This window comes from Brevibacillus sp. GCM10020057 (assembly GCF_042683565.1).
Taxonomy (GTDB): domain Bacteria; phylum Bacillota; class Bacilli; order Brevibacillales; family Brevibacillaceae; genus Brevibacillus.
Map to the genome: position 1 here is coordinate 1 of NZ_JBHUJW010000001.1, position 57,671 is coordinate 57,671.

At 53.0% G+C, this 57,671-nt stretch carries 51 protein-coding genes (1 of these 51 running past the window's edge); 2 read left to right on the plus strand and 49 right to left on the minus strand.

All coding sequences use genetic code 11. The features are described from left to right. Window positions 1-464 precede the first annotated feature (464 nt). From ACFSO0_RS00005 to ACFSO0_RS00015, 3 genes are all read right to left on the minus strand, one after another. Window positions 465-3,209, minus strand: coding sequence for a beta strand repeat-containing protein (locus tag ACFSO0_RS00005; protein WP_376874465.1), 2,745 nt, complete (start codon window positions 3,207-3,209; stop codon window positions 465-467). Window positions 3,210-3,346: 137 nt separating this feature from the next. Continuing rightward, on the minus strand, window positions 3,347-6,586 hold the full coding sequence (locus ACFSO0_RS00010; RefSeq protein ID WP_376874468.1) for an S-layer homology domain-containing protein: 3,240 nt from the start codon (window positions 6,584-6,586) through the stop codon (window positions 3,347-3,349). A gap of 346 nt (window positions 6,587-6,932) precedes the next feature. Continuing rightward, window positions 6,933-8,252: a TolC family protein gene (locus ACFSO0_RS00015; RefSeq protein WP_376874471.1), complete on the minus strand. Its 1,320-nt coding sequence runs from the start codon at window positions 8,250-8,252 to the stop codon at window positions 6,933-6,935. Window positions 8,253-8,539: 287 nt separating this feature from the next. Between ACFSO0_RS00015 and ACFSO0_RS00020 the strand changes: the two genes are divergently transcribed. Together ACFSO0_RS00020 and ACFSO0_RS00025 are read left to right on the plus strand one after the other, a co-directional pair. Next, a complete protein-coding gene (locus ACFSO0_RS00020) occupies window positions 8,540-9,193 on the plus strand; it encodes a YigZ family protein (protein WP_376874474.1) in 654 nt (217 codons plus the stop codon). An 89-nt stretch (window positions 9,194-9,282) separates the two neighbouring features. Continuing rightward, window positions 9,283-9,960: a hypothetical protein gene (locus ACFSO0_RS00025; RefSeq protein WP_376874477.1), complete on the plus strand. Its 678-nt coding sequence runs from the start codon at window positions 9,283-9,285 to the stop codon at window positions 9,958-9,960. Between the two features lie 63 nt (window positions 9,961-10,023). Here the strand turns inward: ACFSO0_RS00025 and ACFSO0_RS00030 are convergent, their stop codons facing one another. From ACFSO0_RS00030 to ACFSO0_RS00255, 46 genes are all read right to left on the minus strand, one after another. Continuing rightward, window positions 10,024-15,219, minus strand: coding sequence for an Ig-like domain-containing protein (locus ACFSO0_RS00030; protein ID WP_376874480.1), 5,196 nt, complete (start codon window positions 15,217-15,219; stop codon window positions 10,024-10,026). A 149-nt stretch (window positions 15,220-15,368) separates the two neighbouring features. Continuing rightward, on the minus strand, window positions 15,369-16,469 hold the full coding sequence (locus tag ACFSO0_RS00035) for a glycosyltransferase family 4 protein (RefSeq protein WP_376874483.1): 1,101 nt from the start codon (window positions 16,467-16,469) through the stop codon (window positions 15,369-15,371). Between the two features lie 15 nt (window positions 16,470-16,484). Next, window positions 16,485-17,234, minus strand: coding sequence for a WecB/TagA/CpsF family glycosyltransferase (locus ACFSO0_RS00040; RefSeq protein WP_376874792.1), 750 nt, complete (start codon window positions 17,232-17,234; stop codon window positions 16,485-16,487). 70 nt (window positions 17,235-17,304) lie between these two features. Then, window positions 17,305-17,763 (minus strand): 3-hydroxyacyl-ACP dehydratase FabZ, encoded by a 459-nt coding sequence (gene fabZ, locus ACFSO0_RS00045; RefSeq protein WP_376874486.1) that lies wholly within the window; start codon window positions 17,761-17,763, stop codon window positions 17,305-17,307. Between the two features lie 158 nt (window positions 17,764-17,921). Further along, window positions 17,922-18,443 carry a CDP-alcohol phosphatidyltransferase family protein gene (locus ACFSO0_RS00050; protein WP_376874795.1) on the minus strand — a complete coding sequence of 174 codons (522 nt, stop codon included), beginning with the start codon at window positions 18,441-18,443 and terminating at the stop codon, window positions 17,922-17,924. Between the two features lie 139 nt (window positions 18,444-18,582). Beyond that, window positions 18,583-18,831, minus strand: coding sequence for a DNA-directed RNA polymerase subunit beta (locus ACFSO0_RS00055; protein WP_376874489.1), 249 nt, complete (start codon window positions 18,829-18,831; stop codon window positions 18,583-18,585). A 35-nt stretch (window positions 18,832-18,866) separates the two neighbouring features. Then, entirely contained in the window at window positions 18,867-19,700 is an 834-nt protein-coding gene (locus ACFSO0_RS00060) for a flagellar hook-basal body protein (RefSeq protein ID WP_376874492.1), read from the minus strand. Window positions 19,701-19,715: 15 nt separating this feature from the next. Beyond that, window positions 19,716-20,684, minus strand: coding sequence for a flagellar hook-basal body protein (locus ACFSO0_RS00065; RefSeq protein ID WP_376874495.1), 969 nt, complete (start codon window positions 20,682-20,684; stop codon window positions 19,716-19,718). A gap of 6 nt (window positions 20,685-20,690) precedes the next feature. Next, window positions 20,691-21,707, minus strand: coding sequence for a rod shape-determining protein (gene mreB, locus ACFSO0_RS00070; RefSeq protein ID WP_376874498.1), 1,017 nt, complete (start codon window positions 21,705-21,707; stop codon window positions 20,691-20,693). A 79-nt stretch (window positions 21,708-21,786) separates the two neighbouring features. After that, a complete protein-coding gene (gene spoIIID / locus ACFSO0_RS00075) occupies window positions 21,787-22,071 on the minus strand; it encodes a sporulation transcriptional regulator SpoIIID (protein ID WP_376874501.1) in 285 nt (94 codons plus the stop codon). A 200-nt stretch (window positions 22,072-22,271) separates the two neighbouring features. Next, window positions 22,272-23,003, minus strand: a complete 732-nt coding sequence (locus ACFSO0_RS00080; protein WP_376874504.1) for a peptidoglycan DD-metalloendopeptidase family protein — start codon at window positions 23,001-23,003, stop codon at window positions 22,272-22,274. A gap of 90 nt (window positions 23,004-23,093) precedes the next feature. Continuing rightward, a complete protein-coding gene (gene spoIID, locus ACFSO0_RS00085) occupies window positions 23,094-24,101 on the minus strand; it encodes a stage II sporulation protein D (RefSeq protein ID WP_376874507.1) in 1,008 nt (335 codons plus the stop codon). 154 nt (window positions 24,102-24,255) lie between these two features. Next, entirely contained in the window at window positions 24,256-25,581 is a 1,326-nt protein-coding gene (gene murA / locus ACFSO0_RS00090; protein ID WP_376874510.1) for a UDP-N-acetylglucosamine 1-carboxyvinyltransferase, read from the minus strand. A gap of 18 nt (window positions 25,582-25,599) precedes the next feature. Beyond that, window positions 25,600-26,352 carry a YwmB family TATA-box binding protein gene (locus ACFSO0_RS00095; RefSeq protein WP_376874513.1) on the minus strand — a complete coding sequence of 251 codons (753 nt, stop codon included), beginning with the start codon at window positions 26,350-26,352 and terminating at the stop codon, window positions 25,600-25,602. Window positions 26,353-26,449: 97 nt separating this feature from the next. Then, window positions 26,450-26,680, minus strand: coding sequence for a DUF1146 family protein (locus tag ACFSO0_RS00100; protein WP_376874516.1), 231 nt, complete (start codon window positions 26,678-26,680; stop codon window positions 26,450-26,452). 175 nt (window positions 26,681-26,855) lie between these two features. Further along, complete coding sequence (gene nuoN, locus ACFSO0_RS00105; RefSeq protein ID WP_376874519.1) at window positions 26,856-28,382, minus strand: NADH-quinone oxidoreductase subunit NuoN; 1,527 nt, start codon at window positions 28,380-28,382, stop codon at window positions 26,856-26,858. Window positions 28,383-28,385: 3 nt separating this feature from the next. Then, on the minus strand, window positions 28,386-29,927 hold the full coding sequence (locus ACFSO0_RS00110) for a complex I subunit 4 family protein (RefSeq protein WP_376874522.1): 1,542 nt from the start codon (window positions 29,925-29,927) through the stop codon (window positions 28,386-28,388). Next, entirely contained in the window at window positions 29,911-31,839 is a 1,929-nt protein-coding gene (gene nuoL, locus ACFSO0_RS00115) for an NADH-quinone oxidoreductase subunit L (RefSeq protein WP_376874525.1), read from the minus strand. The genes ACFSO0_RS00110 and nuoL overlap by 17 nt, the downstream gene beginning before the upstream one ends. A gap of 27 nt (window positions 31,840-31,866) precedes the next feature. Further along, the gene (nuoK, locus tag ACFSO0_RS00120) at window positions 31,867-32,178 is read right to left on the minus strand and encodes an NADH-quinone oxidoreductase subunit NuoK (RefSeq protein WP_376874528.1); all 312 of its coding nucleotides are present in this window, start codon (window positions 32,176-32,178) and stop codon (window positions 31,867-31,869) included. Further along, complete coding sequence (locus ACFSO0_RS00125) at window positions 32,178-32,684, minus strand: NADH-quinone oxidoreductase subunit J (protein ID WP_376874531.1); 507 nt, start codon at window positions 32,682-32,684, stop codon at window positions 32,178-32,180. The genes nuoK and ACFSO0_RS00125 overlap by 1 nt, the downstream gene beginning before the upstream one ends. 2 nt (window positions 32,685-32,686) lie before the next feature. Next, window positions 32,687-33,100, minus strand: a complete 414-nt coding sequence (nuoI, locus tag ACFSO0_RS00130) for an NADH-quinone oxidoreductase subunit NuoI (RefSeq protein ID WP_376874534.1) — start codon at window positions 33,098-33,100, stop codon at window positions 32,687-32,689. A 114-nt stretch (window positions 33,101-33,214) separates the two neighbouring features. Beyond that, the gene (gene nuoH / locus ACFSO0_RS00135) at window positions 33,215-34,222 is read right to left on the minus strand and encodes an NADH-quinone oxidoreductase subunit NuoH (RefSeq protein ID WP_376874537.1); all 1,008 of its coding nucleotides are present in this window, start codon (window positions 34,220-34,222) and stop codon (window positions 33,215-33,217) included. Beyond that, window positions 34,222-35,370: an NADH-quinone oxidoreductase subunit D gene (locus ACFSO0_RS00140; protein WP_376874540.1), complete on the minus strand. Its 1,149-nt coding sequence runs from the start codon at window positions 35,368-35,370 to the stop codon at window positions 34,222-34,224. The genes nuoH and ACFSO0_RS00140 overlap by 1 nt, the downstream gene beginning before the upstream one ends. A 3-nt stretch (window positions 35,371-35,373) precedes the next feature. Next, on the minus strand, window positions 35,374-36,447 hold the full coding sequence (locus ACFSO0_RS00145) for an NADH-quinone oxidoreductase subunit C (RefSeq protein ID WP_376874543.1): 1,074 nt from the start codon (window positions 36,445-36,447) through the stop codon (window positions 35,374-35,376). Further along, on the minus strand, window positions 36,444-36,962 hold the full coding sequence (locus ACFSO0_RS00150) for a NuoB/complex I 20 kDa subunit family protein (RefSeq protein WP_376874546.1): 519 nt from the start codon (window positions 36,960-36,962) through the stop codon (window positions 36,444-36,446). The genes ACFSO0_RS00145 and ACFSO0_RS00150 overlap by 4 nt, the downstream gene beginning before the upstream one ends. Further along, window positions 36,953-37,315: an NADH-quinone oxidoreductase subunit A gene (locus ACFSO0_RS00155; RefSeq protein ID WP_376874798.1), complete on the minus strand. Its 363-nt coding sequence runs from the start codon at window positions 37,313-37,315 to the stop codon at window positions 36,953-36,955. The genes ACFSO0_RS00150 and ACFSO0_RS00155 overlap by 10 nt, the downstream gene beginning before the upstream one ends. 308 nt (window positions 37,316-37,623) lie before the next feature. Further along, complete coding sequence (locus ACFSO0_RS00160; protein WP_376874549.1) at window positions 37,624-38,364, minus strand: DUF6042 family protein; 741 nt, start codon at window positions 38,362-38,364, stop codon at window positions 37,624-37,626. A gap of 192 nt (window positions 38,365-38,556) precedes the next feature. Beyond that, entirely contained in the window at window positions 38,557-38,955 is a 399-nt protein-coding gene (locus ACFSO0_RS00165; RefSeq protein WP_376874552.1) for a F0F1 ATP synthase subunit epsilon, read from the minus strand. 27 nt (window positions 38,956-38,982) lie between these two features. Then, window positions 38,983-40,392 carry a F0F1 ATP synthase subunit beta gene (atpD, locus tag ACFSO0_RS00170; protein WP_376874555.1) on the minus strand — a complete coding sequence of 470 codons (1,410 nt, stop codon included), beginning with the start codon at window positions 40,390-40,392 and terminating at the stop codon, window positions 38,983-38,985. A 48-nt stretch (window positions 40,393-40,440) separates the two neighbouring features. Then, the gene (gene atpG, locus ACFSO0_RS00175) at window positions 40,441-41,304 is read right to left on the minus strand and encodes an ATP synthase F1 subunit gamma (protein WP_376874558.1); all 864 of its coding nucleotides are present in this window, start codon (window positions 41,302-41,304) and stop codon (window positions 40,441-40,443) included. A 73-nt stretch (window positions 41,305-41,377) separates the two neighbouring features. After that, window positions 41,378-42,889 (minus strand): F0F1 ATP synthase subunit alpha, encoded by a 1,512-nt coding sequence (atpA, locus tag ACFSO0_RS00180; RefSeq protein WP_376874561.1) that lies wholly within the window; start codon window positions 42,887-42,889, stop codon window positions 41,378-41,380. Window positions 42,890-42,938: 49 nt separating this feature from the next. After that, on the minus strand, window positions 42,939-43,466 hold the full coding sequence (locus tag ACFSO0_RS00185; RefSeq protein WP_376874564.1) for a F0F1 ATP synthase subunit delta: 528 nt from the start codon (window positions 43,464-43,466) through the stop codon (window positions 42,939-42,941). Then, window positions 43,463-43,966 carry a F0F1 ATP synthase subunit B gene (atpF, locus tag ACFSO0_RS00190; RefSeq protein ID WP_376874567.1) on the minus strand — a complete coding sequence of 168 codons (504 nt, stop codon included), beginning with the start codon at window positions 43,964-43,966 and terminating at the stop codon, window positions 43,463-43,465. Before atpF ends, ACFSO0_RS00185 begins: the two co-directional genes overlap by 4 nt. A gap of 111 nt (window positions 43,967-44,077) precedes the next feature. Beyond that, entirely contained in the window at window positions 44,078-44,299 is a 222-nt protein-coding gene (gene atpE / locus ACFSO0_RS00195; RefSeq protein ID WP_005831752.1) for a F0F1 ATP synthase subunit C, read from the minus strand. A 54-nt stretch (window positions 44,300-44,353) separates the two neighbouring features. Next, window positions 44,354-45,169 (minus strand): F0F1 ATP synthase subunit A, encoded by an 816-nt coding sequence (gene atpB, locus ACFSO0_RS00200; RefSeq protein ID WP_376874572.1) that lies wholly within the window; start codon window positions 45,167-45,169, stop codon window positions 44,354-44,356. A gap of 72 nt (window positions 45,170-45,241) precedes the next feature. Further along, window positions 45,242-45,610 carry an ATP synthase subunit I gene (locus ACFSO0_RS00205; RefSeq protein WP_376874575.1) on the minus strand — a complete coding sequence of 123 codons (369 nt, stop codon included), beginning with the start codon at window positions 45,608-45,610 and terminating at the stop codon, window positions 45,242-45,244. 11 nt (window positions 45,611-45,621) lie between these two features. Then, a complete protein-coding gene (locus ACFSO0_RS00210) occupies window positions 45,622-45,831 on the minus strand; it encodes an AtpZ/AtpI family protein (RefSeq protein ID WP_376874578.1) in 210 nt (69 codons plus the stop codon). 145 nt (window positions 45,832-45,976) lie between these two features. Then, window positions 45,977-47,167, minus strand: coding sequence for an acetyl-CoA C-acetyltransferase (locus tag ACFSO0_RS00215; RefSeq protein WP_376874581.1), 1,191 nt, complete (start codon window positions 47,165-47,167; stop codon window positions 45,977-45,979). A gap of 231 nt (window positions 47,168-47,398) precedes the next feature. Next, window positions 47,399-48,901 (minus strand): malate:quinone oxidoreductase, encoded by a 1,503-nt coding sequence (locus tag ACFSO0_RS00220; RefSeq protein WP_376874584.1) that lies wholly within the window; start codon window positions 48,899-48,901, stop codon window positions 47,399-47,401. Between the two features lie 588 nt (window positions 48,902-49,489). After that, the gene (locus tag ACFSO0_RS00225; protein WP_376874587.1) at window positions 49,490-52,645 is read right to left on the minus strand and encodes a phosphodiester glycosidase family protein; all 3,156 of its coding nucleotides are present in this window, start codon (window positions 52,643-52,645) and stop codon (window positions 49,490-49,492) included. A gap of 233 nt (window positions 52,646-52,878) precedes the next feature. Beyond that, a complete protein-coding gene (wecB, locus tag ACFSO0_RS00230) occupies window positions 52,879-54,027 on the minus strand; it encodes a non-hydrolyzing UDP-N-acetylglucosamine 2-epimerase (RefSeq protein ID WP_376874590.1) in 1,149 nt (382 codons plus the stop codon). Window positions 54,028-54,043: 16 nt separating this feature from the next. Next, window positions 54,044-54,673 carry a uracil phosphoribosyltransferase gene (gene upp, locus ACFSO0_RS00235; protein ID WP_376874593.1) on the minus strand — a complete coding sequence of 210 codons (630 nt, stop codon included), beginning with the start codon at window positions 54,671-54,673 and terminating at the stop codon, window positions 54,044-54,046. Window positions 54,674-54,825: 152 nt separating this feature from the next. Further along, window positions 54,826-56,076: a serine hydroxymethyltransferase gene (locus ACFSO0_RS00240; protein ID WP_376874596.1), complete on the minus strand. Its 1,251-nt coding sequence runs from the start codon at window positions 56,074-56,076 to the stop codon at window positions 54,826-54,828. A gap of 42 nt (window positions 56,077-56,118) precedes the next feature. Then, window positions 56,119-56,691, minus strand: coding sequence for a TIGR01440 family protein (locus ACFSO0_RS00245; RefSeq protein ID WP_376874599.1), 573 nt, complete (start codon window positions 56,689-56,691; stop codon window positions 56,119-56,121). After that, on the minus strand, window positions 56,692-57,147 hold the full coding sequence (gene rpiB, locus ACFSO0_RS00250; RefSeq protein WP_376874602.1) for a ribose 5-phosphate isomerase B: 456 nt from the start codon (window positions 57,145-57,147) through the stop codon (window positions 56,692-56,694). Window positions 57,148-57,285: 138 nt separating this feature from the next. After that, window positions 57,286-57,671 carry the 3' portion of a low molecular weight protein arginine phosphatase gene (locus ACFSO0_RS00255; protein WP_376874605.1) on the minus strand. The gene runs 85 nt beyond the window's last position, so 386 of the gene's 471 nt are visible here — the last part of the coding sequence; its start codon lies off the right edge, out of view — the gene reads right to left on this strand; it ends in the stop codon at window positions 57,286-57,288.

Genomic DNA, 57,671 nt, shown 5'->3' on the forward strand with positions numbered 1-57,671 from the left:
AACATTGATCCGATACTTTCTCTCATTTTATCCACTCCTACTCAGATGTTTCGTTTTCATCTACGTGTACGTCTACGAAAACGTAGATGTATACGTTTATGTATTTGTTTCGTAAACGTTGGAGTGGACGTGAGCCGTTTTTTTGCCTCCTTTCTCTCATATTCTCATTAATAATATATCAATGAAATTCAAATGGAAACGTTTGTTCGGTTTTTGGATGTGAAGAGTAGGGCAGAGTGTTCAACTGACTTCATTCTTCATAGTTTACAGTAAGGGAAGTTTGACGCGTTTGCTTGCCATGGCTACAAAGTTACTGGTGGACATGTAAGGGGAAAGGAAATGCGGTGAGCTTGCAGAGAGCTTTTCAGTGAGTTCCCTTATAAAAAAATGAAAGAGCCTGCCTCTTTCGAGACAGACCCTTTCGACTGATTTGGGGGGGTGACAAGCACCAATCCTACCGTTAATTAGTCAGCTACGTTGATAGCTTCAACAGTTGTAGTATCGGCAAACAGAGCCTTGTTACCAGCTTTGTCAGTTACTACAACATAGATGTCGACGTCACCGTTGAAGGTAGCAACAGCAGTTCCATCAGAGAGGGTAGCGATTGTTCCAGGAAGTGCAGTTGCCGTGTTGAGTTTAGCAGCATCTACAGCAGCGTCCCAGCTTACCAACTTGGTCAGCTGTGCTTCAACATCTGCTACAGTGGAGAGGTTTGGTGCAGATGCAGCTGTGATGTAAATATCATATTTAGCCGCGATATCTGTTGCTGCATTGGCATCTTCAGTGATGTCGATGGTGATTTCAGCACCGTTTTCATCATCGTTAGTACCATGGTTTCCAACTACTGCGGTTGGCGCGATTGCGAATTTATCTGCTACTGTGCCATCCGTAATAGCGGCAATTCCATTGGTGTTACCACTCTTATCAGCAAAAGCTCCAGCTGCGATCACGAGGTCAGTGTCAGCAAGATCTTCAGCACCCAAACCTGCTTTAGTCAGAGTTACAACATTGTTCAGTTCAGATGTAGCTGCACCATCACCAGCAACGTTAGCATCGTAAGTCCAGCTACCGATTGTCAGTTCTGCACCTGCACCACCGTCAGCATCTACCAGAGTTACCGGTTCGCTAAAGGTCAGTACCAGTGTGTTATCAGCGGTTGCTTCTGCTTTAACGAGAGTTGGTTTGGTGTTATCCAGAACGTTAATGTTCAGCAATTGCGGTGCTGTCATACGGGTACCAGCAGAGTTTTCAACGTTCATTACAGCAAGTTTCTTAGTAGCGTCTGCTGTGAACGTACCTGCAGGCAAGGTTACACGTACAGTGTCCTTAGTGGTGCTAGTGAACACGATGCTAGAACCAGCAGGCAACGCTTGACCGTCAATTGTGTAGTTAGCTGTGTTACGAGCAGTATCGTTTACTACTGTACCAAAGTTAACTTCGAAGGAGTAAGTTCCGTTTGGATTTACAGTTTCGTTTGCAACAGCAGCTGTAATTGGAGTAGTGTTGCCCAGATCGTTTACTGTGAAAGTAAACTGTACTGTATCGTTCGCGTTAGCAGCCAATGCAGTGTCAGTTACGCTGCTAGCTGGCAAAGTTACAGTGTAAGTTCCTTTTGCGAGAGTGTTACCACCTGCGTTAGCGAACTTGATGTACTTAGTATCAGTACCAGGAGCAGCAGCTACACCTTTGGCATCTACGATTGTAGCTCGGTCAAAACCTTGACCTGCACCAAACACAGATCCTGTTACATCTACTCCCTCACTATTTACAACAGTAAGTGCAGAAGCATCCGCATTTGTAACCGTTGCGTTAGCTAATTCTTCGCTGAACTCAACAAGTACAGATTGGTTATCTGCAGCTACAGTCGCTTTTACGAATGCAGGTTTTGTAGTATCAGCAGTCAGTGTAACTTGACGATCAACTACATCCTCAATTGTGTTTCCATTAACATCTTTCAGACCTTTCAGTGTTACGTAAGGGCTGATAGAAGTTACTGTAGAGCTGTATCCAGGAGTGTTTACAGTTACGAGAACAGATTTTGCATCATCTGGATCGATAACTGCAGAACCGGTCCAAGTTCCACCCAACTTTGTAAGTGTGAATGTAGTACCGTTTGTTGCTCCAGGAATCGTTGCAGGGTCTACTTCCTTATCGAAAGTCAATTTAATTACGTCTTCGCTAACTGGTGTAGCGGAAACGAATTTACCTGCAGTTGTATCTCCTTCAACAGTGAAGGAAACTTCCTTAGATACCAACACGTTACCTGCATAGTCAGTGAAAGACGCTACACGTACAGTATGAGTAGATCCTGCTGCAAGCGTTTGAGAAGTGGTAACAGTGATTTCCTTGTTAAGGGACGCGTCTGTACTGCTAAGAGTGCTTACAGTCGCTGCTTGACCGTCCACGTAAACGGAACCAGCAGCTGCTACAGGCTCGGAGAACTTCACTTTGAAAGTCTTTGTACCGGCAGAGCCTGCTTTTGCTTCAACAGAAACAACATCTGCTACAGTTGCGTCATTTTGAACAAAGGAAGTGGTGTACTTAGGTACTGCTGTTCCATCTGTTCCTTTTACTCCGTCAACTTCAACAGAGTATGCATTTTTGTTAGTAAGTGCACCGTAGTTGTTCAGAGTAAGAGTTACTGTTTTTCCATCTTCGGAAAGAACAGCTTTATCTGGTGTGCTCAGCTGAGTTCCTTGAATAGTGTAGTTTGTTACATCTTCAGCGGAATCTTCATCAACTGCTGCACCAAATTTAACTTCGAGTTGAATAGCGTTAATAGCACTTACAGACTCAACTTTCAGCTCGCCAGGTGTGTCATCCCCATCAACATTCGCACGAGCATCGTAAGTACCAGCTACCTTACCGTCTTTGTCGATTGTGCTGTATACGTCTGCGAAGTCATCTTTTTTCAGCGGATCTTTGGTTGCGTCTTCCAGGGAAGATGCAGCCAGGATCTCGGAGACAGAAGCACCTTTGCCGTCCAGGGCCACGTATACCAGGTTATCGAAGTCGGTACCGATTGCTGCCATGTCAGCTTTGTACTGAGCAAGACCTGCACTGCTCAGGCCAATCAAGTTATCAAAAGAATAGAAATGTTTAACATTGCCGCCGATGTAAAGGCCAGAGTTTGGCGCTGCGAAGGCAGAAGCTGCCATGCTTGCAACAAACGTAGCAGACAATACAGACAGAACTACTTTTTTATTCACGTACTACCCCTCCGTATGTTTTGATAGGAAGTCTCTTTTTTAGGCTCAAGGATTATGTAGGTAGCATCAGAGGGAGCATCACTCCCTCTGTGCTAAGCTATTTCATTCCTTGAACTCTTGCGAAAGTGGTAAGAAGATTATTGTTTAGCAGTGAATTTCACTTTAGCAGTATCTTCTTTTCCATCTTTGCTGGTTACTACCAGAGTACCTTCAGTGCTGTTAGTGGAGATGTTCGCTTTGAAGGTGATTTTGCCATTAGCGATTTCGTAATCGGTGATTTTTTCGTTGCCGATCGTCAGTTCAGCGCTGTCTACTTCATCTGCATCTACTTTCAGATCAGCAGTTACAGAGTACAGATATACACCGAACAGATCCATCTTCACGCCATCAACGTTGGAGTCAACAGCATCCCAAGTGTCATTTCCGCCACCATTACCTGGATCTACTGGAGTTTGATCCAGGAAAGCATCGATTTCTTCTTGAGTGATGTCTTCTTCATCGATGTAGTCTTGAGTACCAACTACCAGTACGTAGTCGAAACGGGAACCGTCATCGTCCGTGTCGATCAGGAATACCAGATCGCCGTCGTCTACACCGTCGATACCAGTGATGTCATCCCAAGCATCGATGTATGCAGTAGAAGATTGCGTGTACAGTTTTTCGCCGCGAGTAGAAGTGATGGTGTTGCCATCTACGTCGTCAACTTGAGCTACAACGATCTTGTCGATGTTGTTGTCTTCCCACTCGGACTCATCCAGTGCAAGTTTCGCATCGATAGAGTTGATAGCGCCGTCGATAACTTCCACTACATCGTCAACAACAACTTCATTGTCGGAGTTCAGATCGAATCTGATGAAGTCACCGCGCTTGATGCCATTGTCGAGCAGTCCATCTTTATCGTCATCCAGTTTGAACTCTTTCTCAACAACTGCACCAGACTCGTCTTTGGTCAGAACGTTGATGCTGTCTTCGCGGCCAACGGTACCGTAGTTCAGTACATAACCGAATTGAGCATCTCCGCCCAAACCTTTACCATCTACTACAAAGATTGCTTCTACTTCTTCGTGATCTTTATCCAGCAGGTAGTAAACTTTCAGGTCGTTTTCGTCTGCAATGTCTTTGAACTTCGCGATGCCAGCATCTTTCAGTTCAGGACGTTTGCCTTCAATCGAGCCGGTCATTTTGAAGATTGCAGTATCATCTTTTACTTCAGCGTCACCGACTACATCGTCGTCTTCGTCAGCGATGTTATCCCAATTGTTGCCTTCAGCATATTTCAGATCAGAAGTATCCAGCAGTTTTACTTTGCTTGGCTCGCCTTTGGAGTCCAGGGTTACTTCTACAAAAGCAATGCTGTTTTTGTCTTTGCCAGGAGTCAGGATGTCTGGCAAGCTGTCTTCGTCACCGTTTTTGTCGAAGTCTTTACCATTTTTGTCCTCAATGTCTTTCGCCGGGAGGGAGATAGACATTTTCTTGCCTTTTTCGGTCATTACAGTGAATGCATACTCGTCATCGCTTGCGCTGTATACAGCTTGGCGAGTCACGATTGCTTTCAGTTTGCGATCGTCTACGCTGTCTTTTGTTTCAACGTGACGAATACGACCGGATGGATCCAGGAACAGTTTTACATCTTCACCATCGAGATCGTTCAGCAGATCAATGTTGGAGCTGTCGAGGGTTTTGATGTCTTTGTTAGCGTTGTCGGAGTAAGTAGAACCGGTACGAGTACGGTATACTTTGCCGCCAACAGTCAAACGAATGTCAGTTGCGCTACGAGTAACTACTTTGTCCACTTTGCCTTCTACTACATCGCGGCTAGCGAACACGAGCAGTTTGTCGTCATCACCGTCAGCGTAGTACACGCTGTAAACGTCCATTGGTTTCAGGTCAGCCAGTTTTGCTGGTTTGCCATCGAGGAATACCAGGAAGTCGGTGCCTTCATCCAGGTCTTTCAGATCGCTGAATTTACCGCCATCAAGGTTGTCAATTTTCTTCTTGTCAGCATCGATTTTCTCGATCACTTCGGAACCGTATTTGACGCCTTTGTCACTCTTGTTGAGAGTTTGGTCGTCAATTACGTGGATGTAGCTGATTTCGTTGTTGTCGTTCAGAACGACCTTTGCGGAGAAAGTGTAGCCGCCATCAGCGTTGTTGGCCTTGATGATTTTTTTCAGGCCATCTACAGGATCGTTGAAACGAGTGAAGTTGTAAGTAACGTCAGTGTCTTTCGTGAATTTGTAGGATTTGCCGTTGCCATCCATTTCGATTTTCAGATCGTTCAGATCGGAAGAAGAAAGGTTGGATGGGTCGCTGTATGTTTTCCCTTTCAGGTAGAAGGTACCCAGACGGTCCATAACTACATCTTCGTCCTCGGAGCCTTCCATCCAGACGATTACGTTTTCCTTGTCGTCTTTGATCCACACTTGTACGTGTTGACCATCGAACTCGTTCGGGTTGATACCGTCTGCTACTTTGTAAGTAGTGTTGCCCAGACCGGCGTTTTTACCAGCCAGAGTAATTTCGTTGGACTTGATTTTGCCCAGACCGATAGCCGGGATGTTGGATACTACTGGCAAGTCATCGGAATCGTTATCGGAATCGTGAGCCCACTCCATGTCACGAACCGTAACGTCCAGATATTTCGTCAGCAGGCTTTCGTTTTTCACTTCGTAACGGATGTCAGTACCGTATTCAACTTGCTCCATCAGGTCTACGCGAAGAGCGTTGTCCAGCATTTTGAATACATCGCCGCGAACCGCTGCGTTGTTAGGGTTAGCGATACCTTTTGCGATACCCAGCTCGGAAGCTTTGGAGATCATGCTGTTTGGCCATACACCTTTAACGGATGGCTCATAACCGAGAGCGCGAACGATCATGGTTACTGCTTCAGCATAAGTAACTTGGTTTTGCGGTTTGAAGGATTTGTCCGGGAAACCTTTTACGATTTCTTCGCCGGAAGCTACGTTTACGAAACCAGCAAACCAGTCAGTGGATTTAACGTCTGTGTAAGTAGAGTTGAATTGTGCCAGTTTCGCACCTTGCTCCAGTCCGCGAGCGCGAACGATCAGAGTTGCGAACTCTGCACGAGTGATGGTTTTGTCTACACCGTAATCGCCGTTGCCATAACCTGCTACCAGGCCAAGAGCTTCCAGACGTTTTACGGTTTTTTCCATTGCAGCGTCCATTTTAGGAGCATCAGTAGTTGTGTCCTCTGCTGCGAAAGCCATTGGAGCTACGGAGAGTGCGAGGGCACTAGCCAATACACTGTTAACGACCTTTTTCATAACCTTGTGTTCTCCTCCTCTAGTATAAACAAATTGTTCTTGGGGAATATTTGTTGTTAATCTATCTTTCTTTTTAAAGCCCGAATCCTGCAAGCGCGTGTCACCTCCTTTCGCAGGACAGCTTCGCTTTTGGTGTGAAAAACTTCTAGTATATTCAGTATTGTGTAAAATACAACAATCACTAGTGTAACACAATTGCTAGAATCCGTGAATCTTTTTTACACAATTCCCCGTTTTTCGTGTGACACCCTATTAAACGCCTCAGCTCAGCAAAAGTTGCGGCGCCTTGGAAAAAAAGTTAAAAGATTTTTTTCATGGTCGTATTCACCTGTGATATGTACGCAGTGACATCCGCCACAACTCGTATTATAGGGTACGCCGGACGGCATGTCACCATTGAACCTTTTTCCAATTCCATTCAAAACGTTAAAAAATTTGTTTAATTACCAAGAGCTGTTTCAAAGTTTACAACAGCCAGGTTGTATTGGAGCACGGCTTTCTGGTATTGGTTTTCGCGGTTGGACAATTCTTCTTCCGCCTGAATCACTTCCAGAGTCGTTGCCAGACCGTTTTCAAAGCGCAGGTTGGTCAGGCGATAGCTCTCCGCTGCCGAATCCTTCGCTTTCTTTTGGTAATCGATCGCTTCCAGCGCTGCTTTGAGGTTCAGGTACGCCTGGGCTACTTCTTTGTTGATTGCGCGTTTTTGCTCCTCGATCGCCAGCTTGGCCTTCTCCATGTTGTTGCGCGCTACGCGGCCCTGGTACGTGGACAGGGCGGAATACTCCTCGATCAGCTTCACGTTCAGCTCGGCCAAGTTCAGCTCTTCCTGCACCTTCGTCATTTCGATACGCTTGGACAGGGCTTCTTCCTGAGCTTGTTCCAAAGTGATTTTGATTGGCGCCGTCTGTTTGTTCACAGACACGACCTTCCATTGTTTCGTCAGGTCTACTCCAAGGAAATCGTTCAAGTCCATGCGGGCAACTTCCACTGCGTTTTGCGCGCTGGTCAGGTTCGCCTGTGCGCCTGCCAAGCCCATTTCGGCCTGCAGCACATCTGTTTTCGCTTTGGTTCCTACATCAAAGGCCGCTTTTGCCACTTTCAGCTGCGTTTGAGCGCGGGACAAACTTTGTTTTTTCAGCTCCAGGTCATCCTGGGCAAAGATCAGATTGTAGTAGGCTTGCTGGGCACCCAGTTTGATTTTGCTCTCGGTGGCGTTCACTTGCAGAGCATTCAGCTTTTTGGTCATTTCGCCTTGGGCATTGCTGACGTACTTGGCTTTCGCCGCATCGAGGGACTCGATCATGTCAGATGGCATGTCAGCCGACGATTTGTAGGACAGCATCTGGTTGAGGTCCGCGTTTTTCGCATCGAGGCGGGCTGTCGCCAAAGTAGCGTTGGTCTCCAGTGCTTGTTGAACAGCTTTTTCCAACGTCAGCTCTTCTACGCCTGCAGCTGGCGTTGCAGCAGCTGGCTTCGTCGTATCAGCCGGTGTCGTAGCAGTTGTCGCTGCTGGTGCTGTCTGGCTCGCTGGTGCTGCAGAGGTGTCCTGTCCTTTCGCATCGGTCGTTGCTGTCGATGGAGCAGCAGTCGTCGCGGCATTTGCCTCTTTTGCCTGCTCTGTTGCAGCCGCCTGGGTACCTGTTTGCTCAGTCGCCGGTGTATTTGCAGATGCCGTCAAGGTTCCTGCGCCAATCGCCGTAGTCAGAACGGCTGCCAAGCTAATGGACATCCATTTCTTGCTCGAATATGGGAAATTCACTCTTTTCCACTCCTTTTGCCGTTGTGTTCATGATCAAATCTTTCACCACTTGAAATATCACAGTTTGTCCCAAAATCACTATATCACAGAGTAATGTTTCGTACACGAAAAATTAGCGCAATGCCATCATTTTCTAAACAATCAGGCACACTGTATCATGTATAGCTCATTCCCCTCCTGTTTATTCCCAACTTGCTTCCCAGAGTAATACGATTATGTGTCAAAAAAATTTCAGGATTCGCTTACCAATCAGCGACATGCTATCCTTTTCTTGAGGTGAATGGACAATGTTGCAACAGTATAAAACCGTAGCCGGTTACGGCGAGGACGTCATCGTCATCGAGCGTTCCCGTTTCATCGGCTATGCCAAACGCGTGACGACGGAAGAAGAAGCTGCCGCCTTCATCGCGATGATCAAAAAGAAGCACTGGGACGCGACTCATAACTGTTCGGCCTTCGTCATCGGAGAAAACGACCAGATCCAGCGTTCGAGCGACGATGGCGAGCCGAGCGGAACGGCGGGCAAGCCTATCCTGGAATGTATCAAAAAAAATGGCGTGAAAGATACGGTGGTCGTCGTGACGCGCTACTTCGGGGGGATCAAACTCGGAGCCGGCGGTCTGGTCCGGGCCTACACGGCTGGGGCTGTCATTGCCCTGAAGGCTGCGAAGATCGTGGTGCATACTTTGCACCAAAAAATTTCTGTGGACGTGGACTATCATTGGTGGGGCAAGGTCGAAAACGAGCTGCGGCTGACCGGACAGCGGGTCGTAGGGACAGACTATACGGATCGCGTCACCGCCCATGTGCTGATTCCGGATGGGCAGCAGGACGATTTTATCGCCGGCATGATCGACTTGACCAATGGGCAGGCGAAGATTGCGCGGGGGGAGAAAGAGTATGTAGAGGTTCCCGTGGAAGCGGTCGGGGATGAGGAATAGCTTTGCTTGCGGGTGAATTTGTCTTTCGTTACGATGTTCTTGACAGGAGTATCTTCTCAAGTGCGTATACTCATTAGGGGGGCGTCTTTGTGGGGAAATCGTTGGAGGACTTGTTTGACAAGCTGGAGGAGTTTCAAGGACAGTTGGGGAAACAGCTGGAACGGATGGACGAGCGATTGGGCAGGGTTGAGGAGAAGCTGGATAAAGTTGAGGTGCGATTGGGCAGGGTCGAGGAGCGACTGGATAAGGTCGAGGGGCGTTTGAGTGCAGTCGAGGAGCAAATGGATAAGGTCGAGGGACGTTTGAGTGCACTCGAGGAGCAGATGGATAAGGTCGAGGGACGTTTGAGTGTAGTCGAGGAGCAGATGGATAAGGTCGAGGGACGTTTGAGTGCACTCGAGGAGCAGATGGATAAGGTCGAGGGACGTTTGAGTGCAGTCGAAGGGCAGCTGGATGAGGTCAAAGGACGCTTGGGTGCAGTCGAAGGGCAGCTGGATAAGGTCGAGAAGCGACTGGACAAGGCCGAGGGGCGATTGGATCAACAGCAGGTACTCCTGCATCGCGTAGAAGAAATGACTGCTGACCTGATTCAAAAGGTGGGATATACCAGCAAGCGTTTTGACGACTTCCATGCGGACTTCCGCGAGCTGCACTCCCAGGAACAACTTATGCAAAAGTCGATCAACTTCCTCGATACAAAGGTCTGGGAACACGAAAAGCAGCTGTTTCTCATGCGCGAGCGGATGGATACTTATGAAAAAAGCTGAAGAGGCAAATGACCTCTTCAGCTTTTCTACTATTATATAGGCTATATAGGCGAAACCCCAGCGCTATTGTTTTGGAAGTTTTTTGAGCTGCTGCATGATGCGAAGGGTGATAACCGCCATTTCGGCGCGAGTCAGGTCGCCTTTGGGATTGAATCGATACGTTGGTTTTTTGGCTGTTGTATCGTTTGGTATACCGTTCATGATCTTGGCCTTGGTAATCGCCAATACGGATGGTGCCGCATAGTAGCCGGTCTGTTGTCCATCAGTGAACATTTTGCCCAGTGACAGAGCTGCTGCCTCCGGAGTCCCCAGCTTGAGATTCAGTGCACGCGCCATGATAATCGCTGCTTCTTCCCTCGTCAACGGATCGTCCGGGAAGAAAGCACGCGTGTCTTTTCCGCGAATAATACCCGCCCGTGCAGCCGTCTCAATATATTTGTACTGGTAGTTCCAGTCATCGTCGCTAGGACGGACATCTGTAAAGGTTGGTTCAGCCGGATTGTTTTCGTTGTTGTCTTCATACGGTCCGGCGTTGATCGGCAAATCCAGCGCTTTTACCATCATCGTCGCAAATTCGCCGCGCGTAATCTTCAATTCGGTACCAAAGCCGCTGCCAGGGGCATCGTTCATAATCCCTTTGGCATACAACGTCTCGATTGCATCGCGGGCAAACGGATGAGTGATGACATCCGAGAACGTTTCCCTGGTCTTCATCACCAAGTAGTAACCGAAGCCTTTGAACGGCACGGTTATCGTCTTTTTGCCGGTGTTGACTACACCGCCAAGGTTCGTCCACTCGTCCCCGTTATTGTAGAACACGGTCAGGATGTTGTTTGCCGCGTTCACGATGGAACTGTCGTACTTGATCGTGACCGTTCCCACTTTGCTAGGAACCAGGTTGTCTTTCCAACGCTTGATAAACGGCTTCATCTCAACATTATTTACGGTCCCGTCAAAATACGGATCACGGCCACCCGGTTGCCTGTCATCGTCACCCTCTGCGCTGCCCGGCTCCGAGTTCCCTGCATCCACGTAATAAAGGGGGCTTGCATAGTTGAAATCCGAAGAAATGCGCAGAAGATCTTCCATGTCGTCTTTCAGATCGTCGTCATCCAAAGAGATTCGACCGTTGGTACGGTCTGCAATCCCGAAGTAGAGCGGAACATCCGTGAAAATGTCTGTGGAAGGCATATTGATTTCCGACCCGACACGGTTGTTGGATGGTGCGAGCAGAACCGTTCCGGAAGGGAATTTCAGCTCGAATGCTTTCTCAAATACGCTGAACGCTGTCTTCTTGCCGAAAACATCCCTGCTTTCCGCCCCGCCTACTGCCGAGTTGATATTGTAAATCTTGATTTCGCCATTTTGGCTGTTTGAACCAAACATTACCGTAAACTTGATGGTGTTTAACCCCGGTTTCAATGAAACATTGGATTCAAACACGTAGTACGTTTCAGGAACCAGTTTCCCTGTATCCGGATCGTATTTGAAATCCGGATCGTTCGTGTTGTACGCAACCGCTTCGGTTTTTCCGAACAATACTTTGGTCGCCTTTTCCGCAAAAACCTTGATTGGCACGGAGTTGGTATTTACCGTGACATACGGTGCATTTTGCGATTTTGTCGGAGAAATGACCGTCCACGCCTGTGTATCCTGATCAATGCTGAATGTTTGGCGCGTTGCGATCGAGCCTTGTACGATTTCAATCTGATAGCTGGTTCTTCCGCCTTTGGTGAGAGTCAACGGGAACAGCTTCAGCCGGTTTTCCAACTCGTCGCTGTTGAGTCCCATGTCCCCGCTCAATTCTCCTATCAGATCATCTCCGTAGTTGTCCGTACCCATTTGAGCCTTAAAAGAGAATTTGTTGTTGATATCTTGCGCTTCCGAGAAGGTGCTGTCATCGAAAATCGGCCCCAGGTCAGAAGTGTTGCCTTTGATTGCTGCATCACGCGCTTTGATGTAATCGGAGTCATTGTTCAAGAAATCCCAGTCACCGGATGGATCGGTCAATTTGTATTTGGCGATCAGGTTTCCGTCTTTCGTGATGTTGACAATAGCCCCTGGCTCTACGTTCGCCACATTAAAGGAGACCTCGCTCAGGAAGAGGGCCGATGTTTTGTATGCTTCATCAGAGGAGTTCTTCTCCAGCTCCACATCGTCTTTCCCCTGAACAACCTTCAGTTTTACATCCTGGATTTTCGGAGTTTTCTCCGTGTTGTATATGATGTTGTAGGTGAACTTCACATTCGGGTCGTCGAGCAGTTCAAAGACAAGGGAGTTGCTGCCCTGCTTGAAAATCCACGAACCGCTATTCACAAATTGATTTTTGTTTACTTCAAACGGAATGATGTTGTCTGTCGTATTCGGGTCCGGTGAAAGAGCGAAGTTGACCGGGCTGCCATTCAACGTAACCTTCATATTCGACGTTGTCAGCTTGTAGTTGTAAATGTTCCCTTTAAATCTGTCGTTGTCCACTACAAAATTGGAAACGCTAGGATCTGTAATCTCCAACGTGCTGTCAATGACTTTGTCTTGTCCAGATGCAGTGTAGTAAAACAGCAACGATGGAACCACTTCAGGTTTCAGCTTGAACGAGATTTGCTTGTCATCCGTGTCATCCGATGGTGTCGAGTTGTTGAACTTCACTTTGACATTCGTCTCGTTGGATGGCAGCTTTAAAAATTCAAATACTGCCATCGGATCACTTGTGCTATCCGCATCCATGTTTGGATCGATCGCCTCATCATTGGTAAAAGACAGTACATAGTCATTACCGGCACCTTCTTTGATGGGCGTGAGGCTGTTGTTAAAGTAGACTTCGTAATCGGACTTGGCAGTGCTCATGTTAAACGTTTCAATTGCCACCTTGGCTGGCAAAACATTTACCACATTGACGCTGCCATCTGTCTTGATCGGGAATCGCAGCGTAGGGCTTGAGATGTCCGTAACCGTCCCGAAGCGTTTCCCGTTCTGGCTTTTGAAGACAATCTGATAAGGGAAGTTCGCCACCGTCGATTCCGTCACAATATTTGTCAATGTTGAAGCATCGTATTTCTGCGTTTCATACTTCAACACCGTCTCATATACGCCGTCTTCATCGAAATCCGCATCATCCAGAGTCGCTTTAACGTCGTAGAGCCTATACTCTGAAGAAATCGTACTATTGGCAATCGGGGTAAAGGTAACACCCGTTCCCTGAATATCATCCGATGCTGCCGAAGTATCGCGCCTGTCCAACGTAACCGTAAGTGAATTTTTCGGGGTAACGTCCACTTCTTGCGCATTGCTTACGTTCCCAGCTGCATCAGATGCCGTAACCGAAAGCACATCCCCGACTCTTTGCGGCGTAATGACTACAGTAAAGTTACCTGCAGCATCCGGCGTTGCAGAGCCAAGTACCACGGCACCTCTTTTTACTGTAACAGTTGTCACTCCGTCTGCAGGCAGTACATTGCCGGAGATGGTTGTGGCGCTGTTGTCAATAGACGCAGGCAATCCGGTCGGTGCAGCAGGAGCTGTCGTGTCCGGAGTGGAAACAACAGGCGCTACCGCAACCGTAATATCGGTTCCCGCACTTTCATTCGGTGGTGCAGCAGTATCTGCCGCTTTTACTGTAAGAGTGGTTCCCGCTGCCTGGGAGCTGATCGTAACCGAGTAGCTGCCGTCTGCATTTGCAGTCGCGGAACCTAGCGTAATGGCTCCATTATAAACCGTTACATTGGTCCCTGCTTCCGCTATCCCTGTCACAGCGGTGTCGTCGCTGTCAACAGGATTGACAACCGGAGCGTCCGGAGCGGTCGTGTCTGTCAAACCAGTAGCAGGATCGACCGGAACTGCCACAGCCGGGCTTACGTTGCCTGCCGCATCCGTTGCCGTTACGGAAAGCTGGGTGCCTGTCGGCTGTGCTGGAATGGTGACCGAGAAAACCCCGTTTCCTGCTGTATATGCCGATCCGAGCGCAACCGCGCCTCGCTTGACTGTAACGGCAGATCCCGCTTCCGCCGTACCAGTTACAGCCAGGCTGTTATCTTTTACCTGGGCTACAACTGGAGCGGGAGGAGGCGTAGTGTCAGCTGCTGCATTTACCGTAACATTTGTGGCGGAGCTTACGTTTCCAGATGCGTCTTTTGCTGTTACGGAAAGCGTTTCTCCTGCCGGCTGGGCAGTGATCGTTACCGAGTAGCTGCCATCAGGACCTGCAGCCGCTGAAGTGCCGAGCGTCGCCGCACCTTTTTTTACCGTTACCGTAGCGCCTGCTTCTGTCGTTCCTGTCACGGTCGTGCTGCTACTGTTGACCGGACTCACCAGCGGAGCATCCGGTGCGACAGTGTCCTTGACGGTGGAGTCCAGAACGGTGGCTCCTGGTTGAAGCTTGATCAACAGTTTCCCTGTGATCTCAAAATCATTTCCAGCTACAGTCTGGACGAGTTCATTTTTCGCTGGAGGGATCAGGCTGATCTTTGTTTCCGGGTTGCCCGTCGTTATCTCTGTTATTTTCACGTCGTAAAACTGGTCGGAGGTTCCCTGCACATTGCTCTTCGGGATAACCAGCACGTTGCGGTTGATCAACGCGACTTCCTTGTTTTGGCTGTAGGCGTGAATGTCAATATTGTTGAGCCCGATCTGGGTTTCGAGATCAACGGAGAAATTTCCGGATGTGTTGACATCGTCACTGAACGTTTTCCCCGTCGTTTTGTTGATCGCCACGATATTATCGGCGTTATTCGCCTTCCCCGAAAGAGCCAGGGTCAAGTTGCGCGTCGAAGTTACTTCCACGATGGTCGGATCGGATTCCAAAAACACGCTGTTCAACTTCAGATTGGAAATCAGCGGCGTATTGTTGTACTGCACATACAGACTGACCAGGTCAGTCGTCGTGTTTCCATTTTTTTCATAAAACGAAATCTTGTTTACCCCTGGCGTCAGGCTGATATTGTCAAAGGTAAACGTCCGCGTAACCGTATCCAGCTTCGGCTTGATGCTGCTTGTGTCAGATGGCTGCGTGCCATTGAGCGTGGATACGGTATAACGCAGGTCATCCCCATTGATGTCCAGTCCATACGTCCCCTGCAGGGTAAGCGTAGGCGAATAATAAATATGGGGATTCGTAGCAGATGTTGAGTTGCTGAATCCGATCAGTGTAATTCCGCCGGCGGCATGTGCGATGCCTGCTCCGAACGGCAGCACGGCTGTCACGAGCAACAAAAAAGAAAGCACGGCTGAAATCCATGACTTGTTACCAAAAATTCTTCCAGGCACTCATTTCACCTCTCCCAAAAAACGTCTGACAATAATTTGTTTCATCCTTTGTTATATCGGTTTTTCTCGGATAAAAGTTAAGGGAAATCTGTCAATTAGCGACAAATAAAAAAGCCTCCGCATTCTCAAATGCAGAGACTCCCAGACTTCTAGTTCGTACGCCGCTGTTGCTCGGCATGCTTGATTTTCAACCGCCGATACGCATTGATCAACGGGCGGTGGCGGCGGCTTACCAGGCCGACGATCTCGGTGCCCAGGTGGGTTGCGATCAGCAGCAGCACCATGACGATGATGGTTGTCCATTTTGTCGTCTTGGTGAGCACAATCGCCATCGTACCGAAGAAGACGCTGATCGAGTAGATGGTCAGCACTGTGGAGCGGTGCGACAGGCCCATGTTGAGCAGACAGTGGTGCAAGTGCCCTTTGTCCGGGCTGGAAATCGGCTTTTTGTTGACAATCCGGCGCACGATGGCAAAGAACGTGTCCCAGAGCGGAACGCCCAGTACGACGATCGGGATGATGAAGGAAACGAACAGTGCTTCTTTGAATCCCATGATCGACAGGGCGGCCAGATTGAAGCCCAAAAAGAGCGAACCGGTGTCGCCCATGAACAGGCGGGCCGGGTGAAAGTTGAAGTACAGAAAACCGATGATGGCACCCAGGAGCACAAAACAGTAGGTGGCGACCTTGTAATCGCCCATGAGCAAGGCCATAATGGCCATCGTCGCCGTGGCGATCGCGGAGACACCTGCGGACAAGCCGTCCAGGCCGTCGATCAGGTTGACAGCGTTGGTCACACCGACAATCCAGAACATCGTGATCGGGATCGCCAGCCAAAACAGCCAGCCGCTGCTGAAGTCAATGCTGCCGGTATACGGGAGATTGACGACTCCGATTTTCAGGCCAAAGGGAACAACCACAAGCGCGGTCGCGACCAGTTGGCCAAGCAGCTTCCATTTCGGGGAGAGCTGGTATTTGTCATCCAGCATCCCGACGATCATGACAATGGTACTTCCGATGAAAATCCCCAGCATTTCCCCCATGCTCGAGTACGGCACAAACAGGAAGAACGCGACCAGATAGCCCAGGTAAATGGCGAGCCCGCCCATCCGCGGCATGATCCGCGTATGTACCTTGCGCTGGTTCGGCGCATCTACTGCTCCTACCTTGACTGCCAGTTTTTTCACATAGGGTGTTGCGATAAATGATATGATCAGCGAAGTCAAAAATCCGAGGATTAATGTAGACATCGACTGTTCTCCTCTCTACGGGTGCATCCGGGAGCGGCTACTCCATTTTTCTCTCAAGACTGTCAGGACAAACCGCGGAATGGCGAGCTGACGCTTCCAGCGGGATGGCTGGGACAGCAGCCGATAGAACCATTCCAGATGCAGTTTTTGCCACATGGCAGGTGCGCGCTTGACTTTCCCGGAAATGACGTCGAAGCTGCCGCCTACCCCCATCATCAGGGAAGCGTTCAACTGATCGCGGTACTTGGCCATCCAATACTCCTGCCGCGGCGCCCCCAGCGCCACAAAAAGAAGATGGGGCCGTTTCCCGGCGATTTCCTTCACGATTTGCTCTTCTTCGTCTTGTCGGAAATATCCGTCCCGATACCCGACGACGCCCGCGCCCGGATAACGCTCGGTCAGCTTCTCGGCTGCCAGGCGGATCACATCCGGATGCGCTCCCAACAAATATACTCTCCAACGGCGCCGATCCGCTTCGGCCATCAACGCCTCCAGCAGCTCGACCCCCGTAACGCGCTCATAGATCGGCTGATTCGTCCATTTGGCCGCGTATACAATTCCGATGCCGTCCGGAACTACATAGGCTTGTTCGACAATGGAGCGAAAGTCCTGGTGCTCTCTCGCCAGCATGACGATTTCCGGATTGGCGGTCACGACATGCGTGCGCGCGCCGCTCTCGATCCTGTCGACCATGTATGCGACGCTCTCGCGAAAGCCCCGTGTAGAAAACGGTACGTCCAATATTTTTGCGACCTGCCTGGTCAATGTTTTCACCTTCAATGCATAAGTTGCCCACTTGCCATTTTACCTGAAAAGAAAGGCACATTCAATACGATCATGAATGTGCCTGAACGCCTGCAGTCAGGGCAAACATCAAACCGCCCTCTGCGACTACCTTGCCATTTACCGATGCCTTCCCGTATCCTTTGCCGATGGAGCCGCGTACGCGCGTCAGCTCCACGTCGAGCGTCAGCGTGTCGCCGGGCTTGACCTGATCTTTGAAGCGGAACTCGTCGATCCCCGCAAACAGACCGATTTTCCCTCTGTTTTCTTCCATGCTCAAAATAGCGACAGCGCCGACCTGCGCCAGAGCTTCCACAATCAGGACACCCGGCATGACCGGATAACCGGGAAAATGGCCTTGAAAAAACGGCTCGTTGACCGTCACGTTCTTCACGCCGACCGCGCGCTTGCCCTGCTCCAACTCCTCGATCCTGTCCACCAGCAAAAACGGGTACCGATGCGGAATAATCTGCTGAATTTGTACAACATCCAAAGGTGCCTTGATTTCCATGAATCACCACTCCATTTCCATTGATAACGAAACTTGTCCATGCATGAAGAGCGAGCTGCCATGTGAGAATAAAAACATCACCCGTCTTTCGCCAGCGCGGAGGTCCGGGGTTGAGATAAAGGAGCGCTTCCCGTCCTGGAAGTGCTCTTTTCCCACCATTACATACGGTTCAACAAACGAAACTTCCCAAGGTAGATCGCGCTCGTGATAAAGGAAAACACAATCACCGTCCACAGAATGGCTTCGCTGTATTGATACCGGAACATCACCAGCGGAAAGACCAGATAAAACAAAACTGTCGTAATTTTGCCGTATGTATTCGCTGGTACCGTTTTCTTCCCCCTAAGATGGTATACCGCTCCCGTCACGATCATCGCAATGTCTCGTGCAAAGAAAAACAGGGCAGCCCACAAGCTGATTCGCTCCGTCAAAAACAACGACGCGATGACAGCCATCATCATCAGTTTATCGGCAAGCGGGTCCAGCATGATTCCGAGTGTGGTCACCAGCTTATGTTTCCTCGCAATGTACCCATCAGCTATATCCGTAAGCCCCGCCAGAATCAGGATGCCCAATGCGATCTCGACATGATACGGCTGAGCGGAAAAAAAGATATACAGGTACAAAGGGATGAGAACGATGCGGAAGATCGTAAGCAAATTAGGAAGATTCACGGATATCCCTCCGTAATCAAATCGTCACTTCCTTCTTCAACCACTCGATCTATTATACTCTGTGGACAACTTCCCCAACAAGCAGGAAGCCCAACCAAAGGTACGGGCTCCCTGCGCATTCGTTATTCGTTTGTCCGCTTTCCTGTCATGTCCCTGCAAACAACAGGTCCCACATATGCTTGTATGTACCCAGATCAAACACTTCCGAAGTCGGCTTATGTCCAACGACGCCATAACCGATCATCAGGCCGACGACCAGAGAGATGAACAGCAGAAACGGAACCATCACGATCTTGATCATGATCATGGGCAAATTCCTTCCTCTTTGCACGCGTTCTTTGGCCTTGACCTCCTGGGTATCACGCGGGAATTGTTGTCCTCTGCCTCGATCCATGCTCCTCTCTCCCGTCATCTTCATTCGACTTTCCGTCATCGTGCGCGAAGCGAATTGGCTATGCCCATCATCTGGTCGCTGATGCCGAGCGCCCGGGAATTCAACTGGTAGGCGCGCTGAATGTTCACGAGCTGGGACATCTCCTCCATCATGTTGACGTTGGAGGTTTCCAGAGCGCCCTGGCGGAGACTCGCGAGCCCCTCCGTCAGCGCATTGGTGTACTTCCTGTCCGGACTTTCCCCGAAAGCCAGCTGCGCGTCGAACAGATTTTGTCCCACCTGCTGCAGTTGGTCAGGGTTGTCCACTTTCCACACGCCGATGGTGCCGTATTCGGTGCCGTCCGCACTGATCACGCCTTCTTTGGAAATCTGGATGTTGCGGATCGGCTGCTGCAGAACGATCGGAGTGCCGAACTCGTCGGTCAGAATATGACCGGACGGCGTATGCAGGACATAGCCGCCCTCGTCGTTGTTGTATTCGATCTGGAAGGCGCCGTTGCGCGTCAGGCGGCTTTCTTCCTGAACAATCGCACCCGTGGCATCCTTGATTTTTTTCGTGACGAGAAAGTACCCGTCTCCCTCGATCATTACATCTGTCGGCACATCCGTCTGTTTGGCGCTGCCTTGCCCCATGTCCAGCTTGGTCAGGCCTAGACGGGCACCGCTCCCGATGCGCAGGCCAGGCGGCGTATTGCGGTTGACCTTGTCCTCCTCCGGCTGCTTGTTCATCGAGTCGGAGAGCAGCTCGGAAAACGACGCTACACGACGCTTGTACCCGACCGTATCAAGATTCGCCAGATTGTTCGCGGTATTGTCCAGCGCCTGCTGGATGCCGCGCAGGGCAGCTGTAGAAATGTTAAGCGACTGCATCTATGCTACCTCCTGTTACCCGTTTACCCGGCCAATTTCGTTCGCCGCTTTGTCCAAGGTGCCATCGATGGTGGTAATGACACGCTGGTTCGCTTCATAGGCGCGCAGGGCGCTCATCATGGCTGTCATCGTCTGCATCGGATCGACGTTGGCCCGCTCGATCCAGCCTTGCTGGGTGCCGTATCGACCTGCGATCCGCGGTGAATCGTACTCGCCGGCAGCCAATGCGGCCTGGTCGTTGGCTTCCGCAACATCCAGCGGCTCTACTGCGCCGTCGCCTTCCCAGCGGAAAATGTTCGTGCCTTCCCGCACGAGCTTCTGCGGATCGGTTACGACAGAAAGCCCCAGCCGTTGGTTGTTCGGCAAGTTTTCCAGCGCACCAGTGGCCGGATTTTCGTACTGCAGTTCGCCCAGGCGGCTGATTTTCAAGTCCTTGCCTGCAAAAATGCCCGTGTCTGGATCATTCACGCGAATCGCTTTATTCTCATTATCCAGTACATAATAGCCGTCCGGCGTCACCAGATAGCCATCCGCATTCACGCTCCAGTTGCCGTTGCGCGTATAGCGAATGTCACCCGGCTGGGCTGGCTGACTCGCATCCTCCAGCTTCGCCACGCTGTAAAACAGACGGCGCTCCTTCCCGTCCTGGTCTGGCTGCAGGTTGTCGAGCAGCGCGACGTCGTACGGATTGCGGGTCTCTGCGATGTCGCCTTGCGTAAACATAGGCAAAGCCTCCGACATGTACACGCCGGTGTTCAGACGACCAATCACGGCAGCCTGTCCACTCAAATTCGGATAGCCTTGAACATCAGGTCCTTCCTGGTCGCGAATGCGGGAAATCAACTGCTCCGGAAAGGCACGCATGACGCCCACGTCCTGCTTGTACCCCGGAGTGTTCACGTTAGCCAGATTGTTCGCCAGCGATTCCTGCCAGTTCTGCAAGGCGAGCATGCCCGATGCAGACGTATACAAGCCTCTGATCACGTGATCTTACCCCCTGAATAGTTTCTTGCTCCGGTGTGCCGGCACTTTGTCCAGGTAGTCCAGCATCATTCCTGTTCCTTTGACTACGCACATCATCGGCTCGTCCGCTACCAGCACAGGGACCTTCAGCTCGTCCGCCAGTATTTGATCGATCCCGTGCAACAATGCGCCGCCGCCGGTCAGGAAAACACCCTTATCAATAATATCGGCAGAAAGCTCCGGAGGTGTTCGTTCCAAAACGGTTTTCGAGGCTTGTACAATCGCACTCACCGACTCGGCCAGGGCTTCCTGGACTTCACCCGATCGAATGGTAATGGTCTGCGGCAGTCCGCTTACCATATCCCGACCCCGAATGTCCATTTCGTCCTGGCGCCCGCCGGAAACGGTCCCGATCTGAACTTTGATGTCTTCAGCCGTACGTTCTCCAATCAGCAATTTGTATTTATTTTTTATGTACCGCATAATAGCCACGTCAAATGTATCGCCCGCTACTTTGATGGAGGATGATGTCACAATGTCGCCCATCGACAGTACCGCAACATCGGTAGTACCTCCACCGATATCCACTACCATATTGCCCGACGGCTGAAAAATGTCCATACCTGCCCCTACTGCAGCCACTTTCGGTTCTTCCTCAATATACACTTCTCTGGCCCCGCCGCTGCGTTCAGCCGCCTCGCGAATTGCCTTCTGCTCCACAGAAGTAATGTTGGTCGGGCAGCAAATCAGAATGCGCGGACGAGCGAACATGCTTTTCCCGTCGATTTTGGCCAGGAAGTGTTTCAGCATGGCTTCAGTAATTTCAAAATCCGCAATGACGCCTTCTCGCAAAGGTCGGATCGCTACAATGTTCCCTGGGGTACGGCCCACCATGCGGCGCGCCTCGTTGCCCACAGCCAATACTTTTCTGGTTTTGCTGTCAATTGCTACGACAGATGGTTCATCCAGGACGATTCCCTTGCCTTTTACAAAAACCAAGACATTGGCTGTCCCCAAGTCGATTCCGATATCTTTGCCAAACATGAAAGGTCCTCCCTGTTACCAGTTACATTTCTACCTAATATCATAGGCTCTTCGACGTAAGAGGACAAGAAAATCTTTCTTACACGCTCTCCTCCTGTTCCATGCGAACCTTTTTACTGCGCCGTTTGTACTTGATTTTCGTAGCTTCGCCTCCCCGCAAATGTCTGATGGCTTTGTGATATTCCAAAATTTCCTTTACCTGGTTCGCCAACTCCGGATTTATTTCAGGCAGCCGTTCAGTCAAGTCCTTGTGCACTGTACTTTTGGAAACCCCGAACTCTTTGGCGATCATCCGGACCGTATTTCGCGTCTCCACAATATATCGGCCAATTTTGATGGTTCGCTCTTTGATGTAGTCGTGCACGTCACTCGCCTCCTTGTATCTGCATTGTCTGATACAATATATGGGTGCGCAGGGACACATATTCTACGTTTCCAAGCCTGACAAGCCAGCACGGCCGCATCTTTTTTCAACAGGTTGTACCAGGAGTGAAAAACCGGCAGCTGCGCATACGCACAAAAAAAACACCTGTAAAAGCAAGCTTTACAGGTGTTTGCTGCGTGTTATTGGTTTTTCGTTTCCGTGTCGCCTGAAATCAGGTATTGCTCCGGATTGACCGGCTTGTTGTCGACGCGGACTTCAAAGTGAAGGTGGACACCGGAATCCTTTTCATATTCATTGCGTCCGGCAGAACCGATCACCTGGCCCTGAGTCACCTGGTCGCCAGGGTTGACGACGGCATTCTCCAGGCTTTGGTAGACGGTGACCATCTTGTCTGCGTGCTCCACTTCCACCACTTTGCCGACGAGCGGGTCGTTTTCTACCTTGATGACTTTCCCTGCCAGGGCAGCCACGACATCGAAGCTTTTGCCATCTGTCGACTTCAGATCAATCCCTGTATGCGGGAAGAACGAGTTGTTGTACTTGACCAGCGCTTTTTGCTGGCTGTCTTTGGAGGCTTGCTCATCGTAGAAGCCCATCCCCAATTCGTACTGCACTGCTTTTCCGACGGGCCAAGCCAGCTGCTGCACAGAACCTGCAACCGGTACCGCTTCATCGCCTTGTGGCTCTACTGCCCTAGTCTCAGGGGTCGTCACGACCACGTCATCCCCAGCATTCGTCAGATTGGATACCGTGTTCATGACGCTGCCCTGATACCACATCACAAAAGCGAGAATGATTGCTGCGGTGCCGATGTAGATTGCAGGAAACGCCCACTTCTTGCCCAAAACTTTTTTCCAAGAACTTGCTTTCTTGAATGGAATCGGTTGATTTTGATTTTTTTGATCTTCCATTTTATTCATCACCTCATCCCTCAGTATCGCCAGAATTTTGGCGTATAAACCTGAAAGACAAGGGAAACGTAAAAATTTGCGCAGCCGTAACTAAACGGGGATGATTTTCGTAAAGTTTTGCAGGGAGATCCCTTGGTAGAAGTACTTCACGATCTGCTCCGCGTTCTTGCCGCTCTTGGCCATGCCGTTGGCTCCCCACTGGCTCATGCCGACGCCGTGGCCGTAGCCTTTGGTCGTGATGTACACCTGGTTGCCGCGCATTTCCATGGTAAAGGAGGACGAATTCAAATTCAGCTTCTCCCGGAATTCCCGTCCGGTGAACTCCTTGCCGCCGATGCTGATTTTGCCGACGCGGTTGCCTGTCGTCCTGCTTTCAATCTGGTACCAGGCTCCATTCGTAGATGCCTCCTGCGCCAGCTTGATACCCAGGTTCTTTTCCAGTTCTGCCGTCGTCATCACGACTGTCTCCTCGTAGCGCGGCGACTGGATGTCCCACGGGCTCGGAACGCTCTTCAAATACGGAATTGCCTTGTCCCAATACTCACCCGAGTTTTCCGTAAAGCCGTTGCTGGTGGAAAAGAAAGTGGCGTCGATCGGCTTCCCTTCGTACGTCAGAACGATCCCCGCCGTTTCCTGGACGGCCTGGAGAATGCGCTGGTTTTTCCAGGCGTACTGGTCCTTCCATCTCTCGCGTCTCTGACTGTCATCGATATAGACCTGATGCTGTACGGTGTCCAGCACCTGCGCTCCCTGCGGCACATCGTCCAGCTTGCCTTCGCTCAGCCTGCGCACGATGTAGGTCCGCGCCGCCATCGCTTGCGCCTTTAATGCCTCCAGCTCAAACTCCGCAGGCATCTCGGCTGCTACGACGCCGGCGACGTACGTCTCCAGCGGAATCGTCTCGACCGCCTTTTTCTCCGTACGATAGACCTTGATGAAAAGAGGCGGCTGGGCAGCGAGGTTGTCCGGAGCAGATACGGCCACATCCGCCTGTTTGGCAGTCGGGACCGCCGGGGCAAACACGCTAACCAGCGCGGCAGGAATGGCGACGAGCAAGATCGGCAATACGATAAACCACATCAGCAGGTAACGTTTCATGCGACAGATCCTCCTCGGTAAGTAGCTAGACACTGTTATGTCTATGTGCTGCCCCAAGGCGATAGAACGCGAGAATGAGAGAGAAGCGAGAGTAAAAAAAGACCCTCTGCTATTCACAGAGAGTCTCGCGTTTGCCATATGGTTGACATATTGATCAGGCAAAATTGGGAGAGAAGCTCATCTTCATCGTTTCGGCTACGCTTACCTCGCGCTTCCTGGTGTCCGGGCGCACGCGCTCCACGTCAGCCCCCAGGGCGAGCAACTTTTCCGTGAAATTCACGTAGCCGCGGTCGATGTGGTGAAGAGCGGTAACTTCCGTCTCCCCTTCGGATACCAGACCTGCCAGCACGAGTGCTGCACCTGCGCGCAGGTCTGTCGCAGCCACTTTGCTGCCGGTCAGCTTGGAGCCGCCTTCGACAATCGCGCTGCGTCCTTCGATCTTGATATTGGCATTCATGCGGCGGAACTCTTCCACGTGCATGAAACGGTTCTCAAATACGGTTTCCGTGACGATGCTGGTGCCTTCCGATACGAGAAGGAGCGCCATCATTTGCGCCTGCATGTCGGTCGGGAAGCCCGGGTATGGCAATGTCTTCAGGTCAACGGCTTTCAGCGAACCCGTCCGGCGAACGCGAATTCCATTTTCCTGCTCGTCCACATCTGCGCCCATCTCCCGCAGCTTGGCGGTCACAGACTTGAGGTGATCGCAAATCGCCCCTTCCACGAACACATCCCCGCCTGTAATCGCAGCAGCCACCATAAAGGTCCCCGCTTCGATCCGGTCCGGAATGACGCAATGCGTGCAGCCTTTCAATTTGTCCACGCCTTCGATGCGGATCGAGCCTGTGCCTGCTCCGCGAATCTTCGCTCCCATCCGGTTCAGGAAGTTGGCCAAATCTACAATTTCCGGCTCTTCTGCCGCATTCTCGATCACGGTCGTGCCTTCTGCCAGAGCGGCGGCCATCATGATATTTTCCGTGGCCCCTACGCTGGCAATATCGAGGTAGATTTTCGCGCCCTTCAAGCGGCCATCGACCTTTGCATCAATGAATCCTTGTCCGATCTCGATTTTGGCTCCCATCGCCTCAAAACCTTTGAGATGCTGATCGATCGGCCGTGTACCAATGGCGCACCCTCCTGGAAGCGCGACACGGGCATGTCCCTGTCTTGCCAAAAGCGGGCCCATGACGAGGAAAGAGGCACGCATTTTGCGGACGAGTTCATAGGATGCTTCCACGCTGGTCAGCTGGGCAGCACGTACTGTCAACACTTCATGATCATATGTAAGGGAAATTCCCATCGATTTCAAGAGGTCGCATATTGTCCTGACATCGTCAAGCGCCGGCACATCCGTGATGACGCATGTCCCTTCTTCGGCCAGGATAGATGCTGCAATAATAGGGAGCACGGCATTTTTGGCGCCGGAGACTTTCACAGTTCCCGACAATGCCTTACCACCGCGGACAATAATTTTATCCAATGTGTACCCCTCCGCGTGCTAATATTCCACTGTGATAATTGGTGTTCCTACGGTGATCCACGTTCCTGACGAATCGCTGTCACGATGGGTCGCCACCTGTAGATTCATCTTTTGCCCGTTTAACGCAATGAACGGTTCCCACATGCGGGTGTACCCGGAAATGCTGACAACCGTTTCATCCTGCAAACGTTCAAGTTCTGACGCCTGGAGGGACTGGAAAATCGACAAAATCTTCCCCTCCTGTTGGTCAACACTCATCTTATCATTGTACATTCCGCGAATACAAGTGCTAATTTGCGGAATAAAGTCGGCTTTTTTCAGGGCATTCGCGAACGATTTCTGCATGTTTTCCATATATAGTAGCGATTGAGGGCCCCCCGTCAGCTCCAGTACCAAATATGAGTCGAAAGAACCATTTTTGGAAACGCCTGACACCCCGAAGCTTACACGAACGCCCTCTTGCACGATTTCGGTCTCATAAGCAATCAGTTGATGCTTCCGCGAAATTTCGACATGGGAAAATGGAATCTCCAGTTGCCCGGCCCAACGTTCTGCCAACTCTTTGACTTTCTCCGTGCTGTCCACCATTCCCATGGAGGCACGTGCACGCACCTGAATGGTTTTTGCCGTAGCCCCTGAATCCTCCAAAACACGCAACAGCTGCGCGGCGACCGGCTTTTCTCCCGTCGCTTCTGCAGGCATCCGCCAGATGGCGCCCATGATCATGACAAGTGCCACAGCCAGCGCGACTGTCCCGGACCATTTCCCCATGTTATCCCTCTCCCCGTTACATGCAACTCTTTGTACTTCTCATTTTGCACATGAAACTGGGTGGATATACCAGCGGTTCCCGTGGAAGTTTGGACGGTCAGGAGAACATGTTGCCGAATGCGAGCGACCAGCCCAAATAATCGAGAAAGAAGCGGGAAATTTCGTACCCGATCACGATGGACAACAGGATTTGCAGCAGCTTCGCCTGTGCTCCGTTCGGGTGTTTCAGTATCTTTTCAAAGCTCAGCGACTGCAGTGACCACCAGCTAAGACCGATGGATACAATCGTCAAAATAATGCTCAGAAAGCCGTACACTTCTTGCGGCATTCTCATTTCCTCCTCTGCTCTCTAAAAACTTGCGCAACTGATGCGGGCAGCAGAAAACCGGCTGCGCCAAGTCTTGGCAAAACGTTGGTTGACTTGCCTCCCTGCATGAAAAAGGGACAGCCTCGTGACAAGGCTATCCCTCTATTGTACATGAAGCGCTATCCGGTTACGAGGTTCACTGCAAAGTCGGCGGCAGCATGTTTCCGAAATCGAACGACGGATTGAAATGCGCCTGGACGTAATCTGTCACCAGTCCGGGGAACGCGCCGAAGAACACGGTCGCCACAGCCATGACGAGCACGAAAGCCCAGATCCCTTTCGGCACATACAACGGCGCCTCGCTCGCCCCCGGGCGCATGTACATCTGCCGGATGATCCCGAAGTAATAGTAGTACGACACGACGCTGGTGATGATCATGATGGCGGAGAGCCAGTAGTTTTCCCGCGCCAGCGAGCTCATGAACAGATAAAATTTCCCGAAAAACCCTGCCGTGACCGGAATTCCCGCCAGAGATAGCAGGAAGATGCTCATGGCGACAGCCAGGATCGGCGAGCGGTGATACAGCCCGGCGAAGCCTTTCAGGTCTTCGGTTCCTTGCTCGCGGGAGACGACCATAATTACAGCGAACGCACCAAAGCTGACGAGCAAATACCCGAACAGGTAGAAGATGACTTCGCTGAAAAAGAGCGTGGTCGGCGGCACAAACGGAACGAGCAGATAGCCGGCCTGGGCAATCCCCGAGTAGGCCATCATGCGCTTGACGTTCGTCTGCCTGAGAGCCATAGTGTTCCCGATAATCATCGACGCCGCCGAGATGACGGCGAGGTACAGGCTTCCCTGTTCAAAGAAGAAGCGGCTGGCTCCGTCTGTCACCTGGAAGAAGGCGATCAGCAGGAGGCGGAACAGCATCGCGAACCCCGCCGCCTTGGACACTACCGCGAGAAAGGCGGTGACAGGCGTTGGCGCTCCCTGGTACACATCCGGCGCCCACATATGGTTCGGGGCTGCCGAGATTTTGAAAGCGAGACCGACGGCCAGGAAAACAAAGGCCATGTAAATGAGAAACGGATAGCCCGCCATGCCGGCTTCAGCCAGGCGCGTCGAAATCTCGTAGACATTTGTCGTTCCCGTCAAACCGTACACGTAGGACATCCCGAACAGCGTGATGGCAGTCGCAATACCGCCGGAGACGACGTACTTGAACGCCGACTCGTTGGAATGAAGCGACTTTTTCCGCAATCCGACCAACACGTAGGAAGAGAGAGACAACAGCTCCAGCCCGACAAACAGCGTGATCAGGTCTGCGGAGGAGGCCATGACCATCGCGCCCAAAAGCCCCGTCAGCAGCAGGTAGTAATATTCGCCCGTATGCTCCACTTCCTGCTGCTTCAAATACGACAGCGACATCAGCAGAGCAAAGGCCGTCCCTGCCAGAAACAGCAGCTTGAATGCATTGCCGTAGTTGTCGATGCGAATCATGTCTGCCATGTAGCTGTACGGCTTGTCGAGTGTGCCCACGTTCACGAAGACGAACACGGCTGCGAGCACGACACCGACGAGAGACAGCCAGCCGATCACCTGCTTGCCGAGTCTTTTCCCCGCGAACAGGTCCAGCAGCGACAGCACGGTAGCAAAGCCTAGAATGATAAACTCGGGCAGAAGGTAGCTCCAGTTATACGAGAATATATCTTTAACGTCCATGGATTACCCTCCTATTCCCGTGACAATGGGTACGATCGTTTTCAGAGCTTGCTGCATCGGGATTCCCAAGAGAGCCGGATACACCCCGATGAGAATGATGCAGCCCAGCAAAACCACCATCGGGATGACTTCCATCGGCTGCGCGTCCGCCAGTCCGATAAACCGCTCCGGCATCTTGCCAAAGGTCGTGCGCAGGATGGCCCGCAGCAGGTAGACCGCCGTCAGCACGATGCCGAGCGCACCGACCGCCGCGAGCACCGGCATCCGTCCGAACAGGCCAAGGAAGGCGAAAAACTCGCTGATAAACCCGGACATGCCCGGCAACCCGAGGGAAGCCATCGCCCCCGCCAGCAGGATTCCGCCGGCAAACGGCATCGCTTTGGCCAAACCGCCCAGGTCGTCGATCATCGAGGTCTGCGTCCGGTCCCAAATCACGCCGATCAGGAAGAACAGCAGCGCCGAAATGAAGCCGTGGGACACGACCTGGAACATCGCCCCTTGAAAGCCGATTGTGTTCATCGAGGCAAACCCGAGCAGCACGATTCCCATGTGGCTGATACTGGAATAGGCCAGCACCATTTTCAGATCCTTCTGGACAAAGGCCAGCACCGCGCCATACAAGACGTTGATGATCCCGAGCACGGCGAACCAGGTGGAAAACTGGTAGGCCTCATCCGGAAAGAAGCCGATCCCCATTCGCAACAGCCCGTACGCCCCCATTTTCAGCAAGATCCCCGAGTGGATCATGACGATGGACGGGGGAGCCTGTACGTGCACTTTCAACATCCACGTATGGAACGGAAAGACAGGCAGCTTGATGGCAAAAGCGATGAACAGCGCCATGAACAGTCCGTAGCGGAACGCCGGTGTCAGTGCTGCCGCTGCCGGATTCTCCGGCGTGGACAACATCGTCACGATCTGGTCGATATTCATCGTGCGCGTCATGACAAAGAGGACGATGAAGGCGAGCAGCATAATCCCGGAGCCGATCCCGTTGTACAGCAGGAATTTGTTCGCGGCATGCTCCCTCTCGCCGTAGCCCCAGATGCCGATGAGGAAAAACGTCGGCACCAGCGTCATTTCAAAGAAAATGAAGAACAGGAACAGGTTGTTGGAAGCAAACACACCCAGCATCCCGATGAGCAGGATATGGAACAGGATGAAAAATTCCTTCAACCTCTTTTTGACCTGCCAGGACGCTACCGCTGCCAGCGTCGCGATGATCGACGTCAGCAGGACGAGCGGCATCGAAATCCCGTCTACCCCCAGATCGTAGCCGATGTCAAAGGTAAACATCGCGCCGGACTGGGACATCCCGATCGGAATGGAGATCCAGTCATGTTTTTCCACGAACTGCAGATTCGCCGATTCGTTGTTAAACGAGCCGTACATCCACAGAGACAAAATCAGCGGCAGCAGCGTTCCGTAAATGCCGATCTGCTTGATTGCCCCGCCCTGATGATTCGGCACAAAAGCGAGGATGACGATGGCCAGCAGCGGTGAAAACACCAATGCCGTCAAGAGAATATTAGCGACCGAATCCAAAGAGCCCACCTCCTTGCGCCGTCAAGCTGATGGCGACGATCAAGAGCAGCAATCCAAACAGCACCATAGCCCCGTACGACTGGATCTGTCCGCTCTGCACCCGCGCATGCAGGGAGCCGATCCCCCGCGTAATTTTTGCGGTCAGTCCCACCAAGCCGTCCACGATGTACCTGTCGAAAACACCGAGGACGATGCCCAGCCATCTGAGCGGCCGGACGAACACGTAATGATACAGCTCATCGACGTAATACTTCCGGTACGACAGCCTGTAGAGCCACGGCAGCGTCTCCGGAATGGCATCGGCCGAAACCGATTTTTTTCCGTACATCAAATAGGCAAGCACGATTCCCAGGATGGAGACGACCAATGCCAGCACCTGCAGCCAGGCCGCCGTATGTTCGCTTCCCTCTCCGAACTGGGTGGCGATCGAATTGCCTGTGTTTGAATCCAGCAGCCATTGTGACAGCAACGGCGCGTACGGCGTATTGACGAAGCCGGCGACGATCGCCAGCACAGCCAGCACCAGGAGCGGACCCGTCATGACGGCCGGAGACTCATGCGGCTCGTGTCCGCCATGGCTGCGCGACTCTCCGGTAAACGTCAGGAAGTACAGACGGAACATGTAAAATGCGGTAAAGAATGCAGCGACGAGCGCGATTACCAGCAGGTCGTAGCGGTGCGCCCCGTAGACGGCTCCCAGGATCGCCTCTTTTGACCAGAATCCGGAAAACGGGAAGATCCCGGCGATCGCCAGACAACCGATGAGAAACGTGAGCGCGGTAATCGGCATCTTTTTCCACAATCCGCCCATCTCAAAGACATCCTGCGTATGTACCGCATGAATGACGCTGCCTGCTCCCAGGAAGAGCAGCGCTTTGAAAAAGGCGTGTGTCATCAGGTGAAAGGAGCCTGCCACATACCCCGCCGCTCCGGCGACACCCAGCGCCATCATCATGTAGCCGAGCTGGCTGACCGTCGAATAGGCGAGCACCCGCTTGATGTCCCGCTGCGTCAGGCCAATCGAAGCCGCGAAGATAGCCGTAAACCCGCCCACGTAAGCCACGACAGTCAATGCGGTCTCCGAGGCGATAAACAGCGGATAGGTCGCGGCCACCAGATACACCCCGGCCGCTACCATCGTCGCAGCGTGGATGAGCGCCGATACAGGGGTGGGACCTTCCATCGCGTCAGGCAGCCAGGTGTGCAGCGGGAATTGGCCCGACTTACCAACTGCTCCCACGAAAATGAGCACCGCTGCTGTCGTCACCATCCACGGCTCCAGCCTGCCCAGTCCGACACTCTCGAAAATTTGCTCGTAGTCGAAACTGCCGGTCCACCAAAACAGCAGACAGATCCCGATGAACAGGCCGAAATCGCCTACGCGCGTCACGATAAACGCCTTTTTGGCTGCCGCCTTTGCTTCCGGCTTGAAGAAGTAGTAGCCCACAAGCAGGAAGGAGCAAACCCCGACCAGCTCCCAGAAAATGTACACCTGCAGCAGGTTCGGCGAGATCACCAGCCCCAGCATGGAGAAAGTGAACAGCGCAAGGTACTGATAAAACACCGGAAAACGCTCGTCGCCATGCATGTAGCCTCTGGAGTAGATTTGAACCAGCAGGCTGACGAGGGTCACGATCACCAGCATCATGGCATTGAGCTGGTTTACTTCAAAGCCCATATTGATCACGATGTCTCCGACCTGGAGCCAATCGACGACAAACTTGTAATCGACCGCTCCCCCGTGGAATCTCTCCCAGAAGGCGAGAGCGGCGATCACGAACGAAACTGCCGTCAGCAAGATGCCGACGAAAGAAGCTCCTTCTTTCAACTGGCGACCAAACGAAACGATCACGATGAAAGCAAGAAGCGGAAACAGAGGGATGAGCCAGGCATAGTGCAGTAACGTATCCATCTTTGTCCTCCTTTTCGGGTTTCCACCTTATCGTTTCATTTGATCCATTTCGTCCACGTTGACGGTCGCCTTGTTGCGGTACAGCGCGATCAAAATCGCCAATCCCAGCGCTACTTCAGCCGCCGCGACAGTCATGGAGAACAGCGTGAAAATTTGCCCGGTTACGGCAGGATGCAGCCCGTATTTGGAAAATGCGACCAGGTTGATATTGACCGCATTCAGCATCAGCTCGATCGACAGCAACACGACCACAGCGTTTCGCTTGGTCAGCGCCCCGTACAACCCGACACAGAAGAGAATCAATGCGACCAGCAGATAGGAGGTAATGCTTACTGTCATTACTTATCCCCCTCCTTTTTCGCCATGATGATCGCCCCGACCAAGGCGACCAGGAGCAGTACAGATACCAGCTCGAACGGAATGACGTACTTCGTGAATACTTCCAGCCCGATTTCCTGTGCATTGCTTGCGGTTGTCGGCGCTGGCGGCAACGGTGCCGGCCACTGCGTCCGCTGAATCCCCCAGAACAGCAGGGCAAAAACGAGGACGATGAACAGGAAGATGAACCGGTTCTTCCACTTGCGTCCCGTTCCCTCGTCTAAGGCATCGTGCTTGGTCAGCATGATTCCGAACAGCATCAGGATGGAAATGGCACCGGAGTAGACGAGCACCTGCGCGACGCCGACGAAATCGGCTCCAAGGAGCACGAACAGACCGGCGATGCTGATAAACGTAATACCGAGCGATATCACCATGTGCACAACGCGGGTAAAGCTGATCATAAAGACGGCGCCGCCAATCGTCAGCAGAGAAAGGATAAAAAAGGCTGCAAATTCGCCTGTCATCGCTAATTCTCCTCCCTGACGTTCGTATTGTTGTCATCCAGCCACTTCAAGTTCTTGTACAGCTCATCTCTGCTGTACACCGCCAGCTCGAAGTTACCCGTCATCACGATTGCTTCTGTCGGGCACACCTCCGTGCACAGGTCACAGAGAATACAGAGCTCGAAGTTGATGTCGTACGTGTCGATAATCTTTCCTTTTTTGTCCGGGTCCGGATGAGGTCTGCCTGTCAGCTGAATGCATTCTGTCGGACATATGCGTGCGCACTGGTTGCAGACGATGCACTTCTCCGGGGAAAAGTGCTGGATGCCGCGAAAACGAGGCGGCATGGGAAACGGAACATCCGGGTAAAAGTGCGTGATTTTTTTCTCGGTCAGCTTTTTAAAGGTGTATCCCAAGCCTTTGGCCAATCCTAGCATGTGTGTCACCCCTCCGTTTTGAGAACTTCGCTGCGCCAACTCTTTGGCGAGCCTACGCAATGAAACTCGGAACGCGGCCAACTCATCCCGTGTCGTTTTCTCCCTGCATCCTGATCAAAGCGTGCCGTTCTGATACGAGATGACGACAGCCGTGAGCAGGATGTTAAACAGCGCCACGGGCAACAGCACTTTCCAGGCGAACGACATCAACTGGTCGACACGCATGCGCGGCATCGTGGCACGCAGCCAGAACTGAAAGAAGACATAGAGGGAAAACTTCAGGACAAACCAGACGATTCCCGGAATGAAGCCAAGAGCCGGATGAATCGGCAGCCAACCGCCGAGGAACAGAATGGTGATCAATGCCCCCATTCCGAACATGTATACGTACTCGGCGAGCATGAACATGGCAAAGCGGAACCCGGAGTATTCGACGTGATAGCCCGCGACCAGCTCCGACTCTGCTTCCGGCAGGTCAAACGGCGTGCGGTTCAGCTCCGCCTGTGCGGCTACGAGAAAGACGACAAACCCGATAAATTGCGGAACGATATTCCAGACATCCCGCTGTGCCTCGACGATTTCCCGAAGATTCATACTGCCGGTCATTAGAACGATTCCCACTACGGACATGACCAGCGGCACTTCATAGCTGATCATCTGCGCAGCAGAGCGGAGACCTCCGATCAGCGAGTACTTGTTGTTCGATGCCCAGCCTGCTGTAATGACACCCAGGACCGTGATTCCGGAGAGTGCGATGTAGTACAAAAGCCCAATGCCCAAATCGGCAAACTGAATGCTTTCTGTAAACGGCATGACAGCCAGTACACCAAAAGCGGGCGCATAGGCCAAAACCGGGGCCAGCGTAAACAGGGCTTTGTCAGCATGCTCCGGTCGCGTGTCTTCCTTGAGCAAGAGCTTCGTCACGTCTGCGACCGTCTGCAAGAGCCCCAGCGGTCCGACGCGGTTCGGCCCGATCCGCAGCTGCATCCAACCGATCACTTTTCGCTCAAAGTAGATGGCGTAGGTAACAAATCCCAGCAATACTGCGAGCAATACGACTGCCGCCAGGATAAACCAGAAGGTGGTTCCCCATGAGGGTGCTTGCTGCAAGAGTGCGCTCATTAACAGTCAACCTCCCCGAGCACGATGTCGATACTGCCCAGAATGGCGATCATGTTGGCGAGATTTTCTCCCATGAGCAGCTTGGGCAGGATTTGCAAATTGGTAAACGAAGGACGTCTGAACTTCAGCCTCCATGGCTTATCCTTGCCCTGGCTGGCGATGTAGCAGCCGATTTCTCCCCGCGGGGATTCGATGCGCACATAGGTTTCACCTGCCGGCGGACGAATGACACGCGGGACTTTGCCGATGACTTCTCCCTCACTCGGGAATTGATCGAGCGCCTGCTCAAGAATGCGCAGCGACTGTTCGATCTCTGCCATGCGCAGCTGGTAGCGCGCCATGCAGTCTCCCTCTGTGGCTGTAGGGACGTCAAACTCGAAGCGGTCGTAGATGCAGTACGGTTCGTCCTTGCGCAAATCCCATTTGATCCCGGTCGAGCGAAGCATCACCCCGGAGAGCGAGTAATCCAGCGCCGTCTTCGCATCAAATTTTCCGATTCCTTTGATCCTGCTGATAAAAATTTCGTTGCCGCTCACGAGCTGATGGTAATTCGGCAGTTCCTTTTTCATGTATTGCACGAACTCTTTGGCCTTCTCGATCCATCCGGGCGGGGCGTCCCATTTGACTCCGCCGATCCGCATGTAGTTGAAGGTCATCCGCGCTCCGCACAACTCGTTGAACAGGTCGAGAATCATTTCCCGATCACGGAAAGCGTAAAGAAACGGTCCCATCGCCCCGATGTCCAGGAGATAGGTGCCCCACCAGACCAGGTGGCTGGCGATCCGGTTCAGCTCCATCGCAATCAGCCGCAGGAACTGGGCACGTTCCGGAATTTCCAGCCCCATCATGGTCTCGACCGCGTGACAGAACACGTAGTTGTTCGTCATCGCCGACACGTAGTCCATCCGGTCGGTGTACGGAATAATTTGCGTGTAGTTCAGGTTCTCTGCCAGCTTCTCCGTGCCGCGATGCAGGTAGCCCATCACGGGAATCGCTTCGCGGATGGTCTCCCCGTCGATTTTGACGATCAGACGAAAAACGCCGTGTGTGCTGGGATGCTGGGGACCTACGTTCAGGAGCATCTCTTCCGTGCGAATGCCCGTGTCCGGTGAGGTCTCGATTTGAGTCGTGAGGATGTTCTGGTCCATGGGTTAAACCTCCTCGTCGTATTGCACATAATCTTTTCGCAACGGGTAGCCCACCCAGTCATCCGGCAGCAAGATTCGACGCATATCCCTATGTCCCGGGAAATGGATGCCTAAAAGGTCAAATGCTTCCCGCTCGTTCCAGTTGGCTCCCTGCCAGATGCCCATCACGGAAGGGACAGTCGGATTCTCTCTGTCCGTCTTGACTTTTACCGCCAAATTTTGCCGATTTTTGTAGGAGTAGAAATGGTAGTAGACCTCCATGCGGTCATCGTAATCGACGCCGTGCAGATCGGACAAATAGTCGAAGGCCAACTGTTCGTCTTCCTTCAGGAACGATGCGACTTCCTGCCAGCGTTCGTTCTTGATGACCAGAGTCGGGACTTCTTTGGCCAGCTCATTGATATAGGACGCTTCCAACACGTCAGCTCCGAATGCTTCCGTAATGCGGGAAACGTATTTGTCCAGGAATGGCTGGTTTTTGGATGGTGCCTTTGGTGCCTCTTCGGCAGCCCCAGCTCCATCGGCGCCTTGCGCTGCTTTGGCTTTTGCGGCTGCGGCAGCGGCGGCCTTGGCTTTCGCAGCGGCGGCGGCTTTTGCCTTGGCATCATCACTGCCTGCATCACCGGCGTCAGTCGCAGCTCCTCCTGCCTCGCGTGCAGCTTTTGCTTTCGCTGCTGCGGCTGCTGCCGCCTTGGCTTTGGCTGCAGCTGCGGCTTTTGCCTTGGCATCGGCATCTGCTCCTGCGGGCGTCGTGCCTGCTTCCTTGGCTTCCTTCGCCGCCTTGGCTTTTGCCAGTGCTTCAGCGGCGGCTGCGGCCTTTGCGGCTTTCTTTTCTTCCGGCGTCATTTCCGATACCGGCTTGGTCGGGGCGGCCGGGGCTTCTGCGGGGGCAGACGCGTCTGTGACCTGTGTTGCGTCAGCCTGTGCAGGTCCTTCTGCCGCTGGTCCCTCTGCAGCTTTGTTTTCTCCCGCCGCTTCCTGTTCTCTTAATTTTCGCAATGCTTCTGCCTTGGCACGAGCCTCGGCTGCTGCCTTTGCCTTTTCCTCGGGCGTCGGCTTGCGTTTTTCGTCGCTCATTGACTGGTCACCCGCTTCCCAGTCTTCGCTTCATAGCGAATCTTTTCTTGTAATTTATTTATGCCATAGATCAACGCTGCCGGATTGGGCGGACAGCCGGGGATATACACGTCTACAGGGACGATCTGGTCCACGCCTTTAACCACACTGTAGGAGCGCACGTACGGGCCTCCTGCGGTCGCACAGGACCCCATGGCAATGACCCACTTCGGCTCCGGCATCTGATCGTACAATCTGCGAAGGAGCGGCGCCATTTTCTTCGTCACGGTGCCTGCGACGATCATCACGTCGGACTGACGGGGCGACGCACGAAAAATCACGCCGAAACGGTCGAGGTCGTACCGGGAACCGCCCGTCCCCATCATCTCGATCGCGCAACAGGCGAGACCGAATGTCAGCGGCCACAGCGAGTTGCTGCGCACCCATCCTTTTACCGTCTCCAGCGTCGTAAACATGACGTTGCGCTCCAACTCTTCCCGCAATTCAGGCGCAATGCTTGTCAAATCTAGTTCCATTCCAGCACCTTCTTTCTCCAAGCGTAGATCAATCCAACGACCAGCAAGGATATAAAGATGACCATCTCCACCAGGGCAAACAGCCCCAGCTTGTTGTAGGCGACGGCCCATGGATACAGAAAGAGCGTCTCTACATCGAAAATCACAAACATGAGAGCGAAGATATAATACTTCACATTGAAGCGCACCCAACTGTCCCCTACCGGAATGTTACCGCTTTCATAAGTCGTTTGCTTCTCTCGCGTCGGTTTCTTTGGACGCACCAGCGGACCGATGAAACTGACAGTGGCCACGGGCAATAACACACCAAGGATCAAAAAGATGGCGACAATGACATAATTGTTGGTATACATGTCATTCACCCACGTTCCCTCCGCTTTCGTGAAAGTGTATGAAGCCTTGCTTCGTGCCCTCTGATGGAGTCGATATTCCTTCAAAGGAGTATTGCCAGCAGTATTCGGATGTAGAATTTTGAGCAGCGCATTCTGATACTGATAGAAAAAAATACCTTTATCATTATAGCAAATCGCCCAAAAAGTGTCTAACGAAAGCAATCCCGATCTGCCAAATAAAGGGAGTGGCCCAGAGAATTTTCCCTGAGCCACTCCTGGAAACATTGATGACCAAACGAAACCGTTTGAATCACCAATCAAGCATTCTTTTATTGGACGTTTTGGGCGAACTGCTCGCCGAGGAAGTCCTCGTACACGCGCTCCCACACGACAGTGAAGGTCATGGTCTCGTCTTCCGAAATCTCCAGAATGTTTTCGATTGCTTCCTCCATGTACGGTGTCAGCTTGATCAATACTTCTGCGAGCATCTCGTCATTGGTGTTGAGCATGGACTTCAGCTCGGCTTTGGACAGATGGAACGTATTTTCTTCCTTCTCATGCAGCATCATGACCAGCCGGCTGAAGATCGGGTGAACCAATGTCTCCAGTTTGATGTGAGCCAGCGCCACGGATTCCGCGTCGGTCAGCTTGAACAGTTCCGCTGCATCCGGGAACGGATATACAGGCACATCCCACACGTCCCCTTTGTCGATGACCAGACCCCATTTGACGAACAGCTCGATCGCTTCCTGGAGGGAAGTCGGGTATTCGTAGTTGGAGCGGCTCATAAAAGCCTTGAAACGGTTCAACAGGTTCACATAGCCCTTGTAGTCTTCTTCGGACTTGAACTGCTCCTTCACCGGTTCAGAAAAAGCACCTTGCAGCGCTTTGAACTCCGAGAGGGCCTTTTCCATCTCTGCTTTGGTTTCGTATTTCGTCACTACAAAACACATGGCCTGAAACAATACATTCATTTCATGAGACAGCACGCTAGACCAGCCGTTCGCCGTATAGCTGCTGGGGATTACTACGCCTTCATTGTTCTGGCGAATATCGCGAATAGTTTGCATCACTACTACTCTCCTTTGTCCCGATAGCCTGTCCCGTCGGCAGGGCATTAGGTCTATTATACACAGAAACCATAGGCTTTTACCAACTGGAAAAATCATGCCCCCAAACAGTTCCAGCGGATACAAGCAACGATCCCGTCTGTATGAAAAATCCCCGCAGCCAAATGGATGCGGGGATAACAGCCTGTTGCGTTACTTCATTACGTCCAGACGTGCCATGGCGCGCTGCAGCGCACGCTCGGCGCGTTGGACATCAAGATCAGGATACTTCTCGGCCAAACGCTTTTCGGCACGTTCCTTCGCTGCCTTCGCGCGTTCTACGTCGATGTCTCCCGGCAATTCAGCCGTTTCAGCGAGGATGGTCACCTTGTCGCCGCGCACTTCCATGAAGCCGCCGCTCACTGCCATCTTCACTTCTTTTTCGCCTTCTGTCTTGATCCGAACAGGCGCTGTTTTCAGCGGGCTCACCAGCGGCATGTGGTTCGGCAAAATACCGAGATCCCCTGCTACACCACGGGCGATGACCATTTCAGCTTGACCGCTATAGACAACCCGTTCAGGAGTTACGACTTCAACTGTCATCTTGCTCACTTACTCGTCTCCCCTTTCCAGGGTGTCTTACGCCATTTTCTTCGCTTTTTCTACTGCTTCTTCAATGGTTCCTACATACAGGAACGCGCCCTCTGGCAGGTGGTCGTGCTTGCCTTCGAGGATTTCCTTGAAGCTGCGAACGGTTTCTTTCAATGGTACGTATTGACCAGGGTTACCGGTAAACTGCTCGGCAACGTGGAAAGACTGGGACAGGAAGCGTTGAATGCGGCGTGCGCGGCCAACGACTTGCTTGTCTTCGTCGCTCAGTTCGTCCATACCCAGGATCGCGATGATGTCTTGCAGTTCTTTGTAGCGTTGCAGAATTTTTTGCACGCCACGAGCCACATCGTAGTGTTCTTGACCAACCACTTCAGGAGTCAGAGCACGAGAAGTGGATGCGAGCGGGTCTACCGCAGGGAAGATACCCAACTCGGCGATGGAACGCTCCAGGTTTGTCGTTGCGTCCAAGTGAGCGAACGTTGTCGCAGGAGCCGGGTCAGTGTAGTCGTCCGCTGGTACGTAGATCGCTTGAATGGACGTTACGGAACCTTTTTTGGTGGAAGTAATGCGCTCTTGCAGCTGACCCATTTCGGTAGCCAGTGTTGGCTGGTAACCTACCGCAGATGGCATACGGCCAAGGAGTGCGGATACTTCAGAACCCGCTTGGGTAAAGCGGAAGATGTTGTCGATAAACAGGAGTACGTCGCGGCCTTCTTCATCACGGAAATACTCCGCCATAGTCAGACCGGTCAACGCTACGCGGAGACGCGCACCAGGCGGTTCGTTCATTTGTCCGAATACCATCGCGGTCTTCGGCAAAACGCCTGCGTCTTTCATCTCGTGGTACAGGTCGTTCCCTTCACGGGTACGCTCCCCTACACCAGCGAATACGGAAATACCGCCGTGCTCTTGAGCGATGTTGTTGATCAGCTCTTGAATGGTAACGGTTTTCCCTACACCCGCACCACCGAACAGACCGATCTTACCACCCTTGATGTAGGGAGCCAAAAGGTCAATGACCTTGATTCCTGTTTCAAGGATCTCAACAGTCGTCGCTTGTTCGACGAACTCAGGAGCTTTGCGGTGAATCGGGTCACGGCGTTCTACCTGACCCATCTCTTGCAGGTCGATCGGTTCGCCGAGTACGTTGAATACGCGTCCGAGGGTTACGGCACCCACTGGAACGGAGATTGGTGCGCCCGTATCTACCGCTTCCATGCCGCGAACCAGACCGTCAGTGGAAGACATCGCTACGGTACGAACCATGTTGTCACCAAGGTGAGTCGCAACCTCAACGGTCAAATCGATGTCGCGCTCACCAGTGCTTTGTGCTTTATGTTGAATTTTGATCGCATTGTAAATGGCAGGCAGGTGTCCACGTTCAAACTCGATGTCAACAACCGGACCCATTACCTGAACCACGCGTCCATTCGCCATCTTACTTCTTCCCTCCTGTAAAGCTGAATTGGGAGCTTTCGCTGCCACCTAAGCCTGTGCGTTTGCACCTGCAACGATCTCGGAAATCTCTTGCGTAATGGCTGCCTGACGGGCACGGTTGTACTGCAACGTGTAACGGTTGATCATATCCGTCGCGTTGTCTGTCGCGTTGCCCATTGCCGTCATACGGGAACCTTCTTCGGAAGCCTTCGCTTCGAGAAGCGCACTGTACACCAGTGTTTCCGCATACTTCGGCAGCAGGTCGACCAAAACTTCTTCCGAGGACGGCTCATATTCGTAATTCATTTTGCGCTCGTTCTTGCTCTCGGGAGCATCCAACGGCAGCAAGCGTTTTACGGTAGGTATTTGCGAAATTGCACTCTGGAACTTGTTGTAGCAAAGGTACAGTTCATCGATTTGCTCATCCGCGAACATCTGAACCGCCGCACCGGCAAGCTGCTTGATGTCGCCAAAGGCCGGGCTGGCTGGCAGGCCCGTCGCTTCTCCCAGCAGCGGATAATTGCGCTTCTGGAAAAAGTCGCGACCTTTGCGGCCGATCACAAAAATACCATACTCATCCTTGGACTTGTGCTTTTGTGCAATGGTGTTGATCACCGTGCGCAGCATGTTGGCGTTGTAGCCGCCTGCAAGACCGCGATCGGAAGTGATGACAATGTAACCAGTCTTTTTCACAGGACGGGATTGCAGCATCGGATGCTTGGAACCGGTAGTGCCGCTCGCAATGCTGGAAATCACTTCCTGGATTTTGTCAGCGTACGGACGTGCTGCCTCTGCCTTCTCCTGGTTGCGGCGAAGCTTGGCAGCTGCCACCATTTTCATCGCTTTCGTGATCTGGCGCGTGTTTTTCGTACTTCTGATTCTGCTTCGTATCTCACGAATTCCTTTAGCCACTCGTTTTCACCACCTTGAGGACGCATGACCGAGCATTCCTGCCCGGCATGCATCTGATGTCAATCGCACTCGATTAGCGAGTTACTTGAAAGCCCTTTTTGAACTCTTCGATCGCTGCGTTCAATTCTTTTTCATCCGGGAGCTCTTTCGTTGTCCGGATATGCTCCAACAAATGCGGTTTGTTGGAATCCAGGTAGGACAGAAGCTCCTTCTCAAAGCGGCCTACGTCGCCAACTGGAATGTCATCCAGGTAACCTTTTGTTGCAGTATAGATAGAAGCGACTTGCTTCTCAACAGGCATTGGGTCGAATTGACCTTGTTTCATGATTTCCATCAGGCGCGCACCGCGGGTCAGACGAGCTTGGGTCGCTTTGTCCAGGTCGGAACCGAACTGGGCGAAAGCAGCGAGCTCGCGGTATTGAGCCAGCTCGAGCTTGAGCGGACCTGCTACCTTTTTCATCGCCTTGATTTGTGCTGCACCACCTACGCGGGATACGGACAAACCGGTGTTCACCGCTGGACGCTGACCTGCGTTGAACAAGTCGGTCTCCAGGAAGATCTGACCGTCCGTGATGGAGATCACGTTGGTAGGAATGTAAGCGGAGATGTCGCCCGCTTGTGTCTCAATGAATGGCAGAGCCGTAATGGAACCGCCGCCGAGTTCATCAGACAGCTTCGCAGCGCGCTCCAGCAAACGGGAGTGCAGGTAGAATACGTCACCTGGGTACGCTTCGCGGCCTGGAGGACGACGGAGCAGCAAGGACATTTCGCGGTATGCGGCAGCCTGTTTGGACAGGTCATCGTATACGCAAAGAACGTGCTGTCCTTTGTACATGAAGTATTCCGCCATGGTTACACCTGTATATGGTGCCAGGTACAGCATCGGAGCCGGGTCGGAAGCTGTAGCGGAAACGACGATAGTGTATTCCAGTGCGCCTGCTTTGCGCAGGGTTTCTACGATGTTGGCAACAGTGGATTGCTTCTGACCGATTGCCACGTAGATACAAATCATGTTTTGGCCTTTTTGGTTGATGATCGTGTCGAGCGCCACAGCCGTTTTACCTGTTTGGCGGTCGCCAATGATCAACTCGCGCTGTCCGCGACCAATCGGAATCATCGCGTCGATCGCTTTGATACCTGTCTGGAGCGGCTCATGTACGGATTTACGCGCCATTACGCCAGGAGCCGGGCTCTCAACCGGGCGGTAACCACTGTTTGCGATCGGACCCTGGCCGTCGAGCGGCTGACCGAGCGGGTTTACTACGCGGCCCAGCAGCGCTTCCCCAACCGGAACTTCCATAACGCGGCCGGTACGTTTTACGGTATCGCCTTCCTTAATGTCGCGGAAAGGTCCCAAAATAACGACACCCACGTTGTCTTCTTCCAAGTTGAGTACCATACCCATTACGCCATTTTGGAACTCGAGGAGCTCCCCTTGCATGGCCTTGTCCAAACCGTGAACGCGAGCAATACCGTCACCTACCTGGATGACTGTGCCTACATCCACAACTTCGATTTCAGATTTAAAGTTAGCGATCCGCTCTTTGATGAGGGAGCTAATCTCTTCTGGTCTGATTGCACTCACTTACATTCACCCCATTCATCCAACTTCTTAAGTAGAGGTACTGCCTGCCTTACGCCTGTTGCGCAAAGGTTTCGAGCTTCGTTTTCAGGCTGCCATCGTACAGACGGTCGCCGATCTTGATGACGATGCCACCGAGGATAGACGGGTCTACCACAGCCGTCAAACGCAGCTTTTTATTCAAGGTTTGACCGAACTTCTCGGCCAACTCTGCCTGTTCTTCATCAGTGAGCGGCTTTGCGCTTGTGACGGTCGCTTCAGCGATGCCGCGCGCGTCGTTTGCCAGCTTCACAAAGGAACGATAGATGTCTGCCAGCGCCGCTTCCCGTCCTTTTTCAATCAACAAGCTGAGGAAATTGTAGCTTTCTTCCCCAACATGACTTTTGAACAGTTCGTCCGCCAGCTTGAGTTTTGCATCCGCAGCAATGTGCGGGTGAAGCATGATCTTGCTCAGATCGGCATTCTGTTCGACAGCTTGCACGATCGCGCCAAGGTCAGCTTCCACCTGATCGATCTTGCCGCGCTCGCTCGCTACGTCAAAGAGAGCGCGAGCATAACGTTTTCCTACAGCGCTACTCATAGGCGATCTCCCACTTGAGCGAGGAATTTGTCAACGGTAGACTTTTGCGCAGCTTCGTCCAGTTCTTTCTCGATGATCTTGGAAGCCAGGAGAACGGAGAGGCTGGTCATTTGCTGACGCAGCTCCAGTTTCGCTTTTTCCACTTCACGAGCCAGCTCTGCACTTGCTTCTGCCTTCATGCGCTCTGCCGCAGCTTGTGCTTCCGCCACAATTTTGCCAGCTTCATCGGATGCTTGCTTCGTAGCGCGGTCGATAATCGCTTTCGATTCTGCACGCGCTTCGTCCAGCACGCGGCGTTGCTCAGCCAGCAGGGCTTCCGCTTCTTTGCGGCCCTGCTCTGCAGAGGAGATTTCATTTTCAATATGCTGACGGCGTTTTTCCATCATGGCCACGATCGGGCCCATCGCGAATTTACGGACAGCCAGCAACAACAACAAGAATACAATTGCTTGGGTGAGCAGCGTTCCCCATTCCAGGGATACGGCACCAAAGTCGAGCATTCGTTTCACTCCTTCCTGCGAAAAGAAAGATGTATCTGCACGGAATTAAACCGTCTCATTCAAAAATAGAGGCGGGTAACAAGCGCCCGCCTATCATTCTCCGTTGCTCGCTTACATACGACCGAAGAGGATGAAACCGATCGCTACAGCGATAATCGGAACTGCCTCTACCAGACCGAGACCCAGGAACATGAGACCCATCAGGTTGCCACGCGCTTCAGGTTGGCGAGCTACGCCTTCAATTGTACGAGAGATTACCAGGGAGTTGCCGATTGCCGCGCCAAGAGCAGCAAGACCAAATACGATACCGATTGCAAGAGCCAAACCTTCCATTGTTTAAAAACCTCCTTAGTGTTGTAAAAAAGAATGAAATGCGGAAACAGCCGATTAATGATCTTCGTTCACTTGCTGCGAGATGTATACCATCGCCAGCGTTGTAAAGATGAACGCTTGTACGGAACCTACGAAGACGGAGTAACCCAGCCAGATGAAGAGCGGGATGCTGCCGAAGATTCCTACACTCAGCAGGAAGGCGATCAAAACCTCACCTGCAAAAATGTTACCGAATAGACGCAAAGGAAGCGTCAGCGGCTTGATGATAAACTCCTCGAGAATGTGAATCGGGTTCAGGAATGTATGTTTCAGCCAACCGCCAAAGCTCTTCTTGATTCCCAGATAATGAGCGTAAAGAAGAACGATGAATGCCAAAGCGAATGTCACGCTCGGCGTTGCGGTAGGCGATTTCCACCAACCAATAACGACACCATGCGCGTGCGGATCGGTAGAGTTCAACTCTTCCTCCAGCTTTTCCACCTTTTGCTGTTTCATTTCATCATTGGTGGAAACCGTCAGCATGTCTTTGACCTGTTGGCTGACCTCGTGGCCTTCACCGTTGTGGTGAGCGGTGTTCACGTTGAGCAGCAGACCCAGCTGGTTCCCCAGGAAAATGTAGAGGAACAGCGTGAGCGCCAAAGACACGAAACCCGCAGCCTTCTTCGGCGAAATGTAGCTCTTGGTAATACCAGTGACAAAGTCCACAATCCATTCCATCACGTTTTGCGCGCCGCCTGGAGTAGCGGAGGTCAGGTTGCGTGTCATCCCGATACACATGAAGAGCACCACAAGAGAGGTAACCAAAATCATGAGAATAGTGGAGATGTCAAATACCATGCCCAACCATTCAAATCGCAGAGAATAATGCATGTATTTCACCCCTTTCTTCCGCGCGAGTATGTTTCGTCGTACGTGCGTACATGAAAAAAGAAATCCTGGTATCTATTTGAAGGAGCGATAAACAAAAAGAAAACCGAGAACCTGAAAGAGGAACAATCCTATCAAGACGCCAGCTAGTCCAAACAAGTGGGGAAAACGCATCGTCAGGAAGACAGCAAACCCCGCGACGATGAGGCGTTGTAGCATGCCAGTCCCTTTCGGCCGTACACTTGGATCGACAGCCATCTGACCGATACGCCAGGTTTTGCTGAAGAGGACAGTCCCATTAACCAGACTGCAAGCCATCCCGAGCAGGAGGCTTTGCAAAAACAACCGATACAATGGCAACAGCGCCCAGAGTATCGCGACAATCGCCATACTGAAAAAGGCATAGCGAAAGGTGGCTCGCATAGCCAGAGAAAACGTTTGCATGTCCCATCTCCCTAGAGGTACCCGCGAATAATGCGGTAGACGCTGTAAACGCCCAGACCCAATCCCGCGAGCAGTCCAATCATCAAAAACAACGGATTGGAAGCAAAAAGGCCATCCAGATACTTGCCCAGAAACACCCCTGCAACCACACAAATCGCCATATCGACTCCGATCAAGGTGACCAGTGTGATCGCTCGCCAAGGATTATCAATTTTCGACACAGGACATTCTCCTTTCATACATAAGGAGAGGGCTGGTGTCAAGTGCCCCGTTGCCCTCATCCATATTAACGAAGAATTATTCCCTTTGTCAACGTCAGGGTCCTTCTGTACACAAAGCGTTCACAATTGAAAACTATTGTAACAACTACAGTTTTTCAACAACAGTCGCTACACCCTGTCCTCCACCGATGCACAGAGTCGCTAATCCATATTTTACCCCTTCGCGCTTTTGCAATTCATGGACAAGGGTCACCAAAATTCGCGCTCCGCTGGCACCGATTGGGTGGCCCAAAGCAATCGCGCCGCCGTTCACATTTACTTTCTCCGCATCAAAACCGAGCGCTTTGGAGACGGACAAGGACTGAACGGCGAATGCTTCGTTCGCTTCGATCAGATCGATGTCGGACAGCGCCAGGCCGGCCTTCTCAAGCACGCGCTGCGTCGCCGGCACCGGACCGTAGCCCATGATGCTCGGGTCAACACCCGCGCTGGCATTGGCGATGATGCGCGCCAGCGGCTTTACGCCCAGCTCGTCTGCTTTTTCCCTGGACATGATCAGCAGGGCTGCTGCGCCGTCGTTGATCCCGGAGGCGTTTCCTGCTGTCACCGTACCGTCTTTCTTAAAGGCAGGCTTCAGCTTGCCCAGCGCTTCCGCCGTCACGCCTGCACGAGGGAATTCATCCACGCTGAACAGCACGGGATCGCCTTTTCTTTGCGGAATGGCGACTGGTACGATCTCATCCTGGAAGCGGCCTGATTCGATTGCCTTTTGCGCCTTTTGCTGGCTCCAGGCAGCAAACTCATCCTGTTCTTCGCGGCTGATCCCGTACTTCTCGCAAAGATTTTCGGCAGTGATTCCCATATGGTAGTCGTTGAACGCACACCACAGGCCGTCGCGGATCATGGAATCGACCACTTTCTGATCGCCCATGCGGTAGCCGCTTCGCGCGCCCTCCAGCAGGTACGGCGCCTGGCTCATGTTCTCCATCCCGCCTGCGAGCACCACGTCTGCATCGCCGCTGAGAATGGCCTGCACTGCCAAATGAACCGCTTTCAATCCAGAGCCGCAAACTTTGTTGATCGTCAGCGAAGGCACTTCATTGGCCAACCCGGCCTGAATCGAAGCCTGACGCGCCGGATTTTGCCCCAGACCTGCCTGCAGCACATTTCCCATGATGACTTCGTCTACCGCTTCCTTGGGCACGCCTGCGCGCTCCAGAGCCGCCTCAAGCACAATGCCGCCCAATTTTGCAGCGCTTACACCTGACAGCGAGCCTTGAAAACTTCCTATGGCAGTGCGAACGGCACTCGCGATCACGATTTCCTTTTGACCCATATCGAAACACTCCCCGGATTCAAGTTAGTCAACCATCCAATGATTCCATGTTTCTTTGCAAAATCCTGCTCTCCATTGCCTGAATCTGCGACAAATCGCCGACAAACGGGAAAGGCAAAGCGAACAGACCGGCTTCCCATCGTGCAGAGCTGCAGGCAGGCAAAGCAAACCGGCCTCTATCCATCGTTTGGGGGACAGAGGCCGCTCCGCTCGTTTTTATGCTTGTACGACCTAGTGGACGAGGGCCAGTTCATTGCTCAGACCAAGCACACGGTCTGTGGAAGTATGAATTTCTCGCAGAAGATCCGGATTCTTCATCAGCGACACGCCGTACGAAGGGATCATTTCCTTGATCTTTCCTTCCCACATTTTCATTTGCTGCGGGAAGCATTTTGCTATGACTTCAAGCATGACGTGGACGGCTGTCGAAGCACCCGGCGATGCTCCCAGCAAAGCTGCGATCGAACCATCGGCAGCCGTGATTACTTCGGTACCAAACTGCAGCGTTCCTCTGCCGCCTGCTTCGGTATCTTTGATCACTTGCACGCGTTGACCCGCTACGACCAGATCCCAATCCTCGCTCTTCGCGTTCGGGATAAACTCGCGCAGCTCTTCCATGCGCTGTTCTTTGGACAGCATCACTTGCTGAATCAAATATTTGGTAAGCGCCATCTCTTTGCAGCCTGCCGCCAGCATCGTCAGCACGTTATCCGGTTTGACGGAAGTGATCAGATCGAGCATGGAGCCCGTTTTCAGGAACTTCGGCGAGAAGCCTGCGAACGGACCAAAGAGCAGCGATTTTTTCTTGTCGATATACCGTGTGTCCAGATGCGGTACAGACATGGGCGGTGCACCAACTTTGGCCTTTCCGTATACTTTGGCATGGTGCTGCTCGACGACAGCCTGATTTTTGCACACCATGAACAGACCGCTTACCGGGAATCCGCCAATGTGCTTTCCTTCCGGTATGCCCGATTTTTGCAGCAAGTGCAGGCTTCCGCCGCCGCCGCCGATAAAGACGAATTTGGCCGAGTGGCGCTCGACGCTGCCGCTCTTCAGATTCTTCACTTTCAATTCCCACGAGCCGTCGCCAGCGCGTTTGATGTCTTCGACGCTGTGCTCGTAGTTTACTTCTACGCCGCTGTTTTGCAGGTGCTCAAACAGCATGCGTGTCAGCGCGCCGAAATTGACGTCTGTCCCGGAGTCGATTCTCGTTGCCGCGATCGGCTCGTTCGATGTGCGGCCTTCCATAATCAGCGGAATCCATTCTTTCAATTTTTTCGGGTCCTCTGAATATTCCATGCCTTGGAACAGCGGATTTCGGGACATTGCTTCAAAACGTTTCTTCAAAAACGCCACATTTTTTTCACCTTGCACCAAGCTCATATGAGGCAGCGGCATGATGAAATCTTGCGGATTGCTGATCAGCTTGCTCTTGACCAGGTAAGACCAAAACTGTCTGGAAACATGGAACTGTTCGTTAATATTGATGGCTTTGCTAATATCTATTGATCCGTCTGGCTTTTCCGTTGTGTAGTTCAATTCGCACAATGCAGCATGACCTGTTCCCGCATTATTCCATTCGTTAGAGCTTTCCTCTCCTGCGTTCGCCAGCCTTTCAAATACTGTAATTTTCCAGTCTGGTACTAATTCTTTCAGCAGTGACCCTAAAGTCGCACTCATGATTCCGGCACCAATCAAGATAACGTCAGTTTTCGTTTGTCTGTTACTCATTTTTACCGTCCTAACTCGCTAATATTTGAAGAAAAGATGCAGGCGCTCCTGCCTTGGCTCTACAGCAAGCCAGGGTGCGACTCTGTCACACCCTTTTCTCTGGATCAATGATAACCTGTATATAGTGTATCACTATTAAAACTAGATTAAAATATTTGCTATTATTTGATAGAGAATTGTTATTAAAAGCCCGTCAAACCTGAATTATGACATACTCTTGTAGTTAATAAATGGAAAATACCTTGTAAAAAACCTGTAAATTTACATCGAAAGCAGCTCTTCCCCCGACTGTTTGCAGGGGTTCTGAATTTGGCTGGGCTTCCTGCAGGCAGGAAACGCTGCGTATATTTAGCAGCGCCGCCCTTGCGCAGCCAGCCTCCAAGAATTCCACCATTTCCTTTTGCCGACAGTTTATGCCGCCCTCTTGCCCCCAGTGCGCGCGGCCCGTTTGCCGAAGCCGGGCTGACACTTCCAGATTCTGACTGCGTTTTCCCGCGCAGCATCATAGCCCGAACTCAAACAAGCCCCGCCCCTCCATCAGGAGAAGCGGGGCTCTATTGGCTGCCGTCTTGGTACGTCTCTGATTCGTTACTTCGACTGCTGCAAAATGCGGTACAGCGCCACGACGCACACGGCGCGGGTCGTCGCCTTGTTCGGCTGGAACTTGCCGCTGACCGGGTCCATCAGGCCGAGGCCGACCATGTTGGCGATGGACGAAGCTGCCCAGCTCGGCCAGGTTCCTTTGTCCGCGACTGTCTTGGTTGCGCCTTTTTTGTTCACGAGGCGGTCGAGGATGACCGCCGCCTCTGCCCGGGTCACCGGTTGGTCAGGGCGGAACGTGTTGTCTCCGTAGCCTCTGACCAGCCCCTTGGACACGGCGACTTGCACAGCTCCTTGCGCGTAGGCAGGCACCTTGTCCTTGAAGCCGAGCTTCGGTGCCGATGGAAGCTGCCAGTCAAACGTGCGGGCGAGCAGCGTGACGAACTGCGCCCTGGTCAGGGACACCTCGGGACCGAATGTCGTATCCGTCAGGCCTTTCACGAAGCCTTGCTCCGCCATGTAGGTAATCTCGTCTTTTGCCGGATGATTGGCGATGTCGACAAATGCCGGACCCGGATTATCCAGGTAGTACGGAATGTATTTGCCGTAGGAATTGACTTCGTACACCCACTGTCCCTGGGCATTTCTCGTCCCGAGCAGCGGATCGAGCGTATTGTTCGTCTCGTTCACGTACAGCAGACCGATTCCTTTTCCGGCGATCCAGTTTTTCGGCACGAGCGTCAGCTGGATCGGAGAGGTCGAAATGCGGTCCTCCGCACCCGCCTTCGGCTCGACCGGCTGGATCGTGAAGGAGTAGTCGGCCGGGACGTAGCCGGGGAGCGGCTGATCCACAATCGAGTCAATGTCGATCTTGGCCGTCTCCAGGAATGAGGCCGTATTCGCAAACGAGTATTGCATATCCAGCTCCGCTCCGAGCGACAGGCTGCCCGGGATTTCCGGCACGACGATGGTGCCTTTCGGCTGCGCCGTCTGGTTCGGCAGCAGGAGAGACATTTCATCGAAGTAGAGCGTGCCCTGGTCGTGCGTGATACCGTCGTTTGGCTGATCCACGACGTAGATGCTCTTCAGCTGCAGCGGATAGGCGGCATTGCTCGGGAAGTAGCCCTTGACCTGCTTCCAGCCCGTCCAGTCGATTTCCTTTGCCAGATCGACGTAGACCGTCTTGCCGTTCGCATCGATGACTTCGGCGCGCAGCCAGTGTCCGCTGTTGTCGCCGTTGACCCACAGGCCCAGTCCGAGCGGTTTGCCCGGGATCGCAACAGGTTTGGCTCCGAGCACCCCATAGGCGATTCTCAGGCTGCTGGCCGGAGCGCCGGAGAAGTTGTAGACGAGCTTCGCCGCCTTTTTCGTCCGGAACACAGGCTCGCTGACGGCTGCAAACGAACCGGCAGAGCTGATGCTCGCCGGGTTGGCAGCGTGGTACATGCCTGCCAGATTGTCGAAGGTCAGCCAAGGCTGCTCGAATTGTCCGATCGCGAACGGAATGGTCGTCGAGACGCCATCGTACGTGATCGTCACTTTGCCGTTGCCGGTCTGATCGCCTGCTGTCAGCTGCAGCTTGTCGTTTATGCTCGCCAGCGGGGAATCGACGCTGGTCTGCACGCTAAGCGGCGTCGCCTGGACCAATGCGCCTTTCTTCGTCTTGATCTTGACGTCCAGTGTGATGGTCTGACCCGGGGCGACCGTAATCGGACTCGGCGACACGACGATCTGCTGGACTTCGCTGCCGGAGACGACGTGAATTTCCTTGCTCTGGGCCACGTTGCCCAAGCTGCCGCGAAGCGTGATCTGCCCGGATCGTGCAGGCGTAAACTTCGTGCCGTCGATTGTCCCTGCATCTGCATCGCTGACGTCCCACGCGACGTTGGCCGAATTGATCGCGTATGGCTGATAGTGCGTGTCATAGCCTTTGGAGGCCGTCATGCTGACCGTCTGCCCGATCAGCACATCTGTCGGCACATCAATGGTGAAGCCGCGAAGATCGCCCGGAGGCGCTGTATTGTACACGGCCAGCCCTGTCGGCACTCGGCGCTCTGCACCGCCGCTCGGCACGTTTGAAAGGTTCGCCTGGGTCTCGCCCAGCATGCGGGTCGCCAGCGTCGTGGAGCCGCCGCCGTCAAAGTTTACGGCGCGATAAGAGCCCAGCTCCGCCATAATTTTCGCCAGCTCGTCGAGGTATACCCCTTTGCTGGCGTCAATCGTGACCATGTACAAGGTCTTGCCGTCCTGGGAGACCCCTGCGGCCGTCCGCGAGTTGATGGAGGTGATGGATTTGTCCGCCTGGAACGAGGTCAGCGCTTTGCCTTGGTTCACCAGCAGCACATTGCCGCCTACCGCCTGCATCAAGTCGATGTTTTGCGGCGTCGTCTGGTATTCGACCTGCGCTTTGGCCCCGACCGGGAAGTTCTGCTTCAGAAAAGCGGCTGCCTCTCCGTGTCCCCAGAGGACGTAGCCGTTGTAAGGGATGTATACGCCCGGCTGATTGACACGGACTTCTTTGGCTACGTCATCCACAAACAAGACTTCGACGACATCCTTGTAGCCGGAAATGGCACCCAGGCTTGTCTTGCCAAAAGAAGGCGTGTACAGGTTCAGCTGGTTCTGGTGGCTTTTGCGGCCCTCGCTCGGATTGTACTCTTCCTTGTTTACGCCCTGGAGCGAATACGTCGCCCCGTTCGGCGCCGTCACCTTTCCGCCAAATCCGAAATGCTCGATGATGGCCGTCTTGTCGCCTGTCAATCCAAGGCTGTACCAGTACGAAATCAGCCCCATCGAGGAGACCAGCTCCTTGTCTTTCATGACGATCCCGAATGGCGCCCCGCGCTTGGCCATGTTGAAAAAGTCGGCGTTCACCGCCGCGATCGCGCCTGTTTCCCGCGCCATCTGCGTGACGGTCTGCCGCTCGGTCAGCTTCCCTTTGGTTCCGTAGACCGGCTTGACCTCGACATACGGGTTGTTCAGGTCGACTTTGGTCACCATGATCGTCACTGTCTGATCGGCAAAAGATTTCGTGTATTTAAGCAATGTGGTGCCCTCGCCAATGGGGGTCTGCCACACCATCTGCAATGGGCTTGATTCCGCTCTCGCCTGCGCGACCTCGGTCGCGAGCGGCACAAACGGAACAAAAGCTCCCCAGGCCACTGTCGCAGCCGTGAGCAGCATCACTGCCTTCCGCGCTCTCATGTTGGTAACTCCTCTCCGTTTTCCAATCTCTGTCTGTTTCTTGTATGTATGTGTTGCCAACTAAAGTGTAGACGCAGCGAGTCAGCTGATAGTTTCGCTTCGTCGCTATTTTCTCTATTAGAAAAATATACCAAACCCCCTGACAAAACGACAGGAAAGAAAACCCGCCCGTGCTTCTCGCAAACAGCACCGGGCGGGACAAAGGTCGAATCAGCTATGGGAGAACGCGGCGATTAATGACCGGAACGGAATGGCTCTGGCCGCTCGGAACTAAGTCCGAAATGATACAGGATGGCTTCCACGATTCGGCGGGAGGCTTCTCCGTCGCCGTACGGATTGGCAGCATGGGCCATCGCTTCGTACGCCGCCGCGTCGGTCAGGAGTTCTTTGGTCATCGCATACACCTGCGCCTCGTCCGTACCCGCCAGCTTCAATGTGCCGGCGGCGATCCCTTCCGGACGTTCGGTGGTGTCGCGCAAAACGAGCACCGGCACTCCCAGGGATGGCGCTTCCTCCTGTACCCCGCCGGAATCGGTCAGGATCAGGTGGGCGCGGCGCGCAAAGTTGTGGAAATCAAAGGCGTCGAGCGGCTCGATCAGGTGAATCCGCTCGTGTCTGCCGAGCAGCTCGTGCGCCACTTCCTGCACCGCCGGATTGAGATGCACCGGATAGACAACGGCGATCTCCGGATGCTCGTCGGCGATTCTGCGGACTGCGCGGAAAATCTGGCGCATCGGTTCGCCCAGATTTTCGCGGCGATGCGCCGTCATGAGCACCATCTTGTGGTCACCGACCAAATCGAGCACAGGGTGGCTGTAGTCGTCCCGTACCGTCGTTTTCAAGGCATCGATCGCCGTATTGCCGGTGATGTAGATGCTCTCTTCCGGTTTGTTTTCCCGGCGAAGATTGTCAGCCGAGCCTTCTGTCGGAGCGAAATGCAGGTCCGCCATGACGCCGGTCAGCTGGCGGTTCATCTCTTCCGGGAACGGCGAATACTTGTCCCACGTGCGCAAGCCCGCTTCCACGTGGCCGATCGCCACCTGGTTGTAGAAGGCGGCCAGACTCGCCACAAAAGTCGTAGTGGTATCCCCATGCACCAGCACGATGTCAGGCTTGACTTCCCTGATCGCCGTATCCAGGCTCTCCAGCGCGCGCGTCGTGACGCCCACCAAAGTCTGACGGTCCTTCATGATGTTCAAGTCAATGTCCGGTTTGATATGAAATATCTCCAGCACTTGATCCAGCATTTGCCGATGCTGGGCCGTCACGCAAACGACCGATTCGATCAGTCCCTCATGCTTGCTCAGTTCGTGCACGAGCGGCGCCATTTTGATCGCTTCCGGACGCGTGCCGAATACCGTCATTACTCTGCAAGTTTTCATCGGTTTCCCTCTCCCGCTACTTCGTGCCGAACAAACGGTCTCCCGCATCTCCCAGGCCAGGCACGATATATCCATGATCGTTCAAATATTCATCAATGGCAGCTACGAAAATGTCTACGTCCGGATGCTCGTCCTGAACCATTTTAATCCCTTCCGGCGCTGCGATCAGACACATCAGCTTCATGTTTTTCGCTCCGCGGTTTTTCAGGGCGGTAATCGCGGCAACTGCGGAACCGCCTGTAGCGAGCATCGGGTCAATCACGATCAACTCACGCTCTGCGACATCCGACGGCAGCTTGACGTAATACTCGATCGGCTGCAAGGTTTCCGGATCGCGGTACAGTCCTACGTGGCCTACCTTCGCGGCCGGGATCAGCTTCAGAAGCCCGTCCACCATGCCAAGCCCTGCGCGCAGGATCGGAACCAGACCTACCTTCTTTCCGGCGATCACGTTGGACTTGCAGGTCGCTACCGGCGTCTCGATGGTCGTCTCCTCCAGCGGCATGTCGCGGGTGATTTCATACCCCATCAATGTAGCTACTTCGTCCACCAACTCGCGAAATTCCTTGGTCCCCGTATGTTTGTCGCGGATATAGGTCAATTTATGCTGGATCAGCGGATGGTCAAACACGTAAACACGGCTCATAAACGTTCCTCCGTTTCCTATCAATGCATCCTTTCCATCATAGCGAAGGAGTGCCCTGCCGTCAATTTGCCCAATCTTCGTTCTTCTTACCTTGTAAGAAATGAAAAAAGCAGACCCTCGAAAGAGTCTGCTCATATGTTATGCAGTGCTGCCTAGATTTCCAGACCTGCGTACATCGGGAAGCGCTGGCACAGAGCAGCTACGCGCTGGCGAGCTTCTTCGTGCTTCGCTGCGTCCTCCGGATTTTTCAGCGTGAGCGCGATGATCGCTGCTACTTCTTTCATCGCTTCCTCGTCAAAGCCGCGGCTGGTAACAGCAGGAGTACCCATGCGCACACCGCTGGTCACGAACGGGCTTTGCTCGTCGTACGGGATCGTGTTTTTGTTCGTGGTGATGTTGACTTCGTCCAGCAGGTGCTCGGCCACTTTACCGGTCAGGCCGATTTTGCTCACGTCTACCAGTACCAGGTGGTTGTCCGTACCGCCGGAAACGAGCGTCAGACCTTCAGCTTGCAGGGCATCCGCAAACGCCTGTGCATTGCTGACGATGCGGGAAGCGTACTCTTTGAATTCTGGCTGCAGCGCCTCGCCGAAAGCAACGGCTTTCGCTGCGATCACGTGCATCAGCGGACCGCCTTGTACGCCAGGGAACACGGATTTGTCGATCGCCTTGGCAAATTCTTCTTTGCACAGGATCAGACCGCCGCGTGGACCGCGCAAGGTTTTGTGCGTGGTGGAAGTGACGAAATGCGCATGCGGCACCGGATTCGGATGCAGGCCAGCCGCTACCAGACCGGCGATGTGCGCCATGTCGACCATGAAGTACGCGCCGACTTCATCCGCGATCTCACGGAATTTGGCGAAGTCGATGACGCGCGGATACGCGCTGGCACCGGCTACGATCAGCTTCGGCTTGTGCTCCAGCGCTTTGGCGCGGACGTCTTCGTAATTGATGCGTTGAGTTTCCCGATCCACACCGTACTCGACGAAGTTGTACAGCGTACCGGAGAAGTTTACCGGGCTTCCGTGCGTCAAGTGACCGCCGTGGGACAGGTTCATGCCCAGTACCGTATCGCCCGGCTGCAGGATGGTGAAGTAGACAGCCATGTTGGCTTGAGCGCCGGAGTGCGGCTGCACGTTGGCATGTTCTGCGCCAAACAGCTCTTTCACACGGTCGCGAGCGATGTTTTCCGCGATGTCCACGTATTCGCAACCGCCGTAGTAGCGACGGCCCGGATAGCCTTCTGCGTATTTGTTGGTCAAAACAGTGCCCATCGCTTCCATCACGGCACGGCTCACGAAGTTTTCGGATGCGATCAGTTCAATCTTGTCGCGTTGTCTTCCCAATTCCTTCTGGATGGCTTCCAATACTTGAGGGTCTTGTTTACGCAAAAAATCTAGCATGACAGATTCTCTCCTTCTTGGACATGAGCTTGTCTCACGTTCTTATTCGGTACAGCTCTCGTTTGCCTGGGTCAATTCGTACACAGCCCGGGCTCCGCCGATCAGTTTCGGGCGCGTCCGCGCTGCTGTGACATGCGCTTCTCCGATGGTGCGCCGGGACGGACGAACCGGGACGGCTACATGCCGCAAATGCATGCCGATCAACGTATCGCCGATGTCGATGCCGGCGTGGGCGCGAATGTGCTCCACCACGACCGCATCCTGCAGCCGGGTGTAAGCGTGGGCCGCCATGGAGCCGCCTGCCGCAGGAACAGGCACGACCGATACTTCCTCCCAGCCGTATCGCTCCATTACTTCACGCTCCATGACCAATGCCCTGTTCAAATGTTCACAACATTGAAACGCCACAGCAAAACCGTGCGCGTCCTGCACGCTGCGGATGCCGCGATACAGCGCAGCGGCCACTTCCTTGCTGCCTGCCTTGCCGATGCGTTTGCCCAGCACTTCACTGGTGCTGCAGCCGATGACGAGCAGCTGTCCGGGCTTCAGCTCGGCCAGGCGCACGACTTCTTCGACAACCTCTTGGGCTTGTTTTTCAATGGCGAGCAGATCCACTCACTTCACTCCCGTGTGCTTCGCTTCAATCTGGGCGATTTTTTCCACCCGGCGCTCGTGACGTCCGCCCTGGAACTCTGTTTCCAGCCAGATTTTCACGATATCCAGCGCCAGACCAGGGCCGATGACGCGCTCGCCCATCGCCAGGACATTCGTGTTGTTATGCTCGCGGGTAGCCCGTGCAGAGAAGGTGTCGTGTACCAGCGCACAGCGGATTCCCGGCACTTTGTTGGCAGCGATGGACATGCCGATGCCCGTTCCGCAGACGAGGATGCCGCGGTCAAACTCCCCGGCCGCCACCTTTTCCGCTACCGGCAGGGCGTAGTCCGGATAATCGACCGAATCAGCGCAGGAGCAGCCAAAGTCTTCCGTCTCGATGTTCAGGGAGGCGAGCAGCGTCTTGATCTCCTCTTTGAGCTTGTATCCCCCATGATCAGCAGCAATCGCTACTTTCATCCTGTCATCCCTCACTTGTCCATAATCCCACTCATTATACATCATATTTCCGCAAGTAAAAAGTGAACATTTCATCCTTTACGTTAAAAAATGTTCGTACTCTAACGCGAAACCAAGCGCCGGGATGGAGCGAGCACCTCATTCACAACGCGATTCACGAAAGCGCTCCTGAAGCAATCGGGCCGACAGCCTGTCCAGCGACTCTTCGATTTCTTCGGCGCATCTGCGGTAATCCTCCAGCGTCCCCCCGAACGGATCGGCAATATCACCGAAGCCTTCTACTCCGACGAATTCCCGCAAGGTGTACACCTTGTTGGCCGCTGCCGGAAAATAGGTCAGAATCGACTGTTTGTGGCTCGCAGTCATGGTCAGGATCAGATCCGACCACTCGACCAGTTCGTGATCCAGCCGACTGGACTGGTGCACATGCTCGATCCCGCGCTCGGCCATTACCTCGACGGCATACTGCGAAGCCGGTTGTCCGTCAAGCGCCCCCACGCCTGCCGACCGGACTTCGACCTCCT

Bases quoted from the DNA above. Each gene is read 5' to 3' on its own strand.
- ACFSO0_RS00020 (WP_376874474.1), top strand. From the start codon at position 8,540: ATGTTGCAACAGTATAAAACCGTAGCCGGTTACGGCGAGGACGTCATC.
- ACFSO0_RS00035 (WP_376874483.1), bottom strand. From the start codon at position 16,469: ATGTCTACATTAATCCTCGGATTTTTGACTTCGCTGATCATATCATTT.
- fabZ (WP_376874486.1), bottom strand. From the start codon at position 17,763: ATGGAAATCAAGGCACCTTTGGATGTTGTACAAATTCAGCAGATTATT.
- ACFSO0_RS00055 (WP_376874489.1), bottom strand. From the start codon at position 18,831: ATGGATCGAGGCAGAGGACAACAATTCCCGCGTGATACCCAGGAGGTC.
- ACFSO0_RS00060 (WP_376874492.1), bottom strand. From the start codon at position 19,700: ATGCAGTCGCTTAACATTTCTACAGCTGCCCTGCGCGGCATCCAGCAG.
- mreB (WP_376874498.1), bottom strand. From the start codon at position 21,707: ATGTTTGGCAAAGATATCGGAATCGACTTGGGGACAGCCAATGTCTTG.
- ACFSO0_RS00080 (WP_376874504.1), bottom strand. From the start codon at position 23,003: ATGGAAGATCAAAAAAATCAAAATCAACCGATTCCATTCAAGAAAGCA.
- spoIID (WP_376874507.1), bottom strand. From the start codon at position 24,101: ATGAAACGTTACCTGCTGATGTGGTTTATCGTATTGCCGATCTTGCTC.
- ACFSO0_RS00095 (WP_376874513.1), bottom strand. From the start codon at position 26,352: ATGGGGAAATGGTCCGGGACAGTCGCGCTGGCTGTGGCACTTGTCATG.
- ACFSO0_RS00100 (WP_376874516.1), bottom strand. From the start codon at position 26,680: ATGCCGCAAGAAGTGTACGGCTTTCTGAGCATTATTTTGACGATTGTA.
- nuoN (WP_376874519.1), bottom strand. From the start codon at position 28,382: ATGGACGTTAAAGATATATTCTCGTATAACTGGAGCTACCTTCTGCCC.
- nuoL (WP_376874525.1), bottom strand. From the start codon at position 31,839: ATGGATACGTTACTGCACTATGCCTGGCTCATCCCTCTGTTTCCGCTT.
- nuoK (WP_376874528.1), bottom strand. From the start codon at position 32,178: ATGACAGTAAGCATTACCTCCTATCTGCTGGTCGCATTGATTCTCTTC.
- ACFSO0_RS00125 (WP_376874531.1), bottom strand. From the start codon at position 32,684: ATGACAGGCGAATTTGCAGCCTTTTTTATCCTTTCTCTGCTGACGATT.
- nuoI (WP_376874534.1), bottom strand. From the start codon at position 33,100: ATGCTAGGATTGGCCAAAGGCTTGGGATACACCTTTAAAAAGCTGACC.
- nuoH (WP_376874537.1), bottom strand. From the start codon at position 34,222: ATGAGCGCACTCTTGCAGCAAGCACCCTCATGGGGAACCACCTTCTGG.
- ACFSO0_RS00140 (WP_376874540.1), bottom strand. From the start codon at position 35,370: ATGGACCAGAACATCCTCACGACTCAAATCGAGACCTCACCGGACACG.
- ACFSO0_RS00145 (WP_376874543.1), bottom strand. From the start codon at position 36,447: ATGAGCGACGAAAAACGCAAGCCGACGCCCGAGGAAAAGGCAAAGGCA.
- ACFSO0_RS00150 (WP_376874546.1), bottom strand. From the start codon at position 36,962: ATGGAACTAGATTTGACAAGCATTGCGCCTGAATTGCGGGAAGAGTTG.
- ACFSO0_RS00155 (WP_376874798.1), bottom strand. From the start codon at position 37,315: ATGTATACCAACAATTATGTCATTGTCGCCATCTTTTTGATCCTTGGT.
- ACFSO0_RS00160 (WP_376874549.1), bottom strand. From the start codon at position 38,364: ATGCAAACTATTCGCGATATTCGCCAGAACAATGAAGGCGTAGTAATC.
- atpD (WP_376874555.1), bottom strand. From the start codon at position 40,392: ATGGCGAATGGACGCGTGGTTCAGGTAATGGGTCCGGTTGTTGACATC.
- ACFSO0_RS00185 (WP_376874564.1), bottom strand. From the start codon at position 43,466: ATGAGTAGCGCTGTAGGAAAACGTTATGCTCGCGCTCTCTTTGACGTA.
- atpF (WP_376874567.1), bottom strand. From the start codon at position 43,966: ATGCTCGACTTTGGTGCCGTATCCCTGGAATGGGGAACGCTGCTCACC.
- atpE (WP_005831752.1), bottom strand. From the start codon at position 44,299: ATGGAAGGTTTGGCTCTTGCAATCGGTATCGTATTTGGTCTTGCTGCT.
- atpB (WP_376874572.1), bottom strand. From the start codon at position 45,169: ATGCATTATTCTCTGCGATTTGAATGGTTGGGCATGGTATTTGACATC.
- ACFSO0_RS00205 (WP_376874575.1), bottom strand. From the start codon at position 45,610: ATGCAAACGTTTTCTCTGGCTATGCGAGCCACCTTTCGCTATGCCTTT.
- ACFSO0_RS00215 (WP_376874581.1), bottom strand. From the start codon at position 47,167: ATGGGTCAAAAGGAAATCGTGATCGCGAGTGCCGTTCGCACTGCCATA.
- ACFSO0_RS00220 (WP_376874584.1), bottom strand. From the start codon at position 48,901: ATGAGTAACAGACAAACGAAAACTGACGTTATCTTGATTGGTGCCGGA.
- ACFSO0_RS00225 (WP_376874587.1), bottom strand. From the start codon at position 52,645: ATGAGAGCGCGGAAGGCAGTGATGCTGCTCACGGCTGCGACAGTGGCC.
- wecB (WP_376874590.1), bottom strand. From the start codon at position 54,027: ATGAAAACTTGCAGAGTAATGACGGTATTCGGCACGCGTCCGGAAGCG.
- upp (WP_376874593.1), bottom strand. From the start codon at position 54,673: ATGAGCCGTGTTTACGTGTTTGACCATCCGCTGATCCAGCATAAATTG.
- ACFSO0_RS00240 (WP_376874596.1), bottom strand. From the start codon at position 56,076: ATGCTAGATTTTTTGCGTAAACAAGACCCTCAAGTATTGGAAGCCATC.
- rpiB (WP_376874602.1), bottom strand. From the start codon at position 57,147: ATGAAAGTAGCGATTGCTGCTGATCATGGGGGATACAAGCTCAAAGAG.